The organism is Paenibacillus phocaeensis (assembly GCF_900021165.1).
GTDB classification, from domain to species: Bacteria; Bacillota; Bacilli; order Paenibacillales; family Paenibacillaceae; genus Fontibacillus; species Fontibacillus phocaensis.
Map to the genome: position 1 here is coordinate 288,357 of NZ_FCOQ01000012.1, position 57,671 is coordinate 346,027.

Annotated in this window: 50 protein-coding genes (1 of these 50 only partly in view); 11 read left to right on the forward strand and 39 right to left on the reverse strand. The window is 56.6% G+C overall.

Going from position 1 to position 57,671, the window contains the following annotated elements; translation table 11 throughout:
- Nucleotides 1-44 carry the 3' end of a hypothetical protein gene (locus BN3795_RS06795; protein ID WP_198524664.1) on the forward strand. 466 nt of this gene lie to the left of the window's left edge, so only the last 44 of its 510 coding nucleotides appear in the window; its start codon lies off the left edge, out of view; it ends in the stop codon at nt 42-44.
- Between the two features lie 137 nt (nt 45-181).
- Here BN3795_RS06795 and BN3795_RS06800 read toward each other — a convergent pair whose 3' ends face one another.
- Complete coding sequence (locus BN3795_RS06800) at nt 182-1,264, reverse strand: Gfo/Idh/MocA family protein (RefSeq protein WP_068783941.1); 1,083 nt, start codon at nt 1,262-1,264, stop codon at nt 182-184.
- A 79-nt stretch (nt 1,265-1,343) separates the two neighbouring features.
- Nucleotides 1,344-2,291: a 1,4-dihydroxy-2-naphthoate polyprenyltransferase gene (gene menA / locus BN3795_RS06805; protein ID WP_068783942.1), complete on the reverse strand. Its 948-nt coding sequence runs from the start codon at nt 2,289-2,291 to the stop codon at nt 1,344-1,346.
- A 255-nt stretch (nt 2,292-2,546) separates the two neighbouring features.
- On the opposite strand from menA, the gene BN3795_RS06810 reads away from it, so the two are divergent.
- Complete coding sequence (locus BN3795_RS06810) at nt 2,547-2,840, forward strand: hypothetical protein (RefSeq protein WP_068783943.1); 294 nt, start codon at nt 2,547-2,549, stop codon at nt 2,838-2,840.
- On the opposite strand, the gene BN3795_RS06815 is transcribed toward BN3795_RS06810, so the two are convergent.
- The 14 genes from BN3795_RS06815 to BN3795_RS06880 all read right to left on the reverse strand — a co-directional run bounded on the left by BN3795_RS06815 (nt 2,841) and on the right by BN3795_RS06880 (nt 20,417).
- Nucleotides 2,841-4,232, reverse strand: coding sequence for a diguanylate cyclase (locus tag BN3795_RS06815; protein ID WP_068783944.1), 1,392 nt, complete (start codon nt 4,230-4,232; stop codon nt 2,841-2,843).
- A 173-nt stretch (nt 4,233-4,405) separates the two neighbouring features.
- Nucleotides 4,406-4,963 (reverse strand): hypothetical protein, encoded by a 558-nt coding sequence (locus BN3795_RS06820; RefSeq protein WP_068783945.1) that lies wholly within the window; start codon nt 4,961-4,963, stop codon nt 4,406-4,408.
- 147 nt (nt 4,964-5,110) lie between these two features.
- Nucleotides 5,111-6,400: an NCS2 family permease gene (locus BN3795_RS06825; RefSeq protein WP_110945070.1), complete on the reverse strand. Its 1,290-nt coding sequence runs from the start codon at nt 6,398-6,400 to the stop codon at nt 5,111-5,113.
- A gap of 100 nt (nt 6,401-6,500) precedes the next feature.
- Nucleotides 6,501-7,541: a ferrochelatase gene (gene hemH, locus BN3795_RS06830; protein ID WP_068783946.1), complete on the reverse strand. Its 1,041-nt coding sequence runs from the start codon at nt 7,539-7,541 to the stop codon at nt 6,501-6,503.
- A gap of 240 nt (nt 7,542-7,781) precedes the next feature.
- Nucleotides 7,782-9,293, reverse strand: coding sequence for an MDR family MFS transporter (locus tag BN3795_RS06835; RefSeq protein WP_068783947.1), 1,512 nt, complete (start codon nt 9,291-9,293; stop codon nt 7,782-7,784).
- 192 nt (nt 9,294-9,485) lie between these two features.
- Nucleotides 9,486-10,055, reverse strand: a complete 570-nt coding sequence (locus BN3795_RS06840; protein ID WP_068783948.1) for a TetR/AcrR family transcriptional regulator — start codon at nt 10,053-10,055, stop codon at nt 9,486-9,488.
- 100 nt (nt 10,056-10,155) lie between these two features.
- The gene (locus BN3795_RS06845; RefSeq protein WP_232729863.1) at nt 10,156-11,091 is read right to left on the reverse strand and encodes a GNAT family N-acetyltransferase; all 936 of its coding nucleotides are present in this window, start codon (nt 11,089-11,091) and stop codon (nt 10,156-10,158) included.
- Nucleotides 11,036-12,016: an aldo/keto reductase gene (locus BN3795_RS06850; protein ID WP_068783950.1), complete on the reverse strand. Its 981-nt coding sequence runs from the start codon at nt 12,014-12,016 to the stop codon at nt 11,036-11,038. The genes BN3795_RS06845 and BN3795_RS06850 overlap by 56 nt, the downstream gene beginning before the upstream one ends.
- 184 nt (nt 12,017-12,200) lie before the next feature.
- The gene (locus BN3795_RS06855; RefSeq protein WP_068783951.1) at nt 12,201-12,599 is read right to left on the reverse strand and encodes an ArsR/SmtB family transcription factor; all 399 of its coding nucleotides are present in this window, start codon (nt 12,597-12,599) and stop codon (nt 12,201-12,203) included.
- A 3-nt stretch (nt 12,600-12,602) separates the two neighbouring features.
- Complete coding sequence (locus BN3795_RS06860; RefSeq protein WP_068783952.1) at nt 12,603-13,028, reverse strand: SRPBCC family protein; 426 nt, start codon at nt 13,026-13,028, stop codon at nt 12,603-12,605.
- Nucleotides 13,029-13,290: 262 nt separating this feature from the next.
- The gene (locus BN3795_RS06865) at nt 13,291-15,393 is read right to left on the reverse strand and encodes a glycoside hydrolase family 36 protein (protein ID WP_068783953.1); all 2,103 of its coding nucleotides are present in this window, start codon (nt 15,391-15,393) and stop codon (nt 13,291-13,293) included.
- 104 nt (nt 15,394-15,497) lie between these two features.
- Nucleotides 15,498-16,820, reverse strand: coding sequence for an ABC transporter substrate-binding protein (locus tag BN3795_RS06870; RefSeq protein WP_068783954.1), 1,323 nt, complete (start codon nt 16,818-16,820; stop codon nt 15,498-15,500).
- 125 nt (nt 16,821-16,945) lie between these two features.
- On the reverse strand, nt 16,946-18,595 hold the full coding sequence (locus BN3795_RS06875; protein WP_068783955.1) for a response regulator transcription factor: 1,650 nt from the start codon (nt 18,593-18,595) through the stop codon (nt 16,946-16,948).
- Nucleotides 18,588-20,417: a sensor histidine kinase gene (locus BN3795_RS06880; protein ID WP_068783956.1), complete on the reverse strand. Its 1,830-nt coding sequence runs from the start codon at nt 20,415-20,417 to the stop codon at nt 18,588-18,590. Before BN3795_RS06880 ends, BN3795_RS06875 begins: the two co-directional genes overlap by 8 nt.
- Nucleotides 20,418-20,603: 186 nt before the next feature.
- Here BN3795_RS06880 and BN3795_RS06885 point away from each other — a divergent pair, with 186 nt between their 5' ends.
- Both BN3795_RS06885 and BN3795_RS06890 read left to right on the forward strand, forming a co-directional pair.
- The gene (locus tag BN3795_RS06885; protein ID WP_068783957.1) at nt 20,604-21,491 is read left to right on the forward strand and encodes a carbohydrate ABC transporter permease; all 888 of its coding nucleotides are present in this window, start codon (nt 20,604-20,606) and stop codon (nt 21,489-21,491) included.
- Nucleotides 21,491-22,321 carry a carbohydrate ABC transporter permease gene (locus tag BN3795_RS06890; RefSeq protein ID WP_068783958.1) on the forward strand — a complete coding sequence of 277 codons (831 nt, stop codon included), beginning with the start codon at nt 21,491-21,493 and terminating at the stop codon, nt 22,319-22,321. Before BN3795_RS06885 ends, BN3795_RS06890 begins: the two co-directional genes overlap by 1 nt.
- 330 nt (nt 22,322-22,651) lie before the next feature.
- On the opposite strand, the gene BN3795_RS06895 is transcribed toward BN3795_RS06890, so the two are convergent.
- Nucleotides 22,652-24,238 carry a glycoside hydrolase family 43 protein gene (locus tag BN3795_RS06895; protein ID WP_110945058.1) on the reverse strand — a complete coding sequence of 529 codons (1,587 nt, stop codon included), beginning with the start codon at nt 24,236-24,238 and terminating at the stop codon, nt 22,652-22,654.
- 124 nt (nt 24,239-24,362) lie between these two features.
- Here BN3795_RS06895 and BN3795_RS06900 point away from each other — a divergent pair, with 124 nt between their 5' ends.
- On the forward strand, nt 24,363-25,400 hold the full coding sequence (locus BN3795_RS06900) for an LLM class flavin-dependent oxidoreductase (RefSeq protein WP_068783959.1): 1,038 nt from the start codon (nt 24,363-24,365) through the stop codon (nt 25,398-25,400).
- Between the two features lie 475 nt (nt 25,401-25,875).
- Here the strand turns inward: BN3795_RS06900 and BN3795_RS06905 are convergent, their stop codons facing one another.
- Complete coding sequence (locus BN3795_RS06905; protein WP_068783960.1) at nt 25,876-27,024, reverse strand: glycosyl hydrolase family 8; 1,149 nt, start codon at nt 27,022-27,024, stop codon at nt 25,876-25,878.
- Between the two features lie 285 nt (nt 27,025-27,309).
- Between BN3795_RS06905 and BN3795_RS06910 the strand changes: the two genes are divergently transcribed.
- The 4 genes from BN3795_RS06910 to BN3795_RS06925 all read left to right on the forward strand — a co-directional run bounded on the left by BN3795_RS06910 (nt 27,310) and on the right by BN3795_RS06925 (nt 30,714).
- On the forward strand, nt 27,310-28,005 hold the full coding sequence (locus BN3795_RS06910) for a GntR family transcriptional regulator (RefSeq protein ID WP_068783961.1): 696 nt from the start codon (nt 27,310-27,312) through the stop codon (nt 28,003-28,005).
- Between the two features lie 23 nt (nt 28,006-28,028).
- Nucleotides 28,029-29,102 (forward strand): mannonate dehydratase, encoded by a 1,074-nt coding sequence (gene uxuA, locus BN3795_RS06915; RefSeq protein WP_068783962.1) that lies wholly within the window; start codon nt 28,029-28,031, stop codon nt 29,100-29,102.
- A gap of 36 nt (nt 29,103-29,138) precedes the next feature.
- Complete coding sequence (locus BN3795_RS06920) at nt 29,139-29,993, forward strand: SDR family oxidoreductase (RefSeq protein ID WP_068783963.1); 855 nt, start codon at nt 29,139-29,141, stop codon at nt 29,991-29,993.
- 88 nt (nt 29,994-30,081) lie between these two features.
- Nucleotides 30,082-30,714 (forward strand): polysaccharide deacetylase family protein, encoded by a 633-nt coding sequence (locus tag BN3795_RS06925; protein ID WP_068783964.1) that lies wholly within the window; start codon nt 30,082-30,084, stop codon nt 30,712-30,714.
- A gap of 120 nt (nt 30,715-30,834) precedes the next feature.
- On the opposite strand, the gene BN3795_RS06930 is transcribed toward BN3795_RS06925, so the two are convergent.
- The 3 genes from BN3795_RS06930 to nirB are packed head-to-tail and all read right to left on the reverse strand — an operon-like array spanning nt 30,835 to nt 34,527.
- Nucleotides 30,835-31,707, reverse strand: a complete 873-nt coding sequence (locus BN3795_RS06930; protein ID WP_068783965.1) for a formate/nitrite transporter family protein — start codon at nt 31,705-31,707, stop codon at nt 30,835-30,837.
- Between the two features lie 43 nt (nt 31,708-31,750).
- The gene (nirD, locus tag BN3795_RS06935; RefSeq protein ID WP_110945059.1) at nt 31,751-32,065 is read right to left on the reverse strand and encodes a nitrite reductase small subunit NirD; all 315 of its coding nucleotides are present in this window, start codon (nt 32,063-32,065) and stop codon (nt 31,751-31,753) included.
- 23 nt (nt 32,066-32,088) lie between these two features.
- Nucleotides 32,089-34,527 (reverse strand): nitrite reductase large subunit NirB, encoded by a 2,439-nt coding sequence (nirB, locus tag BN3795_RS06940; protein WP_332835593.1) that lies wholly within the window; start codon nt 34,525-34,527, stop codon nt 32,089-32,091.
- Nucleotides 34,528-34,709: 182 nt separating this feature from the next.
- On the opposite strand from nirB, the gene BN3795_RS06945 reads away from it, so the two are divergent.
- Complete coding sequence (locus tag BN3795_RS06945; protein ID WP_068783967.1) at nt 34,710-35,315, forward strand: ANTAR domain-containing response regulator; 606 nt, start codon at nt 34,710-34,712, stop codon at nt 35,313-35,315.
- Between the two features lie 42 nt (nt 35,316-35,357).
- A complete protein-coding gene (locus BN3795_RS06950) occupies nt 35,358-36,437 on the forward strand; it encodes an anthranilate phosphoribosyltransferase (RefSeq protein WP_068783968.1) in 1,080 nt (359 codons plus the stop codon).
- A 150-nt stretch (nt 36,438-36,587) separates the two neighbouring features.
- On the opposite strand, the gene BN3795_RS06955 is transcribed toward BN3795_RS06950, so the two are convergent.
- From BN3795_RS06955 to BN3795_RS07040, 18 genes are all read right to left on the reverse strand, one after another.
- Nucleotides 36,588-37,571 (reverse strand): aldo/keto reductase, encoded by a 984-nt coding sequence (locus BN3795_RS06955; RefSeq protein WP_068783969.1) that lies wholly within the window; start codon nt 37,569-37,571, stop codon nt 36,588-36,590.
- Nucleotides 37,572-37,747: 176 nt separating this feature from the next.
- A complete protein-coding gene (locus tag BN3795_RS06960; RefSeq protein ID WP_068783970.1) occupies nt 37,748-39,301 on the reverse strand; it encodes a glycoside hydrolase family 43 protein in 1,554 nt (517 codons plus the stop codon).
- Nucleotides 39,301-40,257, reverse strand: a complete 957-nt coding sequence (locus BN3795_RS06965; RefSeq protein WP_110945060.1) for a carbohydrate ABC transporter permease — start codon at nt 40,255-40,257, stop codon at nt 39,301-39,303. The genes BN3795_RS06960 and BN3795_RS06965 overlap by 1 nt, the downstream gene beginning before the upstream one ends.
- A gap of 2 nt (nt 40,258-40,259) precedes the next feature.
- Nucleotides 40,260-41,225 carry an ABC transporter permease gene (locus BN3795_RS06970; protein WP_068783971.1) on the reverse strand — a complete coding sequence of 322 codons (966 nt, stop codon included), beginning with the start codon at nt 41,223-41,225 and terminating at the stop codon, nt 40,260-40,262.
- 78 nt (nt 41,226-41,303) lie between these two features.
- Nucleotides 41,304-43,007: a type 2 periplasmic-binding domain-containing protein gene (locus BN3795_RS06975; RefSeq protein ID WP_068783972.1), complete on the reverse strand. Its 1,704-nt coding sequence runs from the start codon at nt 43,005-43,007 to the stop codon at nt 41,304-41,306.
- A 130-nt stretch (nt 43,008-43,137) separates the two neighbouring features.
- The gene (locus tag BN3795_RS06980; RefSeq protein WP_068783973.1) at nt 43,138-44,667 is read right to left on the reverse strand and encodes a response regulator transcription factor; all 1,530 of its coding nucleotides are present in this window, start codon (nt 44,665-44,667) and stop codon (nt 43,138-43,140) included.
- A 2-nt stretch (nt 44,668-44,669) separates the two neighbouring features.
- Nucleotides 44,670-46,481, reverse strand: coding sequence for a sensor histidine kinase (locus BN3795_RS06985; RefSeq protein ID WP_068783974.1), 1,812 nt, complete (start codon nt 46,479-46,481; stop codon nt 44,670-44,672).
- 11 nt (nt 46,482-46,492) lie between these two features.
- Nucleotides 46,493-48,076, reverse strand: a complete 1,584-nt coding sequence (locus BN3795_RS06990; RefSeq protein WP_068783975.1) for a response regulator transcription factor — start codon at nt 48,074-48,076, stop codon at nt 46,493-46,495.
- 235 nt (nt 48,077-48,311) lie between these two features.
- On the reverse strand, nt 48,312-48,923 hold the full coding sequence (locus tag BN3795_RS06995; protein ID WP_068783976.1) for a flavin reductase family protein: 612 nt from the start codon (nt 48,921-48,923) through the stop codon (nt 48,312-48,314).
- Between the two features lie 24 nt (nt 48,924-48,947).
- Nucleotides 48,948-49,571, reverse strand: a complete 624-nt coding sequence (locus tag BN3795_RS07000; protein WP_068783977.1) for an alpha/beta hydrolase — start codon at nt 49,569-49,571, stop codon at nt 48,948-48,950.
- On the reverse strand, nt 49,568-50,521 hold the full coding sequence (locus BN3795_RS07005; protein ID WP_068783978.1) for a ring-cleaving dioxygenase: 954 nt from the start codon (nt 50,519-50,521) through the stop codon (nt 49,568-49,570). Before BN3795_RS07005 ends, BN3795_RS07000 begins: the two co-directional genes overlap by 4 nt.
- A gap of 32 nt (nt 50,522-50,553) precedes the next feature.
- The gene (locus BN3795_RS07010; RefSeq protein ID WP_068783979.1) at nt 50,554-51,192 is read right to left on the reverse strand and encodes a nitroreductase family protein; all 639 of its coding nucleotides are present in this window, start codon (nt 51,190-51,192) and stop codon (nt 50,554-50,556) included.
- A 50-nt stretch (nt 51,193-51,242) separates the two neighbouring features.
- Entirely contained in the window at nt 51,243-51,641 is a 399-nt protein-coding gene (locus BN3795_RS07015) for a DoxX family protein (RefSeq protein ID WP_068783980.1), read from the reverse strand.
- A gap of 197 nt (nt 51,642-51,838) precedes the next feature.
- The gene (locus BN3795_RS07020) at nt 51,839-52,285 is read right to left on the reverse strand and encodes a MarR family winged helix-turn-helix transcriptional regulator (RefSeq protein WP_068783981.1); all 447 of its coding nucleotides are present in this window, start codon (nt 52,283-52,285) and stop codon (nt 51,839-51,841) included.
- Nucleotides 52,286-52,507: 222 nt separating this feature from the next.
- Complete coding sequence (locus BN3795_RS07025; RefSeq protein WP_232729864.1) at nt 52,508-52,915, reverse strand: cbb3-type cytochrome c oxidase subunit I; 408 nt, start codon at nt 52,913-52,915, stop codon at nt 52,508-52,510.
- Between the two features lie 64 nt (nt 52,916-52,979).
- Nucleotides 52,980-55,313: an ATP-dependent DNA helicase gene (locus BN3795_RS07030; protein ID WP_232729865.1), complete on the reverse strand. Its 2,334-nt coding sequence runs from the start codon at nt 55,311-55,313 to the stop codon at nt 52,980-52,982.
- A gap of 77 nt (nt 55,314-55,390) precedes the next feature.
- Complete coding sequence (locus tag BN3795_RS07035; protein ID WP_068783982.1) at nt 55,391-55,945, reverse strand: GNAT family N-acetyltransferase; 555 nt, start codon at nt 55,943-55,945, stop codon at nt 55,391-55,393.
- A gap of 159 nt (nt 55,946-56,104) precedes the next feature.
- Nucleotides 56,105-57,586, reverse strand: a complete 1,482-nt coding sequence (locus BN3795_RS07040; RefSeq protein ID WP_068783983.1) for an FAD-dependent oxidoreductase — start codon at nt 57,584-57,586, stop codon at nt 56,105-56,107.
- Nucleotides 57,587-57,671 lie beyond the last annotated feature (85 nt).

Here is a 57,671-nt window from a genome sequence, read left to right on the forward strand (position 1 = left end):
CCATCGGGGCGGGCGTGATGATCGCTCCACAGAAACGCATGTAGCGATTTGCTTCCAGCACGTTTAAAGAGCCGTCCGGAATGAACCGGACGGCTCTTTACGTGCGGGAGAACCCGCTGCTTCCCTGCTTCGTCGAAGCGACGGGCGAAGGCGAAGCGTCCTCCCCGGGCCGCGCAGCCGACTAGTTCACCTTCACAGCCCAGGGCTGACGTTCGGTCCGCACCGTCAGCCCGGAACGAACCGCCTCCTCGAGCTTAAACGAGAGGTATTGATCCTGCGCAGCCTCCGCTAAATCGTAGAAAGAGGGGCCTCCCTGCACATAGCGCCCCATTTGTTCCAAGCTGGTAGCGATGGCGATCTCTTCGTCACTAAGCCGTCCGGGGCGGAACGGATTCTCGTAGACCCATTCGGAGCCGGCCAGCACGCCCTCGTGGTAATATCCCAGCAGGCTGCCATCTTGGCCGGCATCCACCCGCCGCAGCTGCAGCTCGACCGGGGTGCGAGGGTCACGGAGATAGCGAAGCTCCGTGCCGTCGATCTCCCCCCGGGTCCCGCGGATCAGCACGCGATGGCGCCGGATCGGCGAGAAATATTGATCGTAGGTGAAATCGAACAAGGCCGTCCGCTCGCCGAAATGCAGCAGCGCGATCGTCTGGGCGGAGGAGACGATCCGCTCCTCCTCCGGCCATCCGCTGCGGCCGGGGCCTTGCACCAGCGGGGACGTGATCTGGTCCCCGCGAATTTCCGCTTCCTCGAATCCGACGCCGAGCAGTTGCCGGATCAGGCTGAGGCCGTGGTAGCCGTGCCCCGCGGAGACCTGCACATGCGACACCTCGCCCAGCAGGCCGGATCGGGTAACGGCAAGGCGAGCCGCGTGCATCGGCTGGAACCGAAACTGCTCAGCCACCTGGATTCTTGCAGCGGGCCTCACCGCATCATAGAGCCGGAGCAACCCGTCCAAGTCGGCGGCCGGCGGCGTCTCCGTCAAGACGGGGATCCCCGCCGCGCTAAGCCGGATCAGGAACTCCGGCGTCACTGCGCGGGGCAGCGACAACACGGCGAAATCGAAGCTTCGCCGCTCCAGGAACGCCTCCCAATGCGAAGTGACCGGGACGCCCCAGATTTCAGCGGCTTCCCGGCCTTTCGCTGCATCGCGCAGATACATCTCGCTGACTTCAAACCGCTCCGGCAGCGCGCGGGCAATGCGCAGATAAAACTCCGCCCGCCAGCCCCCTCCAATCAATCCAAACCGAACCTTGTTCATCTTCTCCTTCGCCTCCGCCTGAAGTCCGGCTGAACCACAAGTCGGGCACCGATCGCCAGGTCGCACGCGAAGCGTATCGTCAGAAGGTGAAGACGATGGCGATGCCCAGCGCGACAATGCGCGCCGTATTGGTCAGCAGGAAATTTTGCACCGACAAGCCAAACGTAAACTGCTTGGTTGGCTGTGCGGTGAACGTTTTGATATTTTTCGACACCGGCACCCCCGTCAGGAGCACCAGCAGCAGAATCAACGGGTGAATCCCCAGAATAGCCAGTACGATCAGATCCACATAGGCCGCATAATACAGCAGCTTAAACAGGATCAGGGCCGATCCCTTCCCGATATACACCGGCAGGGTGTAGCGTTTATTCTCAATATCCTCTTCCATATCGCAAATATTGTTGGCCAGCATGATGTTGGCGATGCCGAGGATCGCCGGAATGGAGATCAGGAACACCAGCGCCGTCTCCAGCAAATGAACCTGAAGCGTGACCGTTCCGCCTTCCAGGGTCAGCGAAGCCAAGCGATCTCCCGCATGGACATAAGCCGATACGAATATAATAACAAATCCCATAAACAAGCCGGAGAAAATTTCACCCAGCGGCATCCGGGAAATCGGAATCGGCCCAAAGGAATACAGGATGCCCACCGCAAACGACAAGGCTCCGAGCAAGAGCAGCAGCCACCCGGTCTGAAGGAACAGCATTATCCCCGCAGCCACGGCAATAACGAACATGAAGATAATCAGCGCCAGCACCGCTGCCGGATTCAGGTTGTATTTCACGATCGCATTATGATTCTCGTAGCCGTAACCATGCTTGCGGGTCGCTTTTTTGTAATCATAATAATTATTGATCGCCGTCGTGGTCATGTCGAAGCTGAGCAGGGAAATCAGCATGAGCACAAAATGCCAAGGCTCGAATACCTGGAACCGGTAAACGGCGTACATCGTGCCGAGCAACAGCGGAATGATACTTGCCGCCTTCGTCTGGATTTCGACCAGCTTGAGAAATTGGGTGATCGCCATTCTCCATCATCCTCTTTTTGTCTAGTTAAAAAGAAGATATCTTATTTTTTAAATAATGGCTGTTGGATATGTCCTTGACAAGGACTGAAAAGGAGAGGCTCCAAGCGGGGAGCGAACCCGCCGGTTCGATCAGCCGAGGAATCCGTCCTGACCGGACATCGGCGATCTGTTCGGTTTGCCAGACCTGGCGGGTTACGCTAAAATGCAAAGTAAGTCGCACCTATAAACGATTGAAGAGGGGTTCGCATATTGTCTATGTTTTCTAGAGAAGATTGGATTGGAGCCTTGATTTTTCTCCTCATCCTGGGCGTTGTTGCCGTATGGAATCTGCGTAAAATGAGTTCCGGGACGTACGATCTCAAGGCGCTGCGCAAACGCGGTCTGATGTGGACCGAGGTGGCCGTCGCCTTATTCCTTCTGCAGATGCTGCTGCGCAAGGGGGACAACCGCTTCCTGCTGATCCTCGGCATGGTGGTGTTGTTTGCCGCCAGCCAGTGGCTGGGAGCCGTCTATTTGGACCGTAAGGAAAACAGAGGAGCGAAGAAATAGTCAACTGGGCAGCGGCGTGTTCCGTTCGGCGGTCATGCGGATGGAGTCGCCGCCCCGCTTGACGTCGTACATCGTTGCATCGGCGAGCCGAAGCATGTCCTCCAAGCTGGCGTTCCCGTCCGGCGACATGCTGATCCCGATGCTGGCCGATATGCCGATATGCGTTCCCCGGTAAACATAACCTTCCGCCAGGCTTGACCGAATGCGTTCCATCACTTTAAGGACCCCGTCATCATTCAGATCCACCAGCAAAATGACGAATTCATCCCCGCCCAGGCGGCAAACCATATCCTGTGCCCGCACCAGAGAGACCAGCCGGCCCGCGATATGTTTCAACAGTTCATCCCCGGCTTCATGGCCAAACGTATCGTTGACTTCCTTGAAATTGTCCAAATCCAGAAACATCAAAGCCACCGGCTCGCCATTTCCTCTCGTCTCCGCATACTTCGCAGCAAACTTCGTCCGGTTAGCCAGCCCGGTCAGCTCATCATGATACGCCAGGAAGTGAATCGTTTCCTCCAACTGCTTCCTTTCGGTGACCTCGATAATAACCCCTTCCAGCCGAACGAGATTCCCCAGCGAATTGAAGTGCGGACGCCCCCGGCTCTGAATCCACTTGATCTCGCCGTCCGGTTTGACGATGCGGCATTCCTTCACCGAGCTGATTCTTTGGATAATCAGTTCCTGCTGGACCTCGTGAAACAAGTTCAGGTCATCGGGATAAATCATCTCCTGCAACAGGCTGACCTTCCCCTTTAAGCTCTGATTGGAATATCCGGTAATCTGTTCGAATCCGTCGGAAACCTCGAACTCCATCTTTGTGAAATCATAGGACCAAATCCCCACGGATACATTTTCAAGGATATCGCGCAAGCGTTGCTCGCTTTCCTCGGCGCGCCGGGACAACCTATTCGTGATCAGAATGTAGAGCAAGCAAAAGGATAGAATAAACAAACCGTAGACCAGAAAATAAGTAGCATCGGATCGTTTCAGCATGCCGGTAAACAACGACTCCCGATAGGCGAGCACGAAGTAGAGCATCGAGAGAAGATGAAGCGCGCTAGCCACAGCGACCGCTGCGTAATTTTGATAAATCAGACTGAAGAGCGGCAGCAACCCTAGGAAAATATAACTGGTCACGGACATATCCTCTAAGACCATCACATTGAGATAGATGAATAACATCACGAGAGTTAAGATCATCGTTAAGCGCGGCCAGCGACGGCCCCCCACGAAACCGGCGAGAACCAGCAGCATGGAACCGCCCAGAATCGGTTGGGCCGCATTGATATTTTGGCTGATCAGCATGTGAAGCACGCCGGCACCGGCAAACAGGCCGGCAAGCAGCCTCAGCATCCAGACGTTCTTATTATGGATTTGATGCGCGTCCATCCGTTCTCACCCCTCTTCATGTGAGGCTAACCTCTAACCCCGCTGGCTGGGAAATTTTAGGTACAAAGCACTACGTCTAAGGAAATATTATACTACATCCACAAAATTGTGCTACACGTTTTTGTTGACAAGGGTTTAATTAAAAAAGCCGGAATCGTTCTCCGGCTTTGGGTTTATGGCACATATTGCTGCACGATCCGAACGACTTGGCCTTCCTTAAGGGTCAGATGATAAGGAAATTGACTGAGATCCAGCAGGTCCGTGTTCCGGAACAACTCGCTAAACCTCTGCAAGGATACCTCTTCCTCTGCAGTGATCCCGATATCCCCCGGCGTTCCCGTGCGATCGTAAATCTGCAGCCAAACCTCGGCATCCGGAGAAACCGGATAAGTGATCGCTTCCTCGGTGTCATTGACGATATAATAACCGTCCGGCGGCCCGTCGATCCCCGCATTCGCTTCGCGTTCCGAGAAGATCGCCGTTGCTTCCTCCCCTTGATACCACAGAATGGGGTCCACGATCAGCGACCCGCCGGAAGCATCGAGATCAACGGTGTTCAAATATACCGTGAGCGCCTCCGTCCTCGGAACCTCCGCGGTTCCAACGGCCGCCGTTGGGGTTCCTGCGACCGCTCCCGCAAGGGATCCCGCGGGCGTCGGCGCCTTGACGTCAAACGCAGGCAGCATCACAACCAGCGCCAGGGGAAGCAGCGCTGCAAACCAATTTTTCATGTCAGGTCCGCCTTTCCATGTCAGCACATCCAGCGAATTACCGCCTCAGGATTTCCATTGTATGACTTACAGCTTCATTATATGACGGTCTGCCGAAAAAAGGGTCACACGCAGGTTAAAACGGGTTACAAAATTTTCTTACATCCCTTAATGCGCCGGGAAAAAAGCCAGTTGAATGACGAAGATGACGCCGAAAACATAAAGCAGCGGATGGACCTCCCGTCCTTTCCCGCTGACCAGCTTCATCACGGGATACGTGATGAACCCGACGGCGATCCCGGTAGCAATGCTCGCGGTGAGCGGCATCATCAACAGAATCGCGAAGGCCGGGAACGCCTCGTCGAACGATTTCCACTGGATTCGGGCCAGCCCCTCCATCATAAAGCATCCGACGATGATCAGAGCGGGAGCGGTGATGGCCGGCAGTCCCGAGATGGCTCCAACCAGCGGCGAGATGAACATCGACAGCAGGAACAACGCCGCAACGACAAGCGATGTCAGCCCGGTTCGGCCGCCTGCGGCTACGCCGGTCGTCGACTCGATGAAGGCGGTTGTCGGGCTGGTGCCGAACATCGAGCCGACGGTCGTCGCTGTCGCATCCGCAAGCAGCGCCGCCTTGGCCCGCGGAAGCTCGCCGTTCTTCATCGCGCCGGTTTGTTCCGTAACGCCGATCAGCGTGCCGGTTGTATCGAACAGCGTCACGAGCAGGAACGCGAACACCGTCGTGTACAAGCCTTGGCTGAAAACACCGGTTAAATCCAGATCGAAGAACACCGGGGCGGGCGGAGCAGAGACGAAGCCGTCCAATTTGAGCTGGCCGGTGAAGTAGCCGAGCACCGCAGTCAACGCCATCCCGATGAACAGCGCGCCGGGGATGCGGCGGGCCATAAGCACCAGCGTGACGAACACGCCAAACAACGTCAGCAAGGTCACCGAACGATGCAAATCGCCGAAGGTGACTAAATTGTCGGGATTGGCGACGACGATGCCGGACATTCTCAGCCCCAGAAAAGCGATAAACAACCCGATCCCTGCGGTAATTCCGAACTTTAGCGAATCGGGAATTGCGCGAATCAACGCTTCCCGCAGTCGGGTTAAGCTCAGCAGCAGAAACAGCACCCCGGCAAAAAACACCGTGCCAAGCACCGTCTGATACGACAACCCGGTGCTGGCCACCACACTCGTAAAGTAGGCGTTTAATCCCATGCCCGGCGCAATCGCGATCGGGTGTCCGGCGAACAGCGCCATAAACAGAGTACCGGTTACTGCGGCAATGACCGTGGCCATGAACACCTGGTCAAACGGAACACCTGCCGCGCTGAGCACCGCAGGGTTAACCACCAGGATGTACGCCATCGCCAGAAACGTAGTTAATCCGGCGAGCAGCTCGGTGCGGATGGTCGTTCCATGTTCTTTTAGCTTAAAAAATCGTTCCATCAAAACAAATACCCCTTCCTTATGTACCTTCCTGTTGTCAGTATTGCCATTTTCGGGAGCTTCCCGCTTCCTCATGATTGCTTTCAAATACAGGCAGCACCTAGGCGTCGATCCAGCCCTTCGCGTGCTCGCGGAGGATCTCTGCCAGGAAGTCCAGCCATTCCGGACAATCGTTCAAGCAGGGGGCAACCGTAAGTTCGTCACCGTCACCGCCCGTGCCGCCTTCCCTTCCTGCGGCAAAGTCCTCTCTCGCTTCAACTCCCAGTTCGTACAACGTCTCCAGGCAGTCGCTCACGAATCCGGGGGCGAACACCAATGGACGACGCACGCCGCGCTCAGCCAATTGCTGAAGTTGCTCCCCGATGGAAGGGCTAAGCCAAGGTTCCGGACCAAACTTGGATTGGTACACGAGCCCCCATTGCTCAGGCGACCAGCCCATGGCCTCCGCCAAGAGGCGCGCGGTTTCACGGCACTGCTCCGGGTACGGGTCCCCATCGGCGGCATATCGCTGCGGGATACCGTGGAAGCTGAGCAGGAAGTGGTCCGGCGGCAGCGGAAGACGCTGCAGCAACGCGGTTAGGTGTATCTGCATAGCCCGGATATAACCGGGATGATCGAAGAACGCACCCGCCAGGCGCAGCTCCGGCACAAACCGCTTCACGGACGGGCCCGAGCGCCGGTCCTTGCCGAGGGCGGCAAAGCAAGCCGCATCATAAATAGCGGCGGTGGTCGTTACCGAGTATTGCGGATACAGCGGCAGAACGAGGATCCGGTCTGCCCCCGCCGCTTCCAGGCGGCTCATCGCCCGGGCAATATCCGGTTCGCTGTAGGCGAAGCCCAGCTCGACCTTGTAGCGATCGCCGAGCCGCTGCTGCAGGCCGCTTTGCTGCTGGCGCGAGATCGCCAGCAGGGGCGAGCCCTCTTCGCCCCAAATGCGGGCGTATAGCCGGGCCGAGCGCTTCGGGCGGACGGTCAGAATAACGCCGCGAAGCAGCGGTTGCCACAGCAGCGGCGGGTAATCGATAACGCGCCGGTCGGATAGAAAACGGCGCAAGAAGGGCCGCACCGCCTTGGCGGTCGGCTCGGACGGCGTGCCGACTTGCGCCAGCAGCACGCCGATCACGCGGGATGATTGGGACACGATCGACTCACTCCCGTTCCATTTAGAATTGACTTACTTCCCTTCGCATTCACTCATCAGGCAAAACCTCCTATGCCATCATCCCTGTTCGCCGCGAGATGTTCAATCGAAAGGAGCCATATTTTCCAGAATGTTCACATTTATGAAACGCAAAAAAACCGGCTCGGTGGAAATTTCCCCACCGAACCGGTCTCTGACAGCCTGAGGTGAACAACCGTTGGTTCATGCTTCCCCTAGCTTTTAGCGTACTTCCGCTTTAACCTCCGGCTTAAACTCCGGATGACTGCCCGCCGCCTCATGCGCTTCCTCCGGCGCGTAAGTGCGGCGTAAGAACAAGCCGATCAGCAGCGCCACCACACCGACGTACATCGAAATCGTAAAGGCCGTTTGCATTCCCGACACCAGCGCGTTTCCGATCTCCGCCGGGTCCTGCGGATTGGCCGAAGCCTTCAGGTAACGCTCCTGGCCGTGCGAGAAAATGCTGATGAACAGGGCGGTGCCGATCGCGCCGGACACCTGCTGCAGCGTGTTCATGATCGCGGTACCGTGCGGATACAAGCTGCGAGGCAGCTGGTTCAGCCCGGTCGTCTGCCCCGGCATCATCACCAGCGAGATCCCGATCAGCAGCGTGATATGCAAGGTGATAACCTCACCGATCGAACTGTCCGCCGACAGACTGCGCATAAACCAAAGCGTGGCGATGACGATGATCAGCCCCGGAGCGATCAGGGCACGCGGACCAAATTTATCAAACAGCCGGCCCGCCACCGGCGACATCAACCCGTTGATCACCCCGCCGGGGAGCAGCACGAGGCCGGCAGCGAAAGGCGCCAGCAGCAGGGCTCCCTGCAGGTACATCGGCAGGATAATGAGCGTCGAGAACAAGGTCATCATCATGACCATCAGCAGCACCGCCGACAAAGCGAACATCGGGTACTTAAAGACGCGGACGTCCAGCGTCGGCTCGGCGACTTTCAACTGCCGCCACACGAATAAGATCAGAGAGATAAACCCGACAATCAAGCAGGCGTAGACGACGGGGCTCGACCAGCCTTCCCCTTCCCCGGCGTGGCTGAAGCCGTATACGATGCCGCCGAAGCCGGCCGTGGACAGCAGAATGGACAAGAGATCCACCCGCGGTCTCGTCAGCTCCGACACGTTCCGCAGATAGAGCGCGCCGTAAACAATGGATAACACCGCCAAAGGAATAACCAGATAAAACAGCCAGCGCCAGTCCAGCCCATCCAGAATAAGGCCGGACAGGGTCGGACCGATCGCCGGACCAAACATGATAACGAGGCCGATGGTACCCATGGCCGCGCCTCTTTTTTCCGGCGGATAGATGGTTAGAATGGTGTTCATCATTACCGGAAGCAGCAGCCCGGTTCCGATAGCCTGAATAATCCGGCCCAGCAGCAGCACCGCAAACGAAGGTGCGATACCGCAAACGACGGTACCGACCAGGAACAGAACCATCGCCGACAGGAACATCTGTCGTGTCGTGAACCATTGAATCAAGAGGGCCGTAATCGGCACCAGAATCCCAATAACCAGCATATAAGAAGTAGAAAGCCATTGTATCGTTGAAGGCCCCACCTTCAGTTCTTGCATCAAGTCGGTGTAAGCTACGTTCAGCAAAGTTTCGTTCAATATGGACACAAAGGCCCCGATGACCAGGGCAATCGTAATCGGCAGACGCCTGATCCCTTCCACACCGGCTCCGTGAGCCGATGTCTGCGTTGACGTATTCATTTGTAGGGTTACCTCCACATCTTCCTATTTGGACGTTTTGTCTCTGTTTAGGTTTGTATATGAACAAGGCCAGTCTGGCCTTGGGGTTTGAGCTGCGTTCCTATTAGACCGTTCTATATATAAAATTTAATATATTGGTCCGCAAATCTCTCTTCGTTCCTTCTCCCGCTTGCGTCCGCCAGACTTGGGAACTCAGGAAGGAAAGAGCCGTGGAATCAGTCGGGCTGCGGTGCGTAGCGGACGGCTGCTCTTCTGCGTCAAGCACATAATGATCGAGCCTTCCACAATGCCGTTGATCATGACCGCTAAATCTGCCGCTTCTTCCGCAGGATAGCCGGAGGCGATAAATTTCTTCTCGAACTCGGCGATCCAGGCGCTGTATACGCCGCAGCAAGCTTGGCGGATGTTCTCATTGCTGCGGGCGGTCTCGTGCGCAACGATGCCGATCGGCACGCCCAGCCCCGCATCTTCGCGGTCGTAATTATCGGCGAGACGCGTCAGCAGCGCCTGTACGGCCTCAACAGCATCCGGCGTAGAGTTCAGCACCGCGCGAAGGCCCGCTAACGTTACATTCTTCGTATAACTGACAGCTTCACACGCCAGCTGTTCTTTGCCTTCTGGAAAATGGTAATACAACGACCCCTTCGGCGCACCGCTCATTTGGGTGATTTGATTCAAGCCCGTTGCGTTATAGCCTTGGTTCTGCAGCAGCTTTGCCGTCGTTTCGATCAGCAACTGCCGGGTTGGGTTCTGATTGGGCATGCATACCGGTACCTTTCCGCATAGATTAGACCGATCGGTCTACATGATGATATACGATAACCGAGCCAGGTGTCAACACCTTAGGCCCGGTATCCTTTATTTACAACCGAAGGTACATCTCATGGAGGCGAATCTTGTCGCGCACGAACCCATGCCGGTCCAGGAACCCTTCCAGCAGCGCATTGTCGGGCGTAGAGATCGTAAATTTGACAAAACCCAGTTCCTCGCGGGCAGCGGTCAGCAGCCGGGTGCCGATGCCTTTCCCCCGATGACGGTTATGGACAATCAGCAGGTTGATCTTGCCGCTTGAGCTGATGGAGAGCCCTCCCGCCCATTCGCCGTCTGCCCGAATCCCGTAATAAGCATTGGAAGGGCTGAGCCGCTGGTACTCCAAGTCATTTTGCCAGTTGATATGAAAATACTTCCAGCCGCTCACCATTTCAGCGAATTCCTCGAACTCGATCCGCTCCACCCCTTCTCCCGCAGAGGCCCCGGGCGGAGCCTCCAATCGGGATGCGTCGGGAAGCGTGTAGAACGAGACATCGTAAATGCGGCGGTACCCTCGCTTCAGATAAAAAGCAATCGCCCGGTCGTTCCCGGCGATCACCTCCAGAAACAGCTGCTTGCAACCGGTCTGCAAGGCCTCCTCCCGGTGCAGATCCATCAGCCCTGCACTTACGCCCTTGCCCCGGTATTCGGGGCTTACCGCCAGCGCGCCGCAGCGCATCGTCGGGACGGACTCATACACCTTGTTGCCGCCGAGAACGACACCCACAGGTTCTTCCCCGTCAAGCGCCACGAAGGAATGCTCCCGCGCGTTGCCCTCCGGCCCAAAAAAACGGTCCGCAAACTCCGCTTCGGTCAAATTAAATTGGATGATGTAATCGGCGAATCCGCGCTGAAACGCCTGATAGATCGTGCTTATTTCCAGTTCCGTGCCCCGCTCGTATCGAATCATCGTCCCGTTCCCCTTCACCTGATCACCAAGCGTAGGCTTTGGGAGCTTCCCCGCCCGGACCTGGGAATATTTCGTCAATCGCCTGAAGCGTCTCCTCGTTCAATTCGACATCAACGACGCGCAGCGTCTCCTCGAATTGCTGCAGCGTTCGCGGCCCGATGATCGGCGCGGTAACCGCCGGGTGTGCCAGTGTCCACGCCAGGGCCACCGTGGCCTCCGACTCGCCGAGCTCCTTGCACAGCTTGCTGAACCGTTCCAGCTGCGGGCGCAGCTTCTCGATGCGTTCCGTCTGCTTGGCCGTACGCGAACCGGGCTGCGGGTTCAAGTTCCCGCCGAGGATCCCGCCGTCCAGCGGGCTCCAGGGGATGACGCCGATTCCCAGCTCCTCGGCAGCCGGCAGAACCTCAAGCTCCGGCAGCCGGCAGAGCAGGCTGTATTTGTGCTGCTCGGAGACCAGCCCGAGCGCTCCCCGGGCCTTAGCCTCATATTGGGCTTTCACCAGATCCCGTCCGGCGAAGTTGCTGGATCCAACGTAGCCGATCTTGCCTTGCTTCTGCGCCGCGTCAAAGGCATTCCATAACTCATCCCAAGACACGTTCCGGTCGACATGATGCATCTGGTACAGCTCGATATGGTCCGTGCCCAGCCGCCGCAGCGAGTCGTCCAAATGGCGGCGGATCTTATAAGCCGACAAGCCGGAGCCCCCTTCGTTCGGGTCTGCTGCCGGATCGCTCATCGCGCCGTACACCTTCGTGGCGAGCACAACCTTCTCTCTCCGTCCGCCGCCCTGCGCGAACCAGCGCCCGATAATCTCTTCGGTCCAGCCGCGATGCTCAACTCCGCCGTAGACATTGGCCGTATCAAAGAAATTGACCCCGGCGTCAATCGCCGCGTCCATGATTTTAAACGCTTCCTTCTCGTCCGTTGTCGGTCCGAAGTTCATCGTCCCGAGGCACAAACGGCTCACCTTCAACCCGGTTCTTCCCAAACTGACGTGCTTCATGTCAACAACCTCCTTAGGTATGATTTTGGAAGTAGATTTCAATGATGTGTACAATCTCCAAATCCATTATATACCAGATAAAGAACCCGGGGAAAGGCAACCTGAACGATGGCGCCGGGCAGCCGTATTAACCTAAGAAACCTCCGGCCTTCCACCTGTATTGAGGTGGAGCCGGAGGTTTCTCTTAGGGGTCGAGTGGCTCTCTATCCCCGCCGGAAGGCGAGGCCGGAACAGGGCGAAGCCCCGCCGGTTCCGCACTCGGATCGGTTTCGACATAATGCTTGAGCAGGGACAGCTTGTTCTCCCAGAAGCGCTCGTAGTACGCCAACCAGCGCTTTAGCTCCAGCAGCGGATCCGCGTCCAGGCGGTAGCGCGTCTCTCGGCCGACCTTGCGCTCCTGCACCAGTCCGGCTTCGGCCAAGATGCGCAGGTGCTTGGATACCGCCGTGCGGCTCATCGGGAACCGGCCGCTGATCTCCTTGAGCGGCAGTTCCCGCCCGCCCAGCAGCTGCAGGAGCTCCCGGCGCGTCGGGTCGGCGATCGCCTGGAACACGTCATGCTTTGCAGAGGCCGCCTCCGTCATCGCCTACACCCGCACGTAGTTGGCCAGCTTGCCCACCATCCCGGCCCAGCCTTGGTCCATGTTGCCGCGAACCTGTTCGTGCTTCTGGCCGAACTCGGTGACTTGGTCAGCGCTCCAGCCGCTGTGGATCAAGGTAAACTCCGTCTGATCGCCTTTCTCTTCCAGTTCAAACGTGAGCGTCCAGTCCTTGCCCCAATGGAACGATAACCGGTGCGGCGGATCCAACACCGTTACCTTGCAGGGGGAATCGCCGAACGGACCGGCATGCAGGACAAATTCAAACCCCTCGACAGGTTGGAAGGTGTTCGGCATGAACCAAGCCGCAATCCCTTCCGACGTCGCTACCGCCTCCCATACCCGGGAGATCGGTGCATCCAGCAGAATCGTGTGCCGAATGTCCGGCAGCTGGCTTGTGTTATTCTGATCCATCCTCTATTCTCCTCTTTACGAACTTGTGATTATTATGAAACCAAATGGTTTCCTAACAAAACGATTATATGACACCATTTGGTTTCATGTCAACATAGGATCCGCCCCAGGGAGGCGCGTCCCCCCTATAGCATCGCCTCCCCCGCTTCGTAACATGCCCGCCCGATGAAAAACCTGCGCCTAATCGCCAGTGTCCAGAGCCAAAAGACCCGCATCCCCTGAAAAACCAGGGAAAGCGGGCCGGGTCCATCAATTTGCGCTCTTACCGTTGGCGGCGGATTTCGAACAATCGGGCGGAAGGGGCTGGCGGCAAGGTAACGGTCAGCTGACCGTCAGCCGCGTTCCAGCTCCAGGCGCAGTCCAAATCGCGCGGATAAGCGCACCGAATGTCCGGCTCCTCCCCTTGCAGGGCCAATAATGGCAAAGCCTGCGACGTTATATCCCCGCGCGTTCGCCAAACAGCCAGATACATCGTATCGCTTCCCGGCCGGCGCAGGCCCAGACTCACCCATTCGTCCTGCTGCTTCGGCAGCCCCAGCGGCCAGAACGGAAGCGCCTCCGGAATATCCGCACGGATCGACTTATAGTAATCCAGTGCTTCCTTCACCAGCTCCCGGCGGCGCGGGCTTAATTCGGCCAAGTGGCCGCTTTGGTGAACGCGCAGCAGCAGCGCGTTCACCATGTTGAAGACAACCTCCTCATCGTCGCCTTCCCGCAGCGGATACGACCAGACGGCGGACTGTTCCGGCGTCACCGCGGAAGGGGACGCGGCGGCGATCGCCGCGTAGTTCACGTAATTCTCCTGATCGCTGGTCGACTGGATGCTGTGACGGCTCAACATCGCGTAATCCATTCGCATCCCGCCGCTGGAGCAATTCTCGATCACCAGCTCCGGGTACCGTGCAAAAATACGGTCAAGCCAAGCGAGGTACGCGCGGTTATGCTGCAGCAGCCCGTCGCCGAAGCTGTCCGCTGAAGCTTCCGTACCGATTCCGGCATTGATGTTGTAATCCATCTTGATATATCCTACCCCGTAGTCCTCCACCAATCGGCGGATGACCTCGTCGGCGTGCGCGGTGACTTTCGGGTTCCGGTAGTCCAGCTGATAGCGGCTGCGGTCCATGACCCGTTTGCCGTGCCGCAGGAAGAACCAGCTGTCATCCGTGTCCGCCAGCTTGGGACTGTTGATGCCCATCACCTCGAGTTCCAGCCACAACCCCGGCACCATGCCTTTGCTCCGGATATAATCCAGCACGTATTTGATCCCTTCCGGGAATCGTTCCGAGGACGGCATCCATTCCCCTACCCCGTCCCACCACTCGCCTGGAGCATACCAGCCGGCATCGATACAGAAATATTCACAGCCTGCATCCGCAGCGGCATCGATCAACGGCAGCAGCTTCTCCGTCGTTGGGGAACCCCAGAGGCAATTCATGTAATCGTTGAAAATAATCCGCAGCTCCCGGTTATCCGCGTTCGGCCGACGGATCCGGCGGCGGTAAGCGGTCAGCTGCCCGATCGCCGCTTCAAAGCCGCCCTTCGTCGCGCCAACCGCCACGGGGACGCCGACGAACCGCTCGCCGGGCAGAAGCGATTTCCACCAGTGGTTATCGTGCTCGGTTGGTCCGCTGAGAAGCAGGGTCAACTGGTCAACCTGGTCGAAGATCTCCCAATGCCAGGAACCGTTATGTTCGATCTGCCAGAACAAGCTGCTGTTCGTTTCCCGGTTCTCCAGCACAGCCATGGGGATATGTTCGGCGGCGGACCAGGAACCCGTATTGCTGCAGGAAATCCGCTTGGAGCTGCGGTCGGTCAGATGGGACAACCCGAGCTCGGGCAACCGGTAGGTGCGCCATTGCAGCTCGCTTTGCCAACCGCTATGGGGAATGGACAACGTCATTTTATCGTCCCGGTCCTGTCCGCCTTCCTTGTCCAGACCCGTCAGTGCGAAGGAAGAGACATATTCGACACTCACCGCCGCTGAACCGGCATTGTACAATTCCGTCCAGGCCCGGACCGTCTGCACGCCGTCGTAAAATTGAACGTGCTGCACCGCCTCCAGCCCGGTCTTCGGGTCGCGCAGCGTCACCTCCAGCTTCCGGCCCAATTCGTTGCGGCAGTTCGTATGCCCGGCATACACCATCCGCAGTCCCGGGTACGAAGCCCGGTGGGTTCGTCCGTGATATTCAGCCCGGTCCTCCCCGGTTAACTGCAGCTCCATCAGGCGGAAGCCCGATTTCTGCCCCTCCTTGATCCGCGTCTCATCCAAGGGGCTTGCCCCAAAATGAAGCAACCGTACCTCCTTCTCCTGCGCCACCTCTATGACCAGATATAAACCGTTCTCCTGAAGCTCAATTCTGCTCATCCTCTTCGCACACCCCTTCGCCAGTCGTAAGTAAAAACAAAACCCAGCACCGGAGGTGGTGCTGGGTTCATTTGCGTTTAAAGAACAACCGAGATTCTCGATATTTATTGAGCCGAACCCAGTTGTACCCATGCTTGTTCGATTTCGGTTACAGCCTGATCTTTCGATTTGCTGCCGCCGATGTAGGCTTGCATAATTTCACCGAATTTTTGGTGGAACGTATCCAGCGAGTAGTTGATCGCCAGGTCGCCCGACGGTTCGGATTTCAGGATTTCGTTCATTTGCTTCGGCATATCCAGTTCCGGAAGCGGAGCGTCCTTGATCGGAGGAATGACTTTCGCTACCGTCGAGAACCAGTTCTTGCCGTATTCCGAAGTGTACAGCCAGTTGAAGAATTCGATCGTTTCATTGACCACGGCGGAATCCTTATTGATCCGCAGCGCTTGGTCCGCACCGGTGATGATCGTCGCTTGCTCCGGCTTGTCGCTCACCGGATACCCGGCGATTCCGATTTGGATGTCCGGGGTGATTTTCTTAATCGCTTCTTCATCCCATGCCCCTTTACCTACCATGATGGCGGCTTTGCCCGAGGCAAAATCACTGACTTGCGCATTGCTGTCGCGTTCAAGCGGTTTGTCGGTGCCATGTTTCACCGTCGTATCCACGAAGTTAAAGAAGTTGTTGTACAGAGCAGGGTAGTCCTTGATTTTGACATCCCCGGCGATAAAGCTGTTCACCAGATCTTGCGTCGATACGCCGGCATCCTGAGCGGCCGCATTCACGAAATGCTGGAATACGTGCTTCCAGACCCACCATTCTTTGTAGGCATTCGCAAACGGGGTGATGCCTTTCGCTTCCAGCTTGGCGATGGCATCGTCCAGCTCTGCCGTCGTTTTCGGGAACGTCGCTACTCCCGCATCATCCAATAGCTGCTTGTTGTAGATCAAGGAGAACAGGTTGCCCTTCACCGGCAAACCAAGCACTTTGCCGTCGGAAGAAGTCATATTGGCACGAACGGCATCGGTCATCGCTGCAGCCAGCGGCTGATCCGTCAAATCGGCGCTGTATTCGGCAAAGGTGTCGATGTCCCCGCCCGCCGTGGTTTGGAAGACGTCAGGGGTACTTCCCGCTGCAATTCTCGATTTCAAGACCGTGTTGTAGTCGGCCTGCATGATTTCCAGGTTGATGGTGACGTTGGGCTTCACTTTCTTATATTCGGCAATGTAGGCGTTAAACGCATCGGTATATTCCGGAGAAGCCGTGAACATGTTGATCGTGACCGGTTTGGAATTATCCGTTGCACCGCCGTTGCCGGCTCCTGCGTTGTTCGCTCCGTTATTCGCCGCGTTATTGTTCCCTCCGCATGCGGATAACAGACCCATGATCAGCACCAGGCTGAACGATAGGGCCAAGATTTTTTTCTTCATTTCGAACGCCCCCACTTTCTTTTGGTTGTTCTTTGCTATGCTCCCTATTGTAAAGAAAAGGGTCGAGTGAAAAAATGTAGATATGTGGTGAGTTAAGGGTAAAAAAGTGGAATCCTCCCGCGAGTTCACTTTTTAGCCCCTTCCTCCTGCTGCTGGCGGTATTCGGACGGCGACAGCGCATAGTAATTCCGGAACGCCTTACTGAAATAGTTTTTGTCCTTATAACCCAGCATTTCTGATATCTCCTGGATTTTGAGCGACGAATCGTCAAGCAGCTCTTTGGCCTTGTCCATCCGCACCTTCTGCACATATTCGTGGATGCCGCAACCATATTGTTGCTTAAACAGCTTCATCAAATACTCCCGGCTGAGAAAATACTTCTCCGTAAACATCGAGATTTTGATGTCCTCAAAATAATGATGGTCGATGTAATCCTTGATATCCTCGACGCTGAACGGCCGACCTGCCGCCATCGAGCGGCGAACCTGCTCGTGATAATACTCCGTCAATTCGAGCAGCCGCGCTTCGAGTTGTTCAAACGAGGCGTAATCCGTGTGCAGCCCCAGCGCCTGCAGCGAACGATCCCCCCCGGAGGCGGGAAGCTTGTCCGCCGGAACGCCAAGCTCGGAGGCGGTATCGTTCATCAGCACAACGATTTCCCGCAGCAAGCGGTCGGCCGCGCCGATACTGAAGAAGCCGGAAGCCTTGATGCTCTTGGCGAACTCGGCCATAACCGATCGGGCATGGTTCAAATTGCCCGCCTCCAGCGCCCCCCGCAAGATCGGCATGCGGCTGGAGAAGGAGAAGTTCTCCTTGATCGCCGGCTTGTCCGCCTCCCCAATGACGGCGGCTCCTTTGAGCTTCAGCAGATCGATGGCCTGAACGTTGGCAACCGCCTCTTCATAGGAAACGGCGAGGTCCAGCACATCCTCACCATACCGGCCGATCCCCCCGACCGCCAGCACACCGAACAAATCGCTCAACGTCGTTACGGCTTTTCGTACCAACTCCCCCGTGCGGAAGGCAATTTCCTTCGGGTAACCGCCCTGTGCCGTGTACACCGCAATCATCTCCCGCTCCTGCTTCGGATTGGCAAAGCTGAAGCATTGCAGGTGATCCACGCCGACATCATTAACCACGTTGGCTACGGCGAAATAGAGCAGTTCCCGGTCCCGATTGAACCGGCTGTCCCGCACGGCTTCCATGTTCATGATCCGCAGGACGAACACGCCGAACCGGTGATTGGGTTCATCCGCGCCGATCAGCGGCAGAAACGCCTGATTGCTCTGCTTTTTGAAGCTGCGCTCCATAATAGAGAGATAGATTTTCTCTTTCAATTTCGGAAGCGATAGATTAAACGCAATGTTCCGCGTGATCGATTCACTCTGGCTCTGACGCTTGGCGTTCAGCACATCGACGGCCTTGCGTAGCGCCTGGTTCAAGTCTTGCCGGTTGACCGGCTTCAACAGGTAATCCACCACTCGGGCATGAATCGCCTGGCGGGTGAATTCGAAGTCATTATACCCGCTGATGACGATCGTCAGCAGCTCGGGATACTCCTGCTCCACGATCCGCAAGAATTCAACCCCGTTCAGCTCGGGCATCTTCATATCGACCATCACGATATCCGGCTTGTGCTGCTCCAGCATCGCCAGCCCCGCCTTGCCGTCCGTTGCTTCCCAGATTTCATCGACCTCAAGATCCTGCCAATTTCCCAATATTCGAATCGCTTCGCGAAGCGGTTCTTCGTCGTCGATGATCAATACTTTATACATGACTGCTGCCTCCCCGCGGTATCAACATACGCATCTCCGTGCCGCTCCCATCGCTTTGGATGCTGAGCTCGGCTTCCTCCCCATAGAGCAGCTTCAGGCGGGTATACAGGTTTTTGAGGCCGATATTCTCCCCTTCCTGCTCCTCCCATTCCTGGCGAAACGAAGCCTCAATCTGCTCCATGCGCTCCGGGGAAATCCCCGGGCCGTTGTCCGAAACGGAAATCGCGGCATGGGTGTCCCCCAGCTCGGCGTGAATGCGAATGGAGATGCCGTTCGACACTTTCTCCAGCCCGTGTTTGATGGAGTTTTCGACCAGGGACTGAATGGACAGCTTGGGAATTTGCAGCTCCTTGAGGGCCTCCTCCCATTCGACCGTTACCTGCAGACGGCTGCCAAACCGGGCTTTCTGCAGCGCCAGATAACGTTCGATATGCCGCAGTTCCTCCCTAGCGTGTACGATGTCTTTTCCACTTATGCAATATCTCAGCGTCAGCGCCAAGGCATCCACCATATCCGCCACCTCGTCGTCCCCGCTCTTCAGCGCCTTGGTCGAAATCGCCTGCAGCGCGTTATACAGAAAATGCGGGTTAATCTCGGCCTCCAGCGCTTTGAGAATGGCATTCTTCTCAACCAGCTTCATCTTGTAGCGCTCGTTGATCAAATCGTTCGTCCGCCGCACCATCCGATTGAAATGCCGGGATAAATAAGCGATTTCGTCCCGGCCCTTCACCGGAATCTCCGCATCAAACGTCCCTTCGCTAAAGCGGCGCATCTGCAGAGACAGATCCTTGAGCGGGCTTGTAATTTTATTGGAGAACAAGGTGACCAGCACTAACGAGATCAGCAGAAAAATCAAACCGATCAAATACCCCAGATTCCGCGTCGCTTTGGCGGCGGCATAAATATTGCTGTACGGAATCGGTTTGACCAGCTTCCAGCCCCCGTTCGCTTCAATGTTATAAATGATCAGATAACGTTCCCCCGCTTCGTCCGTCCAGGTCAGCGGCTTCATCGACGCATCCTCTCCAAGCCGGGCAAGCCATGACGCCTTGCCTACCTGATCCAGAAAGGCAGGGTCGTCCACATGGAAAGGGACGTTGTCCGGATCCAGATACAGCAGATGCTCGCCGTTCTCGAACGGGACATCTTTCAGGATCTGGTCTTTCGCCGTCGGCTTTAAATAGAAGGAAATGACGGCTTTCGGTTCGCGCGTGACCAGGGAACGCAAGACCCGGTGATACCCCATAAAGGTGGGCTCCTCTTTCATGACATAACCCGATTTCGCCCCGGGCACGATAAACGATTGATAAGACCGGTTATGACGGCTCTCCATGGCCTGCTTGTACCACGGCTGATCCGGGATCCCCTCCTGGTAGCTCGCCCGGATCGTTACGTTATAAGCTTCACGCGTGATGGCGTAATATTTGTGCTGGTCGATCAAGTACAGATAAATGCTCTCCAGGTCGTTTCGCGAATAAAACAGCCCGCGCAGGTAATCCTCCAGGTACATTTTCGCCGCATAGTCCGACTCTTCGTTGATAATCGCCTGCAGGATGTCCTCATAATGAATCAGCGGCAGGGACAGCTGTTCGACACCGGCCAGGTAGTCTTCCAGCTTCTGATTAATCAGCTTCAGGTTGTTTGTCGTGCTGGCCATGCTGTGGTTCACGGATTCCCGCTCCAGCATCTGATAAGAAATGACCGTCAGAAGACCAACCACCAGAATAATTATGGTTGTAAACAACAAAATAAGCTTATTGACCAGTCGGCGCGAAACCCGGTCAGTAAGCGTCGTTAACGTGTTTAAGATGCGGTTGAACATAACTCCTCATTTCTAGTACGCCGGGGAAAAAAGCGAGTTCACCTTTTTACCCTTAACTGTTTTCTTAAATCCATTTTGGCAGCAAAATCGCTGATTTATAATCATTATAGCCGAAAAAGCCAAGGTGTGCAGGGAACCGGCATCACCCGATCTTTTACCAATACGCCATGAAAACGAGGTGCCATTATGTTCAAACTAGGGAGAAAACGGGGCGAGCGATTGGAGTTTGGCCTATTCACGCTGCCGATTCTGATCTCCATTATCGCGGTCTTCTATTATCCGTTTGTCATGACCATACGTTATTCCCTGACCAAATGGAACGGGATCTCCAAACATCCGAAATTTATCGGACTCGACAATTTCAAGCAAATCTTTATGGGCGACGCGAACTTCTCGCATGCCGCCTGGTTTACGATCAAATACGCGATCCTTTATATCGTGCTGATCAACGTGCTGGCGATTTTGCTGGCGCTGGTGCTCGATATGAAGCTGAAGACGACAACCTGGCTGAGAGCCGCCTTCTTCATCCCTTACATCCTCAGCTTAGTCATCGTAGGTTTTATCTGGAAGTTCATCTTCATGCAAGGCTTCGAATCGCTTGGTGCCAGCACCGGCTGGGGAGTATTCGCCTTAAGCTGGCTGGGTGAACCCGGACTCGCCTTCATTTCGGTGTTGTTCGTATCCATCTGGCAGTCGATCGGATTTTATATGGTGATTTACATCGCGGGGCTGCAATCCGTACCGGACGACTTGAAGGAAGCGGCCACGGTAGACGGTGCCGGTCCATTTCGCCGATTCTTTAACGTGACGTTGCCCTTGCTGGCTCCGTCGATTACGATTTCCGTCTTTATGGCGCTGACCAACTCGATCAAGGTGTTTGACGTGATCTTGTCCTTGACCGGCGGCGGCCCCGGCGGCACGACTTACAGCGTGGCTTACGACATCTACCGCGACACGTTCCAGAACAACCTGTACGGCTATGGTACGGCCAAAGCGTTGATCCTGTTCGTAGCGGTGCTGATTATTACGGTGATTCAGCTCACCATCTTCAAACGCAGGGAGGTTGAGGCGTAATGAAAAAAAATACGGCCGGACGCATCATTCTAGAAATCGTGATGGTGCTCCTCTCCATCCTGTTCCTGTATCCGTTGTTCTTGACCATTATCAACTCGCTGAAGAGCTTCTCCGAGGTCATGACCGACGTGATCGCCTTGCCGAAGAAATTGACTTTCGAAAACTACAGCTATGTTTGGGAGTTCATCAACTACCCGCGGCTGTTCCTGAATAATGCCATTGTGACGATCCTCGGCTTGGCCGGGATCGTCCTGATCTCGTCCATCGCGGCGTATAAGCTGGCCCGCACCAAATCCAGAGCCAGCTCGATCATTTACTTCATCTGCATCATGCCGATGCTGATTCCGTTTCAATCGATCATGCTGACCGTCTTGCAGATGGCGAAGAACTTTCATCTCTCCGACAGCACCTGGGGACTTGGCATTTTGTACTGGGGCTTCGGCGCTCCGCTCGCCCTGTTCATCTACCACGGCTTCGTCAAGGGGATTCCGAAGGAAATCGACGAAAGCGCCACGATCGACGGCGCCTCCGGCTTCCGGCTGTTCTTCAGCGTGATCTTCCCGCTGCTGAAATCGGTCACTACCACGATCATCATCATCGACGTGATGTGGATCTGGAACGACTTCCTGCTCCCGCTGCTCATGGTGAACGGCTCGCCGGCCACCAAGACGCTGACGCTGGCCGCGTACACCTTCGTCGGCCAATACACGTCCGATTGGCAATACGCGATGACCGCTATGGTGATGGCCGTACTGCCTTCGATTATCGTCTTTATCTTCCTGCAAAAATACATCGTCAAAGGCGTTGTCGCCGGCGCGGTGAAAGGTTGAATAAAAAAGAGGGTGTCCCCAAAGCGGTTTTGGGGACACCCTCTTTATGCTATGCAATACTGTAACTTCTGGCAGCCACATTGTCGTTACTTTGGTCATCCATGCGTCAGTCCCTAATCGGGTTCTTCATGCCATGGTGTCCCTCATACTGCCTTTGCACGATTATCCCTCTCGCTCAGGGGGGCCAGAGCCAGGGCCAAGGCCAGGGAGCTGGAGTGAGACGAACTTTTGTCCATTTCTCGGCTACCTGATCAAAGGGAATAATCATGCAAAGGCTCGCTTCAGACCTATTATGACGGAATTCCCAGGCCCGGATAGACGAATCGAAGCTTAATCCAGCTCCTTATAAATAAAGTAATCAAAATCGGCTGGCTTGCGCATCCCGCTGAGGTCCTGGGCGCATACGCCGAGGAAGGTGCCGGTGAAACGCACTTTCTCCGCCGGATCGTCGGACAGGTGGCTGACGTCCACCGCCTCGCCGACGGCTTGCCAAGTCTCCCCGTCGAGGCTGTAAGAGAAACGCGCCCACTCGCGATCGATGCCGACGCGCAGCCAACAGCGCGATGCGCCATCGATCGAGATGTCTTCGTCCAGCAGTTCGTCGTAAACGCCGTTTTTCGTCTGAATGAGGTTCAGGCTTTTACCCTTCGTTTCATCGCGGGAAATCCGCAAATAGACATGATCATTCGTATCGTAAAATACGGTCAAGCCGGCCATCTGCTGGAACGTCTCCGGCTCGAACTCTACCGCGGTCTCCGCCAGGCAACGGAACGACTGCTGCCGCCGGGCCACCAGGCTTTGGCGGAACAGCGAGTTCATCGACTCGCGGCCATACAGCCGCAGGAAGCCGGGACGCTCGCGCAGCGTCAGCCAGTCCTCCGTTGGCGGAACGCGCAGCGTACTCCAATGGACGCCCAACTCGCCGCCGTCGAAGTCGTCCCGCTCCGGCTCCGGCTCGAACGGATGAGGCGGCAGCGCGGGGGCGGCCACCTCAACCTGCGGCTCATTGCCGCCGGTCTCCAGCCGGAACCAGCCGTCATCGGTCCATCTACCGCGCTGAATCGCCGTTTCTCGGCCAAGCGTGCAGTAGATATCCTTCGTCGGCCGTCCAGTCAAGTGCACCATGTACCACTCGCCCGTTTGCGTCTCGACCAGCGAGGCATGTCCCGCCTTTTGCAGCGCCAGGTGCGGTTTGCCCGAGGAGGTCAGAATCGGGTTGGTCGGGTCGACCTCGTACGGTCCGTCGATCGTCCGCGACCGGGCCATCGTGACCGCATGATCGTAATAGGTGCCGCCTTCCGCCGTGAGAAGGTAGTAATAGCCGTTTCTTTTATATAAATGCGGACCTTCGGTTAACCTAAGCTCTGTACCCGTAAAAATATTTTTGACCGGACCAACCAATTTCCGTTGTTGAGAATCGTATTCCTGAAGCACGATCCCGGCGAAATGATTTTTCCCTTTCCGGTGATCCCACAGCATGTTGACCAACCATTTGCGCCCGTCCTCGTCGTGGAACAGAGAGGGATCAAAGCCGCTGCTGTTCAAGTAGATCGGCTCCGACCAGGGCCCGTGAATATCGGAGGCCGTGACCAAATAGTTGGGAGTGTCCTTGAATGCGCCATGACGGCTTTTGACATCGGTATAAATCAAGTAGAACACACCGTTATCATAGCTGAGGCAAGGAGCCCAAACTCCGCAGGAGCCGGGATTGCCCAGCATGTCGAGCTGCGAAACCCGCGTTAACGGATGACCGATCAGCTGCCAGTGAACGAGGTCCCGGGAATGATGGATCTGCACGCCCGGGAACCATTCAAAGGTAGAGGTGGCGATATAGTAGTCGTCCCCGACCCGCAAAATTGAGGGGTCCGGGTTAAAGCCGCGCAAGATCGGATTAATGATCATCAAACGTACGCTCATATTTTTTCCCTCCCGTTTGAAACTGTTATCGAATTGATTATTGTTTTTCGCTCATTTGTTTAAAATTCGATTATAATAGAAATTAGGCTTTAATTTCTATTTATGCCTAAGGAGGCTTGATGATATGCCCGAACCACGGACATCCCACGATTCATCCCGTTTATCTCATATTCCCGTGTCGATTCTCGACCTGGCGCCGATCACTGCCGGCGGCACCGCCACCGAGTCGCTGAGCAACACGCTGGATCTCGCCCGGCACGCGGAGGGCTGGGGTTATCACCGCTATTGGCTCGCGGAGCACCACGGCATGCCCGGCATCGCCAGCTCAGCGACCTCGGTCGTGATCGGCCACGTCGCCGGCGGCACGAAGAAGATCCGCGTCGGCTCCGGCGGCATCATGCTGCCGAACCATGCGCCGCTCGTCATCGCCGAGCAGTTCGGCACATTGGAGTCGCTGTACCCGGGGCGGATCGATCTCGGCCTCGGCCGGGCTCCCGGCTCTGACCCGCTGACCTCGCATGCGCTGCGGCGCGGGCCGGGCAGCGACGGGCAGGATTTCCCGGAGCGGCTTGCGGAGCTGCGGAATTATTTCCAGCCCGTCTCCGGTTCCTCCATGCGCGTGCGGGCGATTCCCGGCGAAGGCCTGCATATCCCGATCTGGCTGCTCGGCTCCAGCGGCTTCAGCGCGCAGCTGTCCGCCCAGCTCGGTCTGCCGTTCGCCTTCGCCAGCCATTTCGCGCCGGATTACCTGCTTCCGGCGCTCGATCTGTACCGCACGCACTTCCGCCCGTCGGAGGAGCTGTCGAAGCCTTACGCGATGATCGGCGTGAACGTGATCATCGCCGATACCGATGAGGAAGCCCGCCGCCTGGCGACCTCCCAGCTGCAGCAGTTCCTCAACCTGATCCGCCGGCGCACGGCGCAGCTCAGCCCGCCAGTTGACCTGCTGGACTGGACGCCGCAGGAGCAGGCCCTGGTCGAACGCCAGCTTAGCTATGCGGCGATCGGTTCGCCGGAGACGGTGCGGAACCGGTTGGAGCAGTTGCTGACGGAGACCGAAGCGGATGAAATCATCGTCGCTGCGCAGGTCTACGACCATCAGGCCCGCTTGCGTTCTTACGAGCTGTTGGCGGAGTTGTTCGGGGGACCACGTTCCCTGTAACCCGACGGACACCTCTTTCCTACGCATCGGCTTGCAGGCCATCCGCCTGCAAGCCTTTTTGATTTTTCAGTCCCGTATCCTCTTGCACGAAGGGGCTTGGCTCTGCGAACCTCGTAGGTGAGGGGGAGTGTGTGTATGGTGCGTAAGGGGAGCGATCCTGTTGACCCGTGCGAATTGTTGCATTTACTGCAGCATTTTGAGGCGATTCCAGCAGGTACAGGCCAAAATGATGCAATTTGTACAACAATTTTGCTGGAACTTGCGAAGAATGCCGCAAAATGTTGCAGTTTTTACAACACTCTTCGAGTTGGACCCGGTTAGCATCGTATAAAGCTGCAGTTTTTGCAACATTGTCGGGATCGGCCGCGAACCAAACTAACTAACTAACTATCTATCTATCTCGGTTTGGATCTCGGCGCGCCCCTAACTTGACCCTCGCTCGCCCCCTCATCACCACCGCTTTCCCTAAGCCGCATTAAACCTCGCCCTGCGGCATCCAGATCCGAAAGTTCCCGCTAAGTGCCAGCAGCGCGAACAGATAGAGGCAATTGTCGTAATAGCGGCGCTTGCCGGTTCGCACCGGCGTGTTCCAGAACAGCTCGACGCTCGCTTGAGCCCGCGGGCCTTCAGCCGCCAGCGAGGCCATCGCATTGGTAGCGAGCAAGCCGACCGGATGCAGCGCCGGTTCATCGAACGGTTCGCCCGATATCGTGTAGCGGCGATAATTATCCGGCTTCTTGTCGGCGAAGAACGCCTGGATTTTGCCCGCCGTCTCCCGCTGCCAAGGATCTGCGGCGAACCACTCCCAATCGAGGCCCAGATTCGCGGCCACCCGATAAGCGTCACTGTAAAAGTGGCCGAACCCCCGCTCGTTATTGGGCGTCCCATCGTAATAGGCATACTCCGGCGCCAGCCCCGTAACCGGATGACAGGCGAGGTGCAGATAATGACGGCTCGCTTCAGCCGCCTCCTTCCAGAAGGGCCGATCCTCAGGATACGCCCACAACGCAAACAGCTCGTAGAAATGCGGCAGATGGTAGGAAGGATCGGAAAATTCACAGTTCGGGATAAACTTGATCAGCTTGTTGTCCGGATTCCACATCGGATAACCGGCCCCGTCTTCTCCCTTATGCAGACAAGTGCGCAGCAAGTCCCGCGCCTGGGTGCCGTAGTTGAACGGAGCCTCCCGGTCGCCCCAGCGATGGGAAGCGAACAGCAAAGCCAGCGCGAAATACTCCTCGCCGTCCGGCGCCGGCCCGTTCGACAGACGCTTGCCGTCCGGCGCGCAGGACCAGGCGAAATACCCGGCATTCTCCCCTTCGGTCATGTACATATGGGTCATTGTCCATTTCCAAAGACGGTCGAACACATCCTGGCGGCCGTACTGGACGGCCATCATCATCCCGTAAGACATGCCCTCCGTTCGCACGTCCAGATTCCCCGTATCCAACATGTAGCCCTTATCCTCGCCGGAAGGGTAATAAATGCGCGTCTCCTCGTCCCCTTCAAATAACAGCTTCCACGTTTCGTCCAGCCGGCACCGGATCGCTTCGTCCCCATAACCGTATTCCGCCAACAGATTCCGATATTTCCCGGTATAATAAGCTCCTTGGTGTTCTCTCATCGTCTAGCCGCCTCCTCCCGCCTCAGCTTGTATTGTTGTGCCATCCTCGTAAACGTAACACGCCCCCCGCAGGGATTCCATGTGCATTTCGCGCTTTTATTTATCCAAATCGAGCTCAACTGCCGCATGAATGTATACGCATTCAAACGGATGCGGAAAACGATGATTTTTTGCTTGCAAACCCCGCAGTTCCATACTACCATACAAGTATGGTAGATAAACAAAATGAGCAAGAATTGGCTACAACCAGAAAACAACGCGAACAAGAGTAAAGGAGGTGACGCAATGAGCGACAGATGGCTGACTCAGTCCGGTTCGGCGGGGAACACGGTGTATGCCAAGCTGAAGGAGCAGATCGTCACGCTGGAGCTGCCGCCGGGAACGACTCTTTCCGAAAAAGAGATGTCCCTGGCCTTTCAAGTCAGCCGCACTCCGGTTCGGGAAAGCTTCGTGCGGCTGGCGCAGGAAGGCTTGGTGGTCGTCTTGCCGCAGCGCGGCACGCGGGTATCGCTGATCGACCCCGAGCTCGTGGAGGAAGCGCGGTTTATGCGGGAACAACTGGAACGCGCCGTGATCCGGCTCGCCTGCGAACGGTTCCCGGAGGAAGCGCTGGCCGCGCTGGCCGACAATCTGGCCCGCCAGCAGGACAGCATCCGCCGGCACGACAACCACGCGATGTTTGCGCTGGACGAAGAGTTCCATCGCATTCTGTTCGCCGGCTGCCGCAAGCAGGGGACCTGGGACGTCATCCAGCAGATGAACGCCCACCTCAACCGGACGCGGGTACTGTGGCTGACGACCGATCCGCACTGGGAGAATCTTTACGAACAGCATCGGGCGATGCATGAAGCGATCGTCACTCACGACGCCAACCGGGCCGACGGGCTGATGAGGGAGCATTTGCAGCTCAGCATCTCCAATTTGCCGGTGCTGCAGGAGCGGTATCCGGATTATTTCAAGCAAGGTGAATTTACTTCGTAAATAACAAGGTAGGCGGTGAAGGGATGCGTATGACATTTCGCTGGTTCGGCGAAGGCAATGATACGGTGACGCTGGATCAGATCAAGCAAATCCCCGGGGTGGAAGGCCTTGTATGGTCGCTGCACGACGTACCCGCGGGGGAAGAATGGCCGATGGACAAAATCGAGGAGGTGAAACGGCAAGCGGACCGCTACGGCTTCCACCTGGATGTCGTGGAAAGCATCAATGTGCATGAAGAGATCAAGCTCGGCTGGCCAACACGCGACCGATATATCGAAAATTACAAGCGAACGATCGAGAAAGTCGCCAAGGTTGGCGTCAAGGTCATCTGCTACAACTTCATGCCGATCTTCGACTGGCTGCGCACCGATTTGCATAAGGCGTCGGGGGACGGTTCGACGGCGTTATTTTATGAGAAAGCCCGCATTCACAATATCGATCCGTTCGAGCTGGTGAAGGTCATCAACCAAAACAGCGCGCTGACGATGCCCGGCTGGGAGCCGGAGCGGCTGGAACAATTAACCTCCCTGTTCGAGGCGTATCAGGGCGTGACGGAGGAGGATCTGTGGCGCAACCTGGAGTATTTCCTGAAGGAAATCGTTCCGGTAGCCGAGCAGCACGGGATTAAAATGGCGATTCACCCGGACGATCCGCCGTGGTCGATCTTCGGACTGCCGCGCATCATCACGAGTCAGCAGAACCTGCGCCGCTTCCTGAAGCTGGTCGACAGCCCTTCTAACGGAATCACATTATGCAGCGGGTCGCTTGGCGCCAATCCGGACAACGATATCCTCGCAATGATCCATGAATTCCATGACCGGATTCCGTTTGCTCATATCCGCAATGTGCGCGTATTCGACAACGGTGATTTTATGGAGACGTCGCATCGAACCCAGGACGGTACCGTCGACATCGCCGGCATCGTCAAAGCGTATTATGACACTGGTTTCACGGGGTATGCCCGTCCCGACCACGGCCGCCATATCTGGGGCGAGGAGTGCCGTCCGGGGTACGGCCTGTACGACCGGGCGCTCGGCATCATGTATCTGTGGGGCTTGTGGGACGCTTATGTCAAGCAGGCCGGCCAGTTAGACTGAACTATACCAACGTTGAAAAAAGGAGTGGATCAACCGATGAGCAACTTGCCAGTACATCCCGCATTGGCCGGCAAAACCGCCGTCATTACCGGCGGAGCCGGGGTCCTCTGCCGGGCGATGGCCCTTGAGCTGGGCCGCCAGGGAGCGAAGGTGGCGATCCTCAACCGTACGCTCGCCAAGGGCGAAGCTGTGGCGGACCAAATTCGCGCTGACGGCGGCACGGCGGCGGCATTCGCCTGCGACGTGACGGACGCCGAAAGTGTTAAGGCGGCGGAGGCCGCCGTTCGGGAGCTTTGGGGCCCATGCGATATTCTGGTCAACGGAGCCGGCGGCAACCATGCCAGCGCGAATACGACGAATGAAATTTTTCAGCCGGAAGATGTCGCCAATCCCGAGGTCACCAGTTTCTTTGACCTGAGCATCCTGAGGGTTCGCGGCGTTCTCGACTTAAACTTCACGGGGACGTTGATCCCAACGCAAATTTTTGCCAAAAAAATGATCGGACGTCCCGGCGCAACCATCCTCAACATCTCCTCCATGAGCTCTTATAGCCCGATGACGAAGGTTCCTGCGTACAGCGCGGCTAAGGCGGCGGTCAACAACCTGACGCAGTGGCTGGCCGTGCATCTGGCGGAATCCGGCATTCGCGTGAATTCGCTCGCGCCGGGATTTTTCCTGACCGAGCAGAACCGCAATTTGCTGACAAACCCGGACGGATCGCTAACCGAACGTTCGCATAAGATCATCACCCATACCCCGATGCGCCGCTTCGGCGTGCCGGAGGATTTGCTGGGGACGTTGCTGTGGCTGGCGGATGCCGAGACGTCCGGCTTCGTTACAGGCACCGTGATCCCGGTCGACGGCGGATTCATGGCTTATTCAGGAGTCTAAGCGGAGGCTCGCCTGATCTGGGAAAGTGGACACTAACGAGAGTAAAGTACGGAACCGAGTGGCTATTTTATAAGGAGATGAAGAACTCATGTCTAAATTTCAAGTCATCACTGAGATTCCCGTCCGGGAACAAGCCGTCGCTTTTACGTTTGATGACGGTCCCAATCCGCTGTACACTCCGCAGGTCCTGGAGATCTTCCGGGAGGTGCAAGGAAAGGCGACTTTCTTCATGATCGGCACGCAGATCGAGAAAGATATGGAAACCGCGAAAGCCGTCCATGCGCAAGGCCATGAGATCGGCAACCACTCCTATTCACACCCGCGCCTGCCCGAACTCAGCCCGGAGGAATGCCGAAGGGAAATGCAACTGACGGAGGAGCTGATCCGGCAGGTAACCGGGGCAAAACCCAAGGTCTACCGCCCGCCGTACATCGATACCACCGAGGAGGTGGCCGCCATCACCGCCGGTGAATTCGGTTATCCCGCAATCGGGGCGGTGAACGGCGCGGCGATGGACTGGGAAATGCCCGGAGTTGCGCACATCGTGGAAAAAACGCGGGAACAGGTTCGCCCCGGCAGCATCCTGCTGTTCCATGACGGCTTCAACGATCGTTCCCAGACCGTTGAAGCCGTGCGGATCCTGGCCGCTGAACTGACGGCCGCCGGGTATCGGCTGGTCACGGTCAGCGAGCTGTTTGCGTTGAGCGCTGCCGAAGCGTAAGACGCCCGACAAAAAGGCCAAAAGGGCCGCGCCAATTATGCGCTCCTTTTGGCCTTTTTTCTTCCAACGGCGGCTTGGCGGGAAACTGGCAACCGTTGAGGGTCCCCGGACCCTCATTAGTCATAGGCGTTCCCCCGCCACGGACAACGCCGGGCTGTCCGGCTCGGCCGCTTCCGTTACAACCGCCCGCCCCCCTTCTCTACGCCGCAGGGTCCCTTTTTGCGCAACATATAACATCAATCCGGTAAACACGACACCGCCCAGGAAGTTGCCGATCAAGACGGGAATCTGATTCCATACCCACCAGTCCGCCCAACTGACGTTCGCCCCGAGCAGCATCCCCGCCGGGATTACAAACATATTGACAACGGCATGCTCGAACCCCTGCGCGAAAAAAATCAAGATCGGCAGCCACATCGCTGCGATTTTGCCGATCGTCGACTTTGAGGTCATCGCCATCACCACGCCCAGCGTCACCATCCAGTTGCACAAAATCGCCTTGATGACCGCCAGTGCCAATCCACTGCCTCCCATATGCTTGTAGGCCAGCGTCTTCGCTTCACTCGTCTGAATCAACACCTGCACGAGCGGGTGTGTCAGGTCCGTGCCCATTTTCGTTATCGTCAGTCCATACAGGACGGCATACACAGCGCAGCCGATCAGATGCCCGAGAATCACCCAGCCGAAGCTGGTCAACATCCGCGCCCACGAGACGCGCCGCTCCAGCACCGCCAGCGGGATCAGCGCGAAGCTGCCGGTGACCAGCTCCAGGCCCAGCAAGACGATGATGACAAAACCCACCGGAAAAATCGCGGCCCCCACGATCCCCAGCGAGGTTTGCTGCGTCGCGGTGAACGCCAAGGTCGTGGCAAACGCAAGGATCGCCCCGCCCAAAAACCCTTTGACCAGCAGTTGCTGAATGCTGAGGCCAGCTTTATTTTCCCCCGTCTCGATCATATTTCCGAGCACTTCTCCGGGTTTGACGTAATCCATGGTTCATCCCCTCCTTATTAATGTACGGTGCGAACTCTAATCGCTACAGCGAAATATAGACAACCCCGGTCGCTTCATCCACTTCAGTCTCATAAACCGTGACCTCGCCATGATCGGGTTCCTGGACACGCCCGCTGTGGAGATGGATCTTCCAATCATGCAGGGGACAATGCACGTTCGAGCCGCATACCATCCCTTCCGAAAGCTTGCCGCCTTTGTGCGGACAGCGATTCTCGAGAGCGCGAACACGTCCGTCGCTGAGGCGGAAGATCGCAATCTCCCTCCCCTCGACCAGCACCGTCCGCGAGCCAAGCCGGTCAATATCGTCCAACCGGGCCACCTGAACTTTAGTAATCATGGTTACTCCCCTCCCAGAAAAGATTACGAATTTTGCAGCTGCACATCTTGCAGCGGTTCGAAGTTCTTGCGCAGTTCCTCATTTTCAATGATTTCCTTCCATGGATCGGTCGTCCGACTCAGCGTCTCTTCGATCCGCGCAGCCAGGGCCCGGCGTTCATCCGCATGTTCCAGCACGGCCTTGATCGCGTCCAGACCTACCCGTTCGATCCACTGCGCGGTGCGTTCGTTCCAGTTCGCCTGCTCGCGGTAATGCTGCAGGAACGCGGCCGTCCATTCGACGACCTCGTCTTCGGTTTTCACGACGCAGAGCAGCTCCGCTGCCCGCACCTTCACACCGCCGTTGCCGCCGACATGGATCTCCCAACCGCCATCGATCGCGACAACGCCGAGATCCTTAATCGTCGCTTCGGCACAGTTGCGCGGGCAGCCCGATACCGCCAGCTTGACTTTGCCCGGCGTGTTCAGGCGTTCGAACGTTTTCTCCAAGCGGATGCCCATCCCAATGGAATCCTGGGTGCCGAACCGGCAGAAGGTCGAGCCCACGCAGGTCTTCACCGTACGCAGCGCTTTGCCGTACGCATGGCCGGAGGCCATCCCCAGCTCCTCCCACATCTTCGGCAGATCCTCTTTCTTCACGCCGAGCAGGTCCAGCCGCTGTCCGCCGGTGAACTTCACCATAGGGACGTCATACTTCTCCGCAACCGCGGCGATCCGTTTGAGTTCAGCCGGGGAGGTGACCCCGCCGTAGATTCGGGGAACGACGGAGAAGGTCCCGTCCTTCTGGATGTTCGCATGGTACCGCTCGTTGGCGAAGCGGGATTCTTTCTCATCCACATATTCGGCCGGCCACAGCATCCCCAGGTAGTAGTTCAGCGCCGGGCGGCATTTGGAGCAGCCCTCCGGCTCGCGCCATTCCAGCACGTTCATGACCTCGCGCACACTCTTGAGCCCCATCTCCTTGATGCTGGCCACGATCTCCTCGCGGCCCAGCGGCGTGCAGCCGCAGATGCCCTCTTTCACAGCCTTGACATCGCCCTCTGCGTACAGATGCAGCAGCCCCTCCACCAGAGGCTTGCAGCCGCCGCAGGAGCCGGACGCTTTCGTGCACGCTTTGATCTCGCCTACGCTGGCGCAGCCGCCCTTCACCGCTTCGACGATGGTGCCTTTGGCGACGCCGTTGCAGCCGCAGATGATTTCATCGTCGGCCATCGCTGCCAGCCTGGCATTGGGGGAGGCTCCCGCTCCGGCCCCCGCTTGCCCCGGAGCATACCCGAGCAGCAGCTCCTTCTCCTTCCCGGCCACGGATTCGCCGCTTTTGATTTTGGCAAATAACGAAGGGCCGTCCGTCGTATCCCCGAACAACACCGCACCGATCAACCTGTCGTCCTGCAGCACGATTTTGCGGTACGTGCCTTCCAATTCGTCCTGGATGCGCAGCGAGCGCGTCCCTGGAGCATCTTTAAAATACCCGGCGGAAAAAACATCCACCCCCGAGACCTTCAACTTCGTCGAAGTCACGGAGCCCTCATACCCGGCTGTGGCTGCGCCTGCCAACCGTTTGGCCAGCACGCTGCCCTGTTCATAGAGCGGCGCTACCAGCCCGTAGGCAATGCCGCGATGCTCGGCGCATTCCCCGACGGCATAGACCCCCGGTGCACTTGTCTCCAGGTAGTCGTTCACGATGATGCCCCGCGCGACCTCCAACCCCGCTTCTGTCGCCAGCTCAATATTGGGCTTGATCCCGACGGCCATTACAACCAGGTCGGCTTCCAGGCGGCTGCCGTCTGCGAACTCCAGCCCCTCGGCTCGCCGTCCGCCGGTAATCCTGGCCGTTTGCTTCTGCAGCAGGAACTTCATCCCCTGCGTCTCCAGCTCGCGCTGCAGCATCCGCGACGCCGGTTCATCAAGCTGACGTTCCATCAAATAAGGATGAATGTGCACAACCGAGACGTCCATGCCGAGATGCAGCAAGCCGCGAGCCGCCTCCAGTCCCAGCAGGCCGCCGCCGATGACCGCGGCTTTCTTATATTGGCGCGAAGCCTCCATCATCCGCTCGCAATCTCGGATGTCGCGAAACCCGATTACGCCTTCCTTGCGTGCACCGGGAATCGGCAAGAGGAACGGGTTCGAACCCGTGGCGAGGATCAACGCATCGTAATCAGCCTCCACCCCGGATGCGGACACGACTTTGCGTTTCTTCGTATCGATTTGAACGACGGCATCGCCCAAATGCAGCCGGATCTTATTCTCCTCGTACCAAGCCAAATCATTGATAATGATCTCCTTCAGGTCCGCTCCACCCGCCAGCACCGAAGACAGCATAATGCGGTTGTAGTTCGGATGCGGCTCCGCGCCGAACACCGTTATGTCATACGCTTCCGGAGCCAGCTTCAGCACATGCTCCACCGTTCGCATCCCCGCCATGCCATTCCCGATCAGCAATGTGACATTTGTATTGATTTTTCAGAAAAAAGGCGAGAAAATACACTTATCATTTAAAAATTGAAATTTTATGTGAGGTTTTCTTTCCAATGCACCACCGCTTACTCTTGGAGAGTCCAATCCCTTTAGCGCTTTAATGTCAATGTCAAGCATGCTTGAATTTGGAACACACTGTTATGGATAGGAGGGAACACCTCTCGATGCGCTTCTTATTGGTCATTCGCGAAGCTGCTGCCCCCGGGACTGCCCCGGCAGATCCCCTGAAGACTTTGCCCTTGGCTGCACCCGAAACCCTCCTCAAAGCGAGCGGGTATCAGGTCCTTCTCTCCTGCCAGGAACCGCAAATCCGCAAGCGGATGAAGGAGGTCGACGCAGCGGTGCTGGATATGCCGATCGAGGGCATGCAGCGCTGGGGCGCGTTGCTCCTGCAGTGGAAGCCGCTCCCGCTCTTATGGTGGTGCAGCTCCGTCACTGCCGGCTCCTCGCTCGAAGCTTGCGAAACCGAGGTCCCCGTGGACGGCCTGCTCTTCCCCTCCATGACCGCAGCGGAGCTGCATTGGGCGCTGCAATTTGGCGCCAAGCATTTCTTTGAGCGCCGGACGTGGCTGGATGAACGGGCCCAACTGGTTTCCCGGTTGGAGGAACGCAAGTGGATCGACATGGCCAAGAGCATTTTGTGCGACATCAACAAAGTGTCCGAGGCCGAGGCATACGATCTGCTGCGCAAACGGGCGATGAACGAACGCAAACGGATGGTGGATGTCGCGACCTCCGTCGTCAAAGCCCACCAGCAATTGAAGTTTTGAGTAGCATCGGATTCCAATGATACCAATAAAGGAGGGGCCCTGATGACGATGACAGAAATTTTGAAGGAAGTAGGCCGAGGCAAAAGAGGCGCCCGCGACCTGACTTACGCGGAGGCGAGCGAAGCCGCCGAATGGATGATCGGAGGCCAAGCGACACCTGCACAGATCGGCGCCTTCTTCATGGCGCAGCGGATTAAGCTGGAGAGCGTGGAGGAGCTGAAGGCGTTCGTATCGGTCTTCCGGAAGCATGCCCATCGCTCCCCGATTCCGCAGGGACTGGATTGCGCCGGACCTTATGACGGCCGAACCACTTCCTTTATGGCAACGTTCGCCACCTCTTTCCTGCTGGCTGCAGGAGGGCTTCCCGTTACCCTGCACAGCACCTCGTCGCTTCCGCCCAAGTGGGGCGTGACTCTGACCGATTTGCTCGGCGAATTAGAGATTGACAGCCGGTTGATGGAATGGGCCCCAGCCGCTCGCCCGGCGGATTTTGCCGGGGTCCGGTTCGTACCGGCGGAGATCTGGTGCCCGCCACTAGCGAAGCTTCGTCCCATCCGCGAGGAGCTGGGCTTGCGCACGATCCTGAATACCATCGAGAAGCTGCTGGACTTCAGCGATTCGCCTTATTTGGTGTACGGGGTATACCATAACACGGTGTTCGACCGGATGGCCCAGCTGATCGAGCAGTTGGATTACCGCAGAGCGTTGATCGTGCAAGGGGCACAGGGCTCGGAGGACCTGTTTATCGATCGGCCGACGCGCACCTATGCGGTAGGCGGCGGCGAAGCCCGGCTGCACGTGATCGACCCGGAAACCTACGGGTTGGACACCCCGCTGCCGGAAGAAGATGATGCGGCCTGGACTGCGGCCAAGCAGCTGCGGGTTACCGAACAGGTGCTGCAGGGCCGCGCGCACCCGGCTTACGTGAATCAGGTGCTGCTGAACGGTGCGGTTCGCCTGGAGCTTGCCGGCCGCGTCGATTCCGTCGAGGAAGGCATCTATACCTGCAAAGCGCTGCTGGACGACGGCGGACCCTGGGCCACGTACTGCAGCTGGCGCGACATGCTGCGCCTGGAGCAAGCAGCCGCCGCAGAACGCGCACAAGCCCCCCACCAAGCCTGATTCCAGGCGGTGGGAGGCTTATTCGTTGCCGCGGTAACAAATAGCGGTAAATGTTCACCTTATTTCCGGGAAAAGCGCCAAAAGGATGGCCGCGACCGGCAAATAAGGGGATTACCACGCCGCACCTGACATCCCTGCGCGCCGTCAGAATCAATACGCCCCGCGGATATGCTTCGCCACTTCCTCTTGGTAGAAGAGGGCCAACCGCTTCAGCTCGTCTGCGCTGAACGAAGGCACGTCGATCGCGCCAAGGTTGTCCTCGACTTGACGCACGTTGCGGAAGCCGGGGATCACGCAGGTCACCTCCGGCTGGTCGAGAATCCAGCGCATCGCCGCACGGGCCATATCCCCGCGGCCTTCGGCGATCCAGCCCAGCTGCGCCGCCAGCTCGACGCCCTTGGCGAACGGCAGGCCCGCAAACGTCTCGCCGACGTTGAATTGCTCGCCGTTGGCGTTGAAGCTGCGATGATCGTCCGCGGCAAACGTGGTGTCCGGCTTGAACTTGCCGGTCAGCAGGCCGCTGGCCAGCGGAAGCCGAACCAGGATGCCGACGCCGGCTTCCTGCGCCTTCGGCAACAGCTGGGTCAATGGCTTCTGGCGGAACAGGTTCAGAATGACCTGCAGCGCTTTAACCCCGGGAACGCCCAGGCAGAACAAGCCTTCTTCCACCGTTTCCACACTGACGCCGTAATGGCGGATTTTGCCTTCCGCCTGCAGCTTGTCCAGCACCTCGAACACCCGGCCGTCCTGAAGCACGGACATTGGCGGGCAATGGATCTGGTACAGGTCGATGCGCTCGCGCTCCAGCCGTTTCAGGCTGGCTTCGCAGTACGCGCGGACCCGCGCTTCCGAATACGTCTCCAGGTCATGTATATCGCCGGCGCGGCAAAATTTCGTCGCGATATAGATGTCGTCTTCCTTCCCTTTGGTCGCTTGGGCCAGCAGCTGCTCCGCATGCCCGTCGCCGTACACGTCCGCCGTATCGAAGAAATTCACGCCTTCCCCGATCGCTTTATCCAAGCCCTTCAAGGCCTCATCATCATTCGTGTTGCCCCAGCTGCCGCCGATGGCCCAGGTCCCGAAGCTGACCTCGCTGACTTTCAATCCTGTATTTCCGAGCTCCCGATATTTCATCGGTCTTCCCTCCTCAAGGTTTGATCTGTCCAAGTGCCTATCCGGTTCTGCATGCTTCAAAAGAGGCCCTTCCAACCAGAAGGACCTCTTCCTATATTACACTGAAAATATCTGTTGAACAAAGCCTGACGGCATATGTCAAGCGGTTCGGATTTCCTTCTCTGCTTATCCAGCCTTTAACGAATCTTGAACCAATCGAAGCAAGCTGGAGCCGAACAAGGAGCCCCGTTGCCCGCCGCATATAAACCAACTACGACGCCGGTAAAACACATCTTGCGAACGTAATCCTCGGGGGACAAGGCAAGGGCGCTCTCCGAAGCCAGCTCGGTCCAATGCCGACCGTCCAGCGAATAATAAAGCGTATAAGCCCTTTCGTCCGAACGAATCTTCAAATGCACATGATCCGTAAATACCGGCACGATCACTGCAATTCGCGTCTCTCCGCGAACCGTCAACCGGGCAACGACCTTGTTCTGTCCCTCATCCCGTGTGAGATACACCTCATAATGGGCCGCCTCATCGCGCCGGGCACACAGACCGGCCTCCTCGCCGTGTTGAATGCCCTTGAATTGCACCAGCGTGCTCCATTCCGCCTGGACCCGCTGCTGCCTTCTCCCGACGAAGGCGACGGGGGCCACGTCATTTAAGCCCGCAGCTTGCCCGCGCAAGGACAGCCATCCCGGGCGCTCGTCCAGCGACCAGCTGCCTTCCGCCGGATTGCGAAGGAACGTCCAGGCCGGGGACAGCGAATCCCCATCGAAATCATCCCTCTCCGCCAATGAAAGGACCTCAGCTCCAGCCTCAGCCCCCACGCCCGCCCCTGGGACCCGAGGTATGCTCATTTGGAGCTGTACGAGGCCTTCGTTGTTGTCGATCATCGGCCAGCCGTCCTCGTTCCAGGTCACCGGGGCAAGGAACGTTTCCCGGCCCAACACGCTGTAGCCGGAGCCAACCAGCCGAACACCGAGAAAGACCGCCCACCAATCGCCATTGGGGTCCTCGATCAAATCGGCATGCCCCAAATATTGAATCGGGTGCTCGATGTTCCGGTGGGTTAAAATCGGCTCTGCATAGAGCTCGAACGGGCCGTACGGACCGGGCCCCCGGCCAATGATCTCCCGATGATCCTTGGCGGTGCCGCCCGAAGCCGTCATGATGTAATACATCCCGCGAATCTTGTACAAATGCGGCCCTTCCGTCCAGGGCCCGCCGTCGCCCCGCCAGATCACCACCGGTTCACTTAACGCCTGGCCGGTCGCAATATCAATTTCGTATTGGATGGCATGAGAATCGTAGTCCGCCCCCTGCTGCGCAGTCACATAGACCTTCCCGTCCTCGTCGAAGAACAGGGACGGATCGATGCCGCCATACGGAATCGGGATCGGATCGGACCAAGGGCCTGCCGGATCGGTTGCCGTTACGTAAAAATTGCCGATCCCCCGCACGTCGGTTGTAATCATGTAGAACACGCCGTCGTGATAACGGATCGTGGGCGCGTAGATGCCGTCCGAGCTTAATCGATCCCGAAGATCGAGTTGACTTGGTCGGTCCAGCACATGCCCGATCTGCTCCCAATGGATCAAATCCCGGCTGTGGAAGATCGGCACGCCGGGGAAATATTCAAACGAACTGTTTACTAAATAAAAATCATCCCCGGCCCGAGTGATGCTCGGGTCGGGGTAAAATCCGGGTAGAATCGGATTGGTGTATGATACCGGGGGTTTCATCATTATTCTTTGACACTCCCAACGTTAAGACCTACAACGAAATATTTCTGCATGAACGGATACACCAGCAGGATCGGAACGGAAGCCACAACAGTCACCGCCGCCCGAATGGACAACGGAGTAACCATAGAAGCTGAATCCCGGGTGATACCGGCGCCGTTGGCGACAGCCGGATTGCTGTTGGCGTTCATGCTGGAGGACAGCAATTTCATCAACTCATATTGCAGGGTGCTCAGTTCCTGCCTCGAGGATGTGTACAGAAAGGCGTCGAACCAGGAGTTCCAGGCCCCAACGGCAACGAACAAGGCGATTGTAGCCAATACCGGCTTGCACAGCGGGAATATGATCGACCAGAAGATCTTGAAATCGCCTGCGCCGTCAATTCTCGCCGACTCCACCAAGCTTTCGGAAATCGTGCCGATATACGTCCGAATGACGATCAAGTTAAATGCGCTGATCATCGACGGGACCACGTATACCCAGAACGTGTTGATTAAATGCAAGTCCTTCATCAGGAAGTATCCCGGAATCAAACCGGCGTTAAAGTACATCGTCAGTACGAAGATAAACGTAATCGGCTTGCGGAATACGTATTCCCGCCGACTGAGCGTGTAAGCGAGCATCGTCGTCAGGAAGATGTTCAGGATCGTAGACAACACGGTTCGTGCCACCGAGATCAGAAAAGCGTCATAGATCGTCCCGGAGACGAAGATCGCCTTGTAGTTCTGCAGCGTGAATTGTCTCGGCCAGAGGTACAGCCCGCCGCGGATAGTATCGTTACCGGCGTTAAACGAAACGACGATCGTATTTAAAAAAGGATATAACGTCACGACTACGAGAAAAATCATGAATATCGTATTGACGGTATTAAACAAAATCGGCTCCAGCTTGCCTCTTCCGATCCGACTCCGCACAGCGGCAGCTGGTACTCGCTCTGGGCTGATCGATTGGTTTGCCATCTCTATAACAGCCTCTCTTCCCCTAGTCGTTTGGCCATCCAGTTCGCGAAGAGCAGCATGGTTACGCTAACGACCGTTTTGAATATACCGCCGGCTGTGGCCAGTGAGTAGTTACCTTGGGCAATCCCGTATTTCAGCACGAAGATATCGATCGTTTCCGCCCAATCGACGACCAGACCGTTGCCGAGCAGGTATTGCACCTCGAAGCCGGCCTCCAGAATATGGCCGATGGACATGATCAGCAAAATGACGATCGTCGGCTTAATCCCGGGAAGCGTGACATGGAGCATTTTCCGATAACGGCTGGCCCCGTCGATATCCGCAGCTTCATAGAGCGCCGGATCGATCGCGGCCATCGCCGCCAAGTAAATGATCGTGTTCCAGCCAACCTCTTTCCAAACGTGGGAGGCGCCAACAACGCCCCAGAAGTATTTGCCTTCACTCAGCCAGAGAATCGGCTCCTTAATCAGATGTAGCCGCATCAATACATCATTGACGATTCCATCTGAAGCGAGCGAAGTGGCTACGATTCCGGTAACGATGATCCAGGACAAGAAATGCGGAAGATAAGAGATCGTTTGAACGGTTCTTTTCCAGAAAATCTTCTTGATTTCATTCAGCAGCAAGGCCAGAGCAATCGCGGTTACAAAGCCCAGCACCAGGTTGATGATACTCATCCCCAGCGTATTGCGCAGCACCCGAAGGAAACTGTCGTCCGTAAACAGAAACTTGAACTGCTTGAAGCCCACCCACTCCTGCTGACCAAAGCTTCTTGCCGGCTTGTAATTTTGGAACGCCATCGTCCAGCCCCACACCGGGACATAAGCAAATAATATGATATAAGCCAATAACGGGACCGACATAAAAATCAACTGTCGCTGACTTTTGATGAGGGACCAGGTTATCTGCTGTTTTTTCCGTTTTTTCGCTTTCGGGACGATTGTTTCGTTCGTTAAGGTCTCATCCATATTTGTTCTCCCCACAAAGCCTATGATTTCGAAGAATGGAAGGCTTAGCGCCTTCCATTCCCCGATTGAATCCCTGTCTTATTTCACAGTCCAGCTGTCGATTCTCCATTGCAGTACTTCATTAATGCGGTCTTCGTAAGCTTTGATATTGAGCTTGTGGATTTCTCCGACGTATTCATCCCACACCTTGTCGAACTCGGCCGGATTAGCCAAAATGGCCTTCGGCAAATATTTCGTAGACAGATCGTTTTGTTTGGTATTGACGATCTTCGCTTCGGAGCCTTCGACCAGGTCCACAGACCATGCCGGGTAGGCGATTTCGTTCTCCGGAGCTGGGGTGAAGAAGTCTACATAACTGTTGAAGCCGTAGGCTTCCAGGAATTTCTTATCGTATTCTTCGAGACCTGCCTTGTATTCTTCAGGCTGAGCAGCGGCATCCGTCGCATTGCCGTCGCTGAAGTAACCTTCCATTTTCGGACTGAATTTGTGAAGCGTATCGGCTTTATTCGCCAGCTTCCAAGTTGCATCCGTAAACAGGTCGCGTTGCTCCTGCGTTTTCATGAAGCGGCCTTCTTCGTTGACGATGTAGTCTTCGCCTTCGATGCCCCAGGACATGATCTTTTGCCAATCTTCCTGAATCAGGCGATCCCAGAATTGCAGGATTTTGATGGCTTTCTCTTCGCCGGCATTCACGCTGATCCCGAAGCCGTTGTTCAGATTCAGCGCCGGACGATCCAGGTAGTGGTCCGTGATGCTGGCATCGAAAACCAGCGGCAAGCCAACATAGGTTCTTTCATGTTTCTTCGCCGTAATCAGCACGTTCTCGGCGTCTTGGAAATTCCAGTGCTGGTCGAAAAATCCGAGTACTGACCCGCTGGAAATTTTCGCTTGATATTGGTCATAGTTCTGGGTGAACGTTTCCTTGTCGATCAATCCTTGAGCGTTCACCTCATTCAGCTTCTGATAATATCTCTTGGCATAATCCTTGTCCGCAAAGATTTCGGCCTTGCCGTCCTTGACGACAACGCCGCCGTCGTTCGGATGTCCGATCAAATGCTGAGGCGCATTGAACAGTCCCCAGTTTCTCCAGTCATAGTTCAAAATTTCAAAACCGATCGTAGGCTTGCCTTCGATGGTTGGGTTTTTCTCCTTGTACTTGGCGATCAGGTCAAAATATTCGTCAAGCGTTTTGACTTTGGGGTATCCCGCATCCTCCAGCACGGCTTTTTGGATCCAGAAGGCCGGACCCGAATACCAGGTCGAGCTGACTTCCCCGTTATAAGCCCCGTAGTTCGGCAGCGTATAAATATGGCCGTCGTTCGGGTCTTTCATCATGTTCCAGTATTTTTCGTAATGCTTTTTCAGGTTGGGTGCATACTTTTCGATGAGGTCTTCCAGCGGAATAAAGGCGCCGGCCGCCGTCAATTTCGTGTTGGCGGTCATAATGTCAGGATAATCGGAACCCGCAATCATTACGCCGAGCTTTTGGTTAATGTCCCCGGCGAGAAATTCGAATTTGAACGTTGCGCCAAGCTCATCCTTGATCTTCTTGTAGATCTTGTTGTCCGGTGTCGGCTGTTGGCCGGCTTCACCGATAAACGCTGTAATTTCGAACGGTTCAACCTTATCTCCGGCATTGTTTCCGGTTGTTGCTTGATTATCCGTGGTGTTGTTTTCGGCTTGGGTAGCGTTGTTATTGCCGCCGCATCCCGACAGGATGACGCTGAGCGATAACAGCAGGATCACGCTGAGCCGGAGTACTGATTTGGTCTTGCCCCCCATGTAAAGCACCTCCGCAATGATTTGTTGACGCCCGGGTCTATTTGAAAGCCCTTTCATCAACTTATCTTTTATTCTAAGAGTGCTACCAAGCCGTAACTAGTTCACAATTAAAGTTTTAACCTTCAAAATTTCAGTTCCTGTTTCTGTATTCGTTAGGCGACATTTGTAATCTCTTCTCAAAATGCTTGAGAAACTGTCCATAATTCGTGTAACCGACCCGTTCGGCCACCTCGCTGTTATTCAGGCTTCCGTCGCCAAGCAGCCGCACAGCTTCTTCAATGCGCAGATTATGGATCATTTCGTTAAAATGAACGCCGTTCTTCTTCTGCAGCAGCTGGCCCAAATAGACCGGATGGAGGTAAAACACCTCCGCCAGCTTCTTGATTGTCAAAGGCTCGCGGAAATGCTCCCGAATATAAGCGTTGATGTTCTGGACGACGCCCTGGGAACGTTGGGTTTTGTCTTCAAGGAGCAGGTCGATGCATGCCTGACCGAATGCATGGATAAGGTCCATTAAGTCCCGCAAAGCCGGTATGGCCGAGGCATTTCCGGGAATGTCGTATTTGCTCTGCAGCTCCGCAGCCTTGTCCGGCATTTCTTCCAGGTGCTCGATCATGAGGTAAGACAAGTGAATGACGAACTTACGCACGATGTCCGGCGCGAGGAAATGCTCCCGGAAATGGCGCTCCGCCCGGGACAACCCTTCCTGCAAACCGGATTTGTCCAGCAGTTGCAGCGCCCCGATGATTCGATCCGCCAGTTCCGTCTGGTCGTACTGACAGCGGAACGAGAGTCCCGCCACATTACGGTAAACGGTGATCCCGCCAGACTCATCCGCATAAAAATGGTGCTCCATGGCCGTCTGGGCTTGACTGTACGCTTCCGCAATTCCTTGCAGGCTCGCCGTCCCCTGGCCGGCGGCCGCCACCGCTCCGAGACGGCGGCACCGGCTCTCCCATTCACGAATCCGGGCAAGGCCGTCCGGGCCATCCTGTTCGGGGTTGAATCCGTAAACCAGGGCAAGGCTGCCAAAATCCAGATCGATCACATACATCGCTTCCCGTTCCCCGGCGTAAGCGGCGGTCAGCTCCCGCGCCTCCGCAAAGCTGTTGCTCTTCGGTTGAAGGAGACAGACATTCCACGCCTCCCGGAGATTCGAGAGGGCGGCGATTCGCTCCGTCTCCCAAGGAAGGCCTGACGTTTGGTTCATAAATCTCTTGAGCAGGTTAACCGCTTCCTCATAAGAGGCGATCCGATGGATACGCTGGCGCCCCTGTTCCTCCATCAACTCCTTATAGATCGCCCCCAGTTCTTCCGCGGCGATCTCCTCGTCGATCGGCTTCAGCAAGTACCGGGTGATGCCGAAGCGGAGCGCTTTTTGCGCGTATTGGAACTCACTGTAGCCGCTGACGATGACGAAGCTGACCTGCCGGGTATGCTGCTTCTGCCAAGCTTCAATCATCTCCAGACCATCCATCACCGGCATCCGCACATCCGTGACGACCAGATCGGGCTGGAGTTCATCCATCTTCTCCAGGGCCTCCGCACCGTTGCTGCTGGTTCCGCAAACCTCGAAGCCAAGCTCCTCCCAGTTGATCCACAGCTGCATTCCCTCCAGCGCCGCCGGCTCATCATCCACCAATAACACCTTGAATTTCATGGTTATTCCTCCCCGATTATCCCTTCTTGGTGTTGTAGCAGCTTGACCGGAATCTCGAAGGACACCTCCGTACCTTGTCCCGGCTTGCTGTTGATGTTGAATCGAACCTGATCGTTGTAGTACAGCTCGAACCGGCGATACACGTTGCGGATGCCGATGCTGTTCCCGGACGTATTCTCGCTTCGTACGGTGAGCAGCATTTCCCGCAGCTGTTCCGGTTCGATCCCCTTGCCGTTATCCGAAATGACGATGCTTAGCCGGCCGTCCTCCACACGGGCTTTCACGGTGACGAGCCCTGTGCCTTGAACCGCTTGGATTCCGTGCTTGCAGGCGTTCTCGACCAGCGGCTGGATGCTCATCTTCGGAATTTTATAGTGCAGCGCCGCCTCCTCGAGATCGAAGACATATTCGAATTTGTCCCGGAAGCGGAATTTTTCGATTTTCAAATACATGTCAATAAACCGAATTTCCTCCTCCAACGTGACCAGGTCCTCCTTCCAGCGCAGCAGCCGGCGCAGCAGCCCGGACAGGTTCTTAATGATGCCCGTCACATCGGAGTAATGATTTTTCGTACAGACGACCAGAATGGCGTTCAGCGTATTGAACAGAAAATGCGGATTCATCTGACTCTGCAGGAAATTCAGCTCCGCCCGCACCCGCTCGGCTTCAAGACTCTTCTGCTGGATTTCCAGCTTATACACGTTATTGATTAAGGCGTTGATTCGAGCGGTCATCATGTTGAAGTTGCGGATCAAGCCGCCGACTTCATCGCGGCCTTCATCGATGTTGATCAGATCGAACTTCTCGTTGGTGACTTTCTGCATGTGGCGGGATAACCGCTTCACCCGGGTGTGGTATGATCTCAGCATCACGTAGATAAAAAGCGACGTGAACAAGGTGATCGCGGCCGCCAACACTCCGACGAACAGCCGCATATCGTACATGGCTTTAGACACCCGCGTTCCCTGAGGAATGCCGATCAGCCGCCAACCTTTCACATATCTCGCATTGCCGATCGCTATGGACTCTACGCCCTTCTCCCGATCCTCGGCCGACAGGGCGAACTTGGGATAATCCCCGCTCGCGGCCTGCCGGTACCCGCTGTCCGCCGACACGATAATTTCGTCGTTCCCATTGACCAAATATAAGTCCAGGTAGTCTTGTTCCCGTACGATAACGTCGTAGATTTTACTAAGGTCGATATCAATCCGCAGCAGCTTGTCGAATGTATTGTAGGTATCGTAGTAATCCATCTTCTCGATCACGCTGAAATAAGGCCCAAGGTTGGCTTGATTATTCACTTGAGTGGCGCGGTACGCTGCGACGACTACGGGATCGGACGAACTTCTCCAGATCTTATACCATTCGCTGTTCCTCACCTCGTCGTCGATCAAATGATAATTGCCCCCGGGGATAATCGTCGGGTTGGCCGTGTAAATCCCGATTCGCAGAATCTGATTGTTCACCGGAATGTAGCTGGTCACCCGGTTGCGAAGCTGTTCATCGAAGGTCTCGTAGAAATCGAGCGGGTCGGAGTAAGTCTGATCCATCTTCTCGTACAGCGTCTTATCCGTGTTCAGCGCATGACTGATCGCCACTCCGCCATCGATGAAGTCGTGAATATCCTTCCGGGCACGCTCCATGGAAATCTCCAGGTTCTGCTCCTCGCGTTCTTTGATGAATTCGCTCATCCGCCCCATAAACATCAGGTTAAGGACCAGAATCGGCAGCAGCACGCCGATCAGGTAGATCAGCAAAAATTTTGTGTTCAGCGGAATATCGTTGATTTTCCCCCGGAATCTCCATCCTCTCATGCTTGCACCACCTATGGCATATTCAGCCGGCTTCCGCCCCGGCTCTCTTCCTTGGCAACTTCGTTGATGAACTCGGATTTGTAGGCCGAAGGCAACCTCCCGGTCGACTGTTTGAACTTGCTAATAAAATAATCCGTATTCGGATACCCCACCTGCAGCGCGATATCGGAGATTTTCATCGAGGTGCGCTTCAGCAGACGTTTGGCCTCCTCTATGCGCTTCTCGTTCAAATACTCGTTGAAGGCTTTGCCCGTTTCTTTCTTGAAGACCTGTCCTAAATAGGTCGGATTCATGTGGAACTTCTTGGCGAGGGTTTGCAGCTTCAGCTTGCTGCGGAATTCCTCATCAACGTACTGAATGACCTGGAAGATTGTGTTAGTTTCGTTCTGCCGACGCAATCCGGCCAGCAGCAGCGCGGCCTCCCGGCACAGCTTGTGGAGATAACGCTTTAGCGCCGGGTAATCGGCTAAACCTCCCGGATTCCCTTCGTTTGCCTGCAGGCGAACCATAAAGGCGTCGGCATCACCGCCCGCTTTCTTGATCTTGCGGCATAACATCAGCTCCATATTGGCAGCCAACGCCCGAATGGATTCTACGCCGGCCTGGCTGCTTGCGAGGGAGCTGAAGACCTCTTCCACCGCCGTACCCGCAACTCCGGGATCCCCTGCAAGTACGGCGCCCAGCAGCAGTTCCACCTTGCCCTTCAGCACATCCTCCGCACTCTGGGGCTGCGGGTGAAGACACGGCAAGAAGAAGCCGGTTCTCCCTTGCTCGCGCTTCGCCTTCACGGTTTCCAGCGTTTGCAGGTACAGTTCCCGAATGGAGCGAATGCCCTTCCCGGCGCTGCTAAGGGATATAACCACCGGCGGCTCGAGATCCGCCAGCCCGCTGCAAATCGCGAGTCCGATCTCTTCCAGCCGCGGCTGCGGCAATTCGTCCGTCCGAATGAGGATCCCGACCCGGCCCAAGCCAGCCAGGAACGAACGATCCGTCACCATCGCTTTCGCAAAAAAACGAAGCACCCGCTGCTTTAAATCCGGCGGATAAGGACCGGCGTCGATCAGCATACATCGCAGCTCCGGCTCGCCTTCGAGCTGAAGGGCGGCTGCGGCCTCCTGTTCCAACTGGGATCCTTCTTCTCCCTGGATCAATCGATTCAGAATGTTATTCTTAAACAACGAATGCTTGTGCGACGAGGAACGCTCCATTTCCCGTTCCTCGGCAATCGCTTGGCCGAGACGGTCCAGAATCGCCCCGAATTCGTCTTCATCAATCGGCTTCAGCAAATACTCGGCAACCCGCTGCCGCATCGCGGTAAGCGCGTAGTTGAAATCATCGTATCCGCTCAAAATCACAAACTTGGGCGGCTTCCCGAACAGCCGTTTGCTCCGTTCAATCAGCTCCAAACCGCTGATGACCGGCATGTGAATATCCGTCACGACCAGATCCGGCCGAAGCTCCTGCATTTTCGCCAACGCTTCAGGTCCGTCCAGCGCTTCGCCGCAGACTTGAAAGCCGTGCTTTTCCCAATCCACCATCGTGCGCAGCCCTTCCAGCACCCAAGGTTCGTCATCCACCAGAAGCACTTGCAGCATGAGCGCAATCCCTCCCCTTTATGCGAATCCTGTATCTATAAAGATGCCGAAACCCACCATGTAAGCGTAGTCATTTTTATGCTAGCACAATTTATCCTTTCGTGGTAACTTAATTTACTCAACAAACAAAGGCAGTCCAGAGCGTTAAGCTCTGAACTGCCTTTGCGTCCCCCGTCAAGGGTGTTCTTGATCCTCCTCTATTGCTGCCTGCCCGCAAATCCGTGAACTCCAAGGCTTATCTGGGGCGCTCCAATTCGAAGATCTCCCCCAGCCGGGCATAGCTGTTCCCTGCCAGACGGCTGATCGGCTGCCATCCGCGGGGATCGATCCGCCCGAATTCGTAGATCGCCTCGTCGATGTGAAACCGAACCACCCGGCCGATCAACAGATCGACCGCCGGGTTCTGCCCCGATCCGCCTAAAGGGAGGGAATGTTCCAGCAGGCACTCCATCCGAATTTTGGCCTCGGCGATCCCCGGGACCGCAATCGCTTCGCTGGCGACAGGCGTGAGTCCCGCCGCCTGTACCTCGCTCTCCTCCGGAGGGAGCGGCGCCGCCGTCACGTTCAATTCACGGACGTACCCCTCATCGGCGATATGGACAACAAAGGCACCTGCTGCCGCCGCGTTCCGGGCCGTATCCTTCGGCACTCCGGATTTCCGCTGCACCGCAATCGACACCATCGGCGGATCGGCGGTCACAATGTTGAAGTAACTGAACGGTGCCGCATTCAGCACGCCTTCCGGCGACAGTGTCGTCACCAACGCGATGGGCCGAGGAATGATGCTGCCGATCAGCAGCTTATAATTGTCCCTTTCGGTTTGGTGCTCCGGATGAATCGAGATCATGGCGTTGAACCTCCCTCGTCTGCTTTAATGCTCCAGCAGATGGTCGCGAAACCACGCTGCCGCGGCCTGCACTTCGGTTTCGGTCAATTGATGACCATAGGGCTCCCAATGCACATGTACCTGTGCTCCGGCGCCTGCGAGCAGCCCCTCCAGCTCCTCGGTTTCTTCCGGCTTGCACATCGCGTCATTCCGGCCCGCTCCGATAAAGACGGGAATTCCCGTCAGCTCCGGCAGCGTGACACCGCGCCGCGGCACCATCGGGTGGTGCAGGATCGCTCCGCTCAGCGCGCCGGCATGGTGGAACAGCAGGCTTGCCGCGATGTTCGCTCCATTGGAGTAACCCACCGCGACGACGCGCCCCCGGTCGAAGCTGTATTGGGCGGACGCTTCATCCAGGAAATCGCGGAGCTCCTTCGTGCGCAGCACCAGGTCTTCTTCATCGAACACCCCCATGGCCAACCGCCGGAAGAAGCGCGGCATTCCGTTCTCCAGCACGTTGCCCCGAACGCTTAAGACGGCCGAATTCGGGGAGATCCTCTCGGCGAGCGGCAGCAAATCCTGTTCTGTGCCGCCGGTGCCGTGGAGCAGAAGCAGCGTTGGAGCCGCTGCTTCGCCGCTTGTCAAACCCGGCTTGAAGATATGCTTCATCCCTCCAGATCCTCCTTCAGCACCCGGACCTCAAACGGGGTCAGGTTTTGTTCGATCGCTTCGCGGTGCGGCTCATACCAGGCCGGAAGCATCAGCTTCTCGCCCAAGTGCTCCGGCGACTCGTCATTGGCGAACCCCGGCGGATTCGTGGCAATCTCGAACAGGATGCCGCCCTCTTCCCGGAAGTAGACCGCGTGGAAATACTGCCGGTCGACGATTTGCGTCGGGTGGTAACCGTGTTCAGCCACCCGGGTTCTCCATTCCTCATGTTCCGCGAAATCCCGAGCTCTCCAGGCGATGTGATGCACCGTCCCCGCCCCGCCTGCGCCGTATTCCATCGGTTTGACGTTCACGTCGATCACGTCCCCGAGCTCTCCCTCGGCTTTGAAGCGGGCGTATTCGCCGTTCTCGCCGAGCTTCTGCAAGCCCATGACGGTTTCGAGCAATGCGGCGGTTTTCTCCGGGGCCACGCTGTAGAGAACAGCGCCGCCGAAGCCTTTGATCGCCTTATCGGCCGGAACGCCGCCAAACGACCAGGCGCTTTGCGGGCCGGCCTCGCGTTCCACCAGCTCGAGCTGCAGTCCGTCCTTGTCGCGGAAATGCAGGTACGCTTCGCCGAACCGGCTCGCCTCCGTGGTGGAGATGCCGAATCGATGCAGGCGCTCCCGCCAGAAGCCCAGGGCGCCGACCGGAACGGCGAAGGTGGTAATTCCCACCTGCCCCGCGCCAACCCGGCCGCGGCGTGCCCCCGGTGTCGGGAAGAAGGTGATGATCGTGCCCGGATTCCCGTCTTCGTCGCCGAAGTACAGATGATAAACTTCCGGGGCATCGAAGTTGATGGTCTTTTTGACCAACCGGAGGCCAAGCACCCCGGCATAGAAGTCGACGTTAGCCTGCGGATCCGTAGCAAATGCGGTGATATGATGAATTCCTGAAGTTGGATGTACCATGTATAGCTCCTCCTTATGATTTGGGGATAAACTCAGAAACGGTTGTAGCTGACGAACTCGCCGACGGGCTTGCGGTAGCCGCGCGGACGGAAGCTTGACGTGTCCTCCTTGCCGATCGCAATCAGCATCACCGGCTCGTAGTTATCCGGGACGTTCAGCAGCCGGCGCATGGCCTCCGGATCGAACCCGATCATCGGGCAGGTGTCCCAGCCGCGGTCCTTCGCGATAAGCATCATCTGCATGGCAGAGAGACTGGCGCTGCGTATCGCCTCCTCCCGCATGAACGCCTCCCCCCGGCTCTCATAGAAACCGAGGGTGTCGGACACAAGCTGGTCGTATTCCTGCTTGCTAAGCACACCTAGGTTCAGCAGCCCTTCGTTCATCGCCCCGGCATCCTTATGGGCATCCCGTTTCCCCAGCACGAGGATCACGGCCGAAGCAGTGCGAACTTTGTATTGCTTGGATGCGGCTTCGTATACTTGCTCCTTCACTTCGGGGTCCTTGACCACCACATAGTGGGTATGCTGCAAGTTAAACGCGGAAGGCGCAAATTTCGTAAGATTGAAGATTTCCTCCAGTTCCTTGTCTTGGATTTCCACACCGGGAATAAATTTATTCGCCGAACGGCGCGATTTAACGATCGCAGTAAAATCATGTTCATTCGAGTTCATAGTTAGGGGTTCCTCCCAAATTAGAAATTTCGTTCTCTTCAAAGCGGAGATTACAGCACGGCGTCGAGAGAATAAGCTCCCGCACCGGACAAGATCAATCCAACCGCGACGGCGATCAGCAGCAGGTTGTATTCATAACCGCCCGCAGTGGACCAGAACCCGTTCTTAGCGTGAACGGAAGCGATCGCCACGATCATCGTCAGGATCAATAACGCCGCTCCAACCGGGGTAAACAGCCCCGCCGCCACCAGCAATCCGCCGCCAAATTCGGCAAGCCCCGCCAATACGGCCATCGCCACCCCCGGCTTAATACCGAGCGACTCAAGCCATCCCCCGGTTCCTTTAGGGCCGTAGCCGCCAAACCAGCCGAACAGCTTCTGCGCGCCATGCGCCATCATCGTGATTCCCAACACCAAACGGATGATTAATAAGGCCAATGCCAATGTCATAAGGAGGTCTCCTTTTATTTAAAATATGTTAGGAGGTACGCTCAAGGCGAACCTGTGATTTTTTCTAAATATAAAGTATCTCTATATTAAGATATTAGGGCTGAAAAGACGTCCGCTGACGTCCTTCCCGCCGCCGATCGAAGTTTCATTAGGATCTTCCAGCCAAACGCTTCCTTCTTCCCCCTGAAACCTTGCTTCTACTTGAAGCCTTCCTGCGCCGATTTCCCCAGCTTCTTCAGCAGCATGGCAGCGATCTCCTTCTCTTCCGGCGACAGTCCGCTGACCGCCTCCTCGATGAGACGGGTATGCTCCGGGAACACCTCTTCAATGAACTTGCGCCCTTGCTCGGTAATTTCCGCGTAGACCAACCGCCGATCCTCTTGGCAATCCTGACGGGTTACATACCCTTTCTTCTCCAGCTTATCCACGACATACGTAATGTTGCCGCTGCTCATCAGCACCTTGCTGCCAATTTGCTGAATCGGCTGTCTGCCCTTATGATAGAGCAGGTCCAGCACACCGAATTCGGTCCGGGTTAATCCGTGCTGCCGGATGCCCCTGTCGCTGTGCGCATGCACCCACTCACTGGCTCGGGACAATACGACAAACAGGTGTAACGCGTCATTCTTCGCTCGTTCCGTCATGTGGACTTCACCTCCCTGTCTTCTCTAAATGTATCGTGTAGGGTAACCCCAACGGGACTTCGTAATTCTCAATTTGTTTTATCTTGATTTTAAGATATATGATATCGAGATAAATGTCAACCCCGTCTCTGCAAAAAATAACGGCCCCCGGGGAAAAATAACCGGGAGACCGTTCGTTTGAGGTTTTGAGAACGTTCGTTTTCGCTTCACCCTCGCGCGAAGCTATTTCCTGCCCCGCGCCGACGCGCTGGTTCGCACGTTCGCGAGCACGTTAACCGCAAAGACAACCACGCTGATGACGACAAGCGTGCCGCCGATCGCCACCAAGGGCTCCAGCTGTTCGGAGCCGTTCAGCACCAGCGCTAAACTGATCATCATGACCGGCAATCCGATGGAATACGTCCAGAACTGGATTTTGCTGAGCAGGCTCTCCCCTGCCCCGGGAAACAACACATAAATCACGCCGGCCAGTGCAAACGAAGCCCAGCCGAGCAAATTCACATGGGTGTGGACGCCCGCTAATGTATAATCATGTTGCATGGACATGTACATGCCTAGCAATACCCCGATAACAAAATAAACAACCGAAACCTTAAGATAGGTGATCCCCAAACCGATCGCTCCCCCCATTGTGAACAAGTTATCCTTACATGTTCAAAATATGTCACAATGATGGGGAATATTCGAGGTGCTTCTATTTCCACTCCTCCGGCAGAAGCCTTGCGTAATGCGGCTGAAGGTAGCGGTCATCGATCAGGGCGAGCCGGCCGTGATCGGTCTCCGAGCGAATCAGGCGTCCGCCGGCCTGCAGCACTTTGTTCATGCCGGGGAATACGTAGGCATAATCGAAGCCGTTTCGCCCGGACGCCTGGAAGTAATCGCGGATCAGGTTGCGCTCCGGGCCTATCTGCGGCAGGCCGACCCCCACAATCGCCACTCCTGTTAACCGGTCGCCGACCAGATCGATCCCCTCCGAGAACAGGCCGCCCATCACGGCAAAAGCGATAAAGGTTCGGCCCGGAGCAGGGTCAGGCACAAAAGCGGCCAAAAACCGCTCCCGATCCTCCTCGGTCATTCCGGATTGCTGCAGCCGCAGCTCCGTGCCTTCCCCGGCGGCCGCAGCAAAGTCCTCGTAGATCATGTTCATATAAGCATAAGAAGGAAAGAAGAACAGGTAATTCCCCGGACGGCCGCGGGTCACCTCCTGTAAAGCTCGAACCAGCGGCCCGCGCGTCTGCTCCCGATCCTGATACCTGGTGGACAGCGGCAGAACGACTACCTCCAGCTGATCCCGGGAAAAGGGGGAGGGGAGCGATATCGTATAATCGTCCGGGCCCGCCCCCAACATATCGCGGTAGTAGCCCATCGGCGACAAGGTCGCGGAGAAATAAATCCGCGCGCGAAATCCCTTGCTCATCTCCCGCAGCAAATGAGAGGGATCCAGGCAAAACAGCTTGATCCGCACATCCTCCCGGGTGACCTCCGTATAAGTCACGAACCGCTCATCGTACAGGTTGCCGATCCGGGTGAAATGCAGGGCGTCGAAATAAGTCTGGAGCAGCAGCTCCCGCGCGTCTGCTTCCGGGCTCCCGGAACCGCCCGTTTCCCCGGCGGAGGATGGGGACGGTTCGATCGCCAGTTCCCTTTCCGCCGCCTCGGCGAAAGCCTCCACCTGCTGGAGCAGCCGCTCCGGTGCGGCGGAATCGACTCGAAGCGGACCTTCCGCCTGCTTCCGCAGCTCGATCAACAAGGCGTTCACCGCCTTGGCCGCCTTCGCAACGGAGGGATTCGTCTGCTTATACGCTCGCTGCAGCGACAGATAGCCGGACTTCCGCAGCTCGGCGGAGTACATCTCCCGGGCCCGGTCGACCAGGTTATGCGCCTCGTCGATCAACAACGCGGTTTCCTTCTTCTGTTCCGCGAACATGCGCTGTAAGAGCACTTTGGGATCAAACACATAATTGTAGTCGCAAATCGTGACATCGGCGACATACGACAGGTCCAGCGAGAATTCAAACGGGCACACCTGATGCTTCCTTGCATACGCCTCGATCACCGGCCTTGAGAGCTGCGTCTCCGTCGTTAGGATATCCAGGACCGCCCCATTGATCCGGTCGAAGTACCCGTCGGCATACTTGCAGTCTTCCTTGGTACAGCGGACTTCCTCGCGGAAGCAGATTTTCTCCTTGGCGGTCAACGTCACTACACGCGCTTGCAGCCCTCGGGAGTCCATCAGAGCGAAGGCATTCTCCGCCGCAGTCCGAGTGATCGTCTTGGCCGTGAGGTAGTAGAGCTGATTCAGCTTGCCTTCGCCCATCGCCTTCAGCGCCGGAAAGGTCGTGGAGATCGTCTTGCCGATGCCGGTTGGCGCCTGGGCAAACAGCCCAACCGCTTCTTCAATCGTCTTGTATACCGCGCCCGCCAGCTTCCGCTGCCCGCTGCGGTAGCCGGGGAAAGGGAACGCCAGCTCCGCGATGCTCCGGTTCCGCTCGCGCCGATGATCGCGCAGCAGCCTGGCATAAGGAGCATATTGTCTGACGACCTCATGGACGAACGCCTCGAGCTCATTCAGCCCGGCCCGCTTCCGAAATTGCTTGCGCTCTCCTGTATCGAGCTGCACGTAAGTCAGCTGAATCCCCATCTCCTTCTGCCCGTTGGCCTTGGCATACATATAGGCGTAGCAGTTTGCTTGTGCCCAGTGAACCGGATAAGAGTCCTCCTCAATCGCGGCCAGATCACCGGCCGTTGATTTGATCTCGTCGATCATCCAACCGTCTTCGCCCGTGAGCAGCCCGTCGCAGCGCCCGTCCACGACGAAGAGGAGATCCCCGCAGGGAATCTCCGCCTTCAAATACACTTCCTTCTGATCGCCTTCGCCGTATTGCTTCTGCACCTGCTGATGCGCCTTCGTGCCCTCCGTCAACGACACCGCCGTGCGAAAGCCGCTGCTCTCCAGGCTGCCGCTGCGGAAGACATACTCCACCAGGGGGCGTACCGCGATGTGAATCTGGGACTGATTTGTTATCACGCTGCTTGTCACCCGCCGCTACTCTTTAAGAACATTTGTTCCATAAGTATATCATGACGCGGCGGGGATCGCCATGCTTAGCGGCGGACGTGCAACGCCCGGAATTCATCTTCGAGCAGGCTCATCAGAATGGAATCATGGTATTTATGGTCATAGAACAACGCTTCCCGCTGCACGCCTTCCCGCTTGAACCCCAGCTTCTCGTAGACATGCATCGCCCGCTCGTTATAGTCGAATACATTCAGCTCGATGCGGTGAAGCCCCAGCACGCCGAAGCCGTAATCCAGCATCAGCTTCATCGCTTCGCTGCCGTACCCTTTTCCGGTGTCGGCCGTCTGGCTGATCGCAATACGGATGTTGGCGCAGCGGTTGCTCGGATCGATATCCTGCAGAGCGATGTCCCCGATCGGCCGATCATCGTCCCGACGCACGATGGCCAGCAATACGCTGGAGTCGTCTTGACCTTTCCGCTCCAGGAAAGCCGAGATGAAGTCCTTGGTGAAATGGCGCTTCGTCCCCGTCCACCTTCTCAATTCCGGCTCATGCAAGAATTGAAAATACCAGTCGGCATCCTCCACATTCATGGGGCGCAAATACACCTTATCCCCCATAAGAAAGCCTGCGTAACTCATGGTAATATCCCCCTTCTCATCTCTTCATAGATTCTCATTCTTGCCGCAGCAGTTCATGCTCGGCTTCGGCGGCATCGCCATGGAACGGATCGACGAAGGCGTAGCCCGGCTGCATCAGACCTGGCTGACTAGCTTGCTCTGATCGCCTCGCTTGTCCGGTTATTGGTCGACCTGAATGCCGTAATCTTTTTTCAAATCGCGATGGATTCGCCGAAAATCGGCCGGGGTCAACTCGTTTAACCGCTTGTGCCCCTGCTTCCATTCGCGGCCAAGCAGAATACCGATCGTTTCCCCGGCCAGCGCGGTGGTGGGAATGATGCGGGCACTCCCGTAGGCCTTGATCTTCGCACCGACATTTTTGCCGGCGACCAGCACGTTGTCATACGACTTCAGCTCGAAGGAGCGAAGCGGAATTCCGTATCGGTCGGGCTTGCCGTAGCCGATCCCCTTCTTCACGACGCGGGTGGCTTGCAGATCGATGGGATAGCCCCCAATCGTCACGTTGTCCCAGAACATGCGGCCCGACATCACATCCTGATCATTCAACACATACTCCGTTTCATAACGGTTATAGTCGCGAATGTACAAATAATCGGGATCCCCGTTCAGCTCCGCCTTGCCGAAGCCGGGAATATGCTTGCGCAAATACTTGGCGATATAAGGCGCTTCCGCTTTCGCTTTCGCCACGGCGGAACGGATCGATTGCGGATCGGCCGGGTTGACATCGTAAACAAGCAAGCTGTTGATCATCACTTCGCCGTCCTTCTGGTAAGTCGCATTGAGGCCTCTCAGCATCAGTTGAGCATCCCGCGGCTTGTAATTGTACGTCAGGTTGCTGAATCCGGTGGCGAAGTCCCAATCCACATAAGTGTTGGCGCCGTATTTCTTCACGACGTTCTTCAGCGGATAATCCTTCAACACCGCTTGATGCAGCTGGCTCCAGTTCACGCCTTTGAACCGCAGCATATAGGTCGCCGCCATGTAGTCGGGTTTCTTGCCGTTGTATAGGCTCTCCATGCCCGGGATGCGTTTGTTGCCGAGGTGGGCGGTGAGCGCATTAAAATCGGTATTTTCCACAAAATACCCCGCCTGCACCTGATACAGCTTGCCGTCTCTGGCCAGGTAGGTCAAGGATTTCAGCGTCTTCCCCTTAGCCTTTCCGACGGTCTCTTCGATCTCCACCCCGTCGACGGTTATGCCGCTGCGCAGGGGAATCTCCCGGATTAGCTTGCGGTAGTAGCCTTCAAAGGCCGGCAACTTGCGAATGGTTCCCGCCTTGTAGCCGTCGTAAAGGTGCTTTAATTCGCCTTGCACCAAGCTGCGCTTGCGGTTATCGTTAGGCTCGTCCAGCACGAGCATCTGCCCCTGGATCAGCTCCCCGCCCGGCTTCTCGCGCGGATCAAGGATCAGCACGCTGAGCCCGGCCTCATGCGCTCTCTTCGCCAAGAGCACCCCTTCAATTTCGCTGCCGATCATAACAACGTCATATCGGGCGCAGCCCGGTCCGCAAGATGCGGGTGAAGCGGTCGCAGCAGAAGCTGCGGCGGGATTGCTGACCGATCCGAGCAACAGGAACACGGACAGGAATGCGAAGAACCCGCGATTCGCTAAAGTCTGTTTGATCTTGAAAATCGTCGTCATAAGTTCTGGATAACGCTCCTCGTTATGGGATACAATGACATCTTATCTCCCGCGGACGTTTCGTATCCAGTAAATATATGGCATA

Coding starts and splice junctions, on each gene's coding strand:
- BN3795_RS06990 (WP_068783975.1), bottom strand. CDS start 48,076: ATGCTGCAAGTGCTTCTGGTGGATGACGAACCTTGGGTGCTGGAAGGG.
- BN3795_RS06850 (WP_068783950.1), bottom strand. CDS start 12,016: ATGAAGCACGTCAGTTTGGGAAGAACCGGGTTGAAGGTGAGCCGTTTG.
- BN3795_RS06905 (WP_068783960.1), bottom strand. CDS start 27,024: ATGAGAGAACACCAAGGAGCTTATTATACCGGGAAATATCGGAATCTG.
- BN3795_RS06955 (WP_068783969.1), bottom strand. CDS start 37,571: ATGAAATATCGGGAGCTCGGAAATACAGGATTGAAAGTCAGCGAGGTC.
- BN3795_RS06970 (WP_068783971.1), bottom strand. CDS start 41,225: ATGGATGAGACCTTAACGAACGAAACAATCGTCCCGAAAGCGAAAAAA.
- BN3795_RS06980 (WP_068783973.1), bottom strand. CDS start 44,667: ATGAAATTCAAGGTGTTATTGGTGGATGATGAGCCGGCGGCGCTGGAG.
- BN3795_RS06995 (WP_068783976.1), bottom strand. CDS start 48,923: ATGATCTCGATTCATCCGGAGCACCAAACCGAAAGGGACAATTATAAG.
- BN3795_RS06825 (WP_110945070.1), bottom strand. CDS start 6,400: ATGGAACGATTTTTTAAGCTAAAAGAACATGGAACGACCATCCGCACC.
- BN3795_RS06895 (WP_110945058.1), bottom strand. CDS start 24,238: ATGAGCGTACGTTTGATGATCATTAATCCGATCTTGCGCGGCTTTAAC.
- BN3795_RS06975 (WP_068783972.1), bottom strand. CDS start 43,007: ATGGGGGGCAAGACCAAATCAGTACTCCGGCTCAGCGTGATCCTGCTG.
- uxuA (WP_068783962.1), top strand. CDS start 28,029: ATGCGTATGACATTTCGCTGGTTCGGCGAAGGCAATGATACGGTGACG.
- BN3795_RS06910 (WP_068783961.1), top strand. CDS start 27,310: ATGAGCGACAGATGGCTGACTCAGTCCGGTTCGGCGGGGAACACGGTG.
- BN3795_RS06985 (WP_068783974.1), bottom strand. CDS start 46,481: ATGAGAGGATGGAGATTCCGGGGGAAAATCAACGATATTCCGCTGAAC.
- BN3795_RS06880 (WP_068783956.1), bottom strand. CDS start 20,417: ATGTTCAACCGCATCTTAAACACGTTAACGACGCTTACTGACCGGGTT.
- BN3795_RS07010 (WP_068783979.1), bottom strand. CDS start 51,192: ATGAACTCGAATGAACATGATTTTACTGCGATCGTTAAATCGCGCCGT.
- BN3795_RS06960 (WP_068783970.1), bottom strand. CDS start 39,301: ATGATGAAACCCCCGGTATCATACACCAATCCGATTCTACCCGGATTT.
- BN3795_RS06885 (WP_068783957.1), top strand. CDS start 20,604: ATGTTCAAACTAGGGAGAAAACGGGGCGAGCGATTGGAGTTTGGCCTA.
- BN3795_RS06925 (WP_068783964.1), top strand. CDS start 30,082: ATGTCTAAATTTCAAGTCATCACTGAGATTCCCGTCCGGGAACAAGCC.
- BN3795_RS06900 (WP_068783959.1), top strand. CDS start 24,363: ATGCCCGAACCACGGACATCCCACGATTCATCCCGTTTATCTCATATT.
- BN3795_RS06835 (WP_068783947.1), bottom strand. CDS start 9,293: ATGAATACGTCAACGCAGACATCGGCTCACGGAGCCGGTGTGGAAGGG.
- BN3795_RS07040 (WP_068783983.1), bottom strand. CDS start 57,586: ATGACGACGATTTTCAAGATCAAACAGACTTTAGCGAATCGCGGGTTC.
- BN3795_RS06950 (WP_068783968.1), top strand. CDS start 35,358: ATGACGATGACAGAAATTTTGAAGGAAGTAGGCCGAGGCAAAAGAGGC.
- BN3795_RS07015 (WP_068783980.1), bottom strand. CDS start 51,641: ATGACATTGGCATTGGCCTTATTAATCATCCGTTTGGTGTTGGGAATC.
- BN3795_RS07020 (WP_068783981.1), bottom strand. CDS start 52,285: ATGACGGAACGAGCGAAGAATGACGCGTTACACCTGTTTGTCGTATTG.
- BN3795_RS06875 (WP_068783955.1), bottom strand. CDS start 18,595: ATGTATAAAGTATTGATCATCGACGACGAAGAACCGCTTCGCGAAGCG.
- BN3795_RS07025 (WP_232729864.1), bottom strand. CDS start 52,915: ATGGGGGGAGCGATCGGTTTGGGGATCACCTATCTTAAGGTTTCGGTT.
- BN3795_RS06965 (WP_110945060.1), bottom strand. CDS start 40,257: ATGGCAAACCAATCGATCAGCCCAGAGCGAGTACCAGCTGCCGCTGTG.
- BN3795_RS07035 (WP_068783982.1), bottom strand. CDS start 55,945: ATGAGTTACGCAGGCTTTCTTATGGGGGATAAGGTGTATTTGCGCCCC.
- BN3795_RS06820 (WP_068783945.1), bottom strand. CDS start 4,963: ATGAAAAATTGGTTTGCAGCGCTGCTTCCCCTGGCGCTGGTTGTGATG.
- BN3795_RS06800 (WP_068783941.1), bottom strand. CDS start 1,264: ATGAACAAGGTTCGGTTTGGATTGATTGGAGGGGGCTGGCGGGCGGAG.
- BN3795_RS06810 (WP_068783943.1), top strand. CDS start 2,547: ATGTTTTCTAGAGAAGATTGGATTGGAGCCTTGATTTTTCTCCTCATC.
- BN3795_RS06945 (WP_068783967.1), top strand. CDS start 34,710: ATGCGCTTCTTATTGGTCATTCGCGAAGCTGCTGCCCCCGGGACTGCC.
- BN3795_RS06855 (WP_068783951.1), bottom strand. CDS start 12,599: ATGACGGAGGCGGCCTCTGCAAAGCATGACGTGTTCCAGGCGATCGCC.
- BN3795_RS07000 (WP_068783977.1), bottom strand. CDS start 49,571: ATGAAGCATATCTTCAAGCCGGGTTTGACAAGCGGCGAAGCAGCGGCT.
- BN3795_RS06865 (WP_068783953.1), bottom strand. CDS start 15,393: ATGAGCAGAATTGAGCTTCAGGAGAACGGTTTATATCTGGTCATAGAG.
- BN3795_RS06815 (WP_068783944.1), bottom strand. CDS start 4,232: ATGGACGCGCATCAAATCCATAATAAGAACGTCTGGATGCTGAGGCTG.
- BN3795_RS06860 (WP_068783952.1), bottom strand. CDS start 13,028: ATGGATCAGAATAACACAAGCCAGCTGCCGGACATTCGGCACACGATT.
- BN3795_RS06840 (WP_068783948.1), bottom strand. CDS start 10,055: ATGCCCAATCAGAACCCAACCCGGCAGTTGCTGATCGAAACGACGGCA.
- BN3795_RS06930 (WP_068783965.1), bottom strand. CDS start 31,707: ATGGATTACGTCAAACCCGGAGAAGTGCTCGGAAATATGATCGAGACG.
- nirD (WP_110945059.1), bottom strand. CDS start 32,065: ATGATTACTAAAGTTCAGGTGGCCCGGTTGGACGATATTGACCGGCTT.
- menA (WP_068783942.1), bottom strand. CDS start 2,291: ATGGCGATCACCCAATTTCTCAAGCTGGTCGAAATCCAGACGAAGGCG.
- BN3795_RS06890 (WP_068783958.1), top strand. CDS start 21,491: ATGAAAAAAAATACGGCCGGACGCATCATTCTAGAAATCGTGATGGTG.
- BN3795_RS06920 (WP_068783963.1), top strand. CDS start 29,139: ATGAGCAACTTGCCAGTACATCCCGCATTGGCCGGCAAAACCGCCGTC.
- BN3795_RS07005 (WP_068783978.1), bottom strand. CDS start 50,521: ATGGTACATCCAACTTCAGGAATTCATCATATCACCGCATTTGCTACG.
- BN3795_RS06870 (WP_068783954.1), bottom strand. CDS start 16,820: ATGAAGAAAAAAATCTTGGCCCTATCGTTCAGCCTGGTGCTGATCATG.